51 protein-coding genes and 2 tRNA genes (2 of these 53 only partly in view) are annotated in these 56,959 nt (G+C 65.6%); 15 read left to right on the top strand and 38 right to left on the bottom strand.

Annotation, left to right across the window (positions count from 1 at the left end):
- The 3 genes from QQK25_RS02205 to QQK25_RS02215 all read right to left on the bottom strand — a co-directional run.
- Nucleotides 1-107, bottom strand: the 5' end (the start) of a protein-coding gene (locus tag QQK25_RS02205; RefSeq protein ID WP_284186537.1) for a DNA recombination protein RmuC. 1,279 nt of this gene lie to the left of the window's left edge; only the first 107 of its 1,386 coding nucleotides appear in the window; the start codon lies at nt 105-107; the stop codon falls past the left edge of the window.
- A 30-nt stretch (nt 108-137) separates the two neighbouring features.
- Entirely contained in the window at nt 138-2,618 is a 2,481-nt protein-coding gene (locus QQK25_RS02210) for an ABC transporter permease (protein WP_284186538.1), read from the bottom strand.
- Nucleotides 2,619-2,692: 74 nt separating this feature from the next.
- Entirely contained in the window at nt 2,693-3,862 is a 1,170-nt protein-coding gene (locus QQK25_RS02215) for a M20 aminoacylase family protein (RefSeq protein ID WP_284186539.1), read from the bottom strand.
- A gap of 112 nt (nt 3,863-3,974) precedes the next feature.
- Between QQK25_RS02215 and QQK25_RS02220 the strand changes: the two genes are divergently transcribed.
- The 3 genes from QQK25_RS02220 to QQK25_RS02230 are packed head-to-tail and all read left to right on the top strand — an operon-like array spanning nt 3,975 to nt 6,972.
- Complete coding sequence (locus QQK25_RS02220; protein ID WP_284186540.1) at nt 3,975-4,886, top strand: histone deacetylase family protein; 912 nt, start codon at nt 3,975-3,977, stop codon at nt 4,884-4,886.
- A 45-nt stretch (nt 4,887-4,931) separates the two neighbouring features.
- On the top strand, nt 4,932-5,774 hold the full coding sequence (locus QQK25_RS02225; protein WP_284186541.1) for an AAA family ATPase: 843 nt from the start codon (nt 4,932-4,934) through the stop codon (nt 5,772-5,774).
- A gap of 19 nt (nt 5,775-5,793) precedes the next feature.
- Nucleotides 5,794-6,972 carry a vWA domain-containing protein gene (locus QQK25_RS02230; protein WP_284186542.1) on the top strand — a complete coding sequence of 393 codons (1,179 nt, stop codon included), beginning with the start codon at nt 5,794-5,796 and terminating at the stop codon, nt 6,970-6,972.
- 50 nt (nt 6,973-7,022) lie between these two features.
- On the opposite strand, the gene QQK25_RS02235 is transcribed toward QQK25_RS02230, so the two are convergent.
- Nucleotides 7,023-7,793, bottom strand: coding sequence for an oxygen-binding di-iron domain-containing protein (locus QQK25_RS02235; protein WP_284186543.1), 771 nt, complete (start codon nt 7,791-7,793; stop codon nt 7,023-7,025).
- Between the two features lie 169 nt (nt 7,794-7,962).
- Here QQK25_RS02235 and QQK25_RS02240 point away from each other — a divergent pair, with 169 nt between their 5' ends.
- The gene (locus QQK25_RS02240; protein WP_284186544.1) at nt 7,963-8,517 is read left to right on the top strand and encodes a hypothetical protein; all 555 of its coding nucleotides are present in this window, start codon (nt 7,963-7,965) and stop codon (nt 8,515-8,517) included.
- A gap of 82 nt (nt 8,518-8,599) precedes the next feature.
- Here the strand turns inward: QQK25_RS02240 and htpG are convergent, their stop codons facing one another.
- Nucleotides 8,600-10,519: a molecular chaperone HtpG gene (gene htpG, locus QQK25_RS02245; RefSeq protein ID WP_284186545.1), complete on the bottom strand. Its 1,920-nt coding sequence runs from the start codon at nt 10,517-10,519 to the stop codon at nt 8,600-8,602.
- Nucleotides 10,520-10,596: 77 nt separating this feature from the next.
- Between htpG and QQK25_RS02250 the strand changes: the two genes are divergently transcribed.
- Nucleotides 10,597-12,408: a sensor histidine kinase gene (locus QQK25_RS02250; RefSeq protein WP_284186546.1), complete on the top strand. Its 1,812-nt coding sequence runs from the start codon at nt 10,597-10,599 to the stop codon at nt 12,406-12,408.
- 15 nt (nt 12,409-12,423) lie between these two features.
- Here QQK25_RS02250 and greB read toward each other — a convergent pair whose 3' ends face one another.
- Entirely contained in the window at nt 12,424-12,975 is a 552-nt protein-coding gene (gene greB, locus QQK25_RS02255; protein ID WP_284186547.1) for a transcription elongation factor GreB, read from the bottom strand.
- A 73-nt stretch (nt 12,976-13,048) separates the two neighbouring features.
- Complete coding sequence (locus QQK25_RS02260) at nt 13,049-13,282, bottom strand: DUF3567 family protein (protein ID WP_284186548.1); 234 nt, start codon at nt 13,280-13,282, stop codon at nt 13,049-13,051.
- Between the two features lie 164 nt (nt 13,283-13,446).
- Here QQK25_RS02260 and QQK25_RS02265 point away from each other — a divergent pair, with 164 nt between their 5' ends.
- Genes QQK25_RS02265 through QQK25_RS02280 form a run of 4 tightly spaced genes read left to right on the top strand, consistent with a single transcriptional unit; the run spans nt 13,447 to nt 16,679 of the window.
- Nucleotides 13,447-13,671 carry a DUF465 domain-containing protein gene (locus QQK25_RS02265; RefSeq protein WP_153161005.1) on the top strand — a complete coding sequence of 75 codons (225 nt, stop codon included), beginning with the start codon at nt 13,447-13,449 and terminating at the stop codon, nt 13,669-13,671.
- Between the two features lie 20 nt (nt 13,672-13,691).
- The gene (locus tag QQK25_RS02270) at nt 13,692-15,011 is read left to right on the top strand and encodes an O-acetylhomoserine aminocarboxypropyltransferase (protein WP_284186549.1); all 1,320 of its coding nucleotides are present in this window, start codon (nt 13,692-13,694) and stop codon (nt 15,009-15,011) included.
- Nucleotides 15,008-15,835, top strand: coding sequence for an alpha/beta fold hydrolase (locus QQK25_RS02275; RefSeq protein ID WP_284186550.1), 828 nt, complete (start codon nt 15,008-15,010; stop codon nt 15,833-15,835). Before QQK25_RS02270 ends, QQK25_RS02275 begins: the two co-directional genes overlap by 4 nt.
- Before the next feature lie 52 nt (nt 15,836-15,887).
- Nucleotides 15,888-16,679: a DUF2189 domain-containing protein gene (locus tag QQK25_RS02280; protein WP_153161002.1), complete on the top strand. Its 792-nt coding sequence runs from the start codon at nt 15,888-15,890 to the stop codon at nt 16,677-16,679.
- On the opposite strand, the gene QQK25_RS02285 is transcribed toward QQK25_RS02280, so the two are convergent.
- Nucleotides 16,646-17,545, bottom strand: a complete 900-nt coding sequence (locus QQK25_RS02285) for a DMT family transporter (protein WP_284186551.1) — start codon at nt 17,543-17,545, stop codon at nt 16,646-16,648. The genes QQK25_RS02280 and QQK25_RS02285 overlap by 34 nt on opposite strands.
- A 191-nt stretch (nt 17,546-17,736) precedes the next feature.
- Between QQK25_RS02285 and QQK25_RS02290 the strand changes: the two genes are divergently transcribed.
- From QQK25_RS02290 to QQK25_RS02300, 3 genes are read left to right on the top strand one after another with little or no spacing between them, the layout of a single operon-like run.
- Nucleotides 17,737-18,444: an SIMPL domain-containing protein gene (locus tag QQK25_RS02290; RefSeq protein ID WP_284186552.1), complete on the top strand. Its 708-nt coding sequence runs from the start codon at nt 17,737-17,739 to the stop codon at nt 18,442-18,444.
- Nucleotides 18,441-18,878, top strand: coding sequence for a D-aminoacyl-tRNA deacylase (gene dtd, locus QQK25_RS02295; protein WP_153160999.1), 438 nt, complete (start codon nt 18,441-18,443; stop codon nt 18,876-18,878). Before QQK25_RS02290 ends, dtd begins: the two co-directional genes overlap by 4 nt.
- Nucleotides 18,847-19,395, top strand: coding sequence for a C40 family peptidase (locus tag QQK25_RS02300; protein WP_284186553.1), 549 nt, complete (start codon nt 18,847-18,849; stop codon nt 19,393-19,395). Before dtd ends, QQK25_RS02300 begins: the two co-directional genes overlap by 32 nt.
- A gap of 21 nt (nt 19,396-19,416) precedes the next feature.
- On the opposite strand, the gene hemB is transcribed toward QQK25_RS02300, so the two are convergent.
- The 23 genes from hemB to QQK25_RS02415 all read right to left on the bottom strand — a co-directional run bounded on the left by hemB (nt 19,417) and on the right by QQK25_RS02415 (nt 48,227).
- A complete protein-coding gene (hemB, locus tag QQK25_RS02305) occupies nt 19,417-20,427 on the bottom strand; it encodes a porphobilinogen synthase (protein ID WP_284186554.1) in 1,011 nt (336 codons plus the stop codon).
- Nucleotides 20,428-20,608: 181 nt separating this feature from the next.
- The gene (locus QQK25_RS02310) at nt 20,609-22,042 is read right to left on the bottom strand and encodes a lipopolysaccharide biosynthesis protein (RefSeq protein WP_284186555.1); all 1,434 of its coding nucleotides are present in this window, start codon (nt 22,040-22,042) and stop codon (nt 20,609-20,611) included.
- Nucleotides 22,043-22,269: 227 nt separating this feature from the next.
- Nucleotides 22,270-23,445 (bottom strand): beta-L-arabinofuranosidase domain-containing protein, encoded by a 1,176-nt coding sequence (locus tag QQK25_RS02315; RefSeq protein ID WP_284186556.1) that lies wholly within the window; start codon nt 23,443-23,445, stop codon nt 22,270-22,272.
- A gap of 35 nt (nt 23,446-23,480) precedes the next feature.
- The gene (locus QQK25_RS02320) at nt 23,481-24,335 is read right to left on the bottom strand and encodes an AAC(3) family N-acetyltransferase (RefSeq protein ID WP_284186557.1); all 855 of its coding nucleotides are present in this window, start codon (nt 24,333-24,335) and stop codon (nt 23,481-23,483) included.
- A complete protein-coding gene (locus QQK25_RS02325) occupies nt 24,332-25,750 on the bottom strand; it encodes a glycosyltransferase (protein ID WP_284186558.1) in 1,419 nt (472 codons plus the stop codon). Before QQK25_RS02325 ends, QQK25_RS02320 begins: the two co-directional genes overlap by 4 nt.
- Nucleotides 25,743-26,993 carry a glycosyltransferase family 4 protein gene (locus QQK25_RS02330; RefSeq protein WP_284186559.1) on the bottom strand — a complete coding sequence of 417 codons (1,251 nt, stop codon included), beginning with the start codon at nt 26,991-26,993 and terminating at the stop codon, nt 25,743-25,745. The genes QQK25_RS02325 and QQK25_RS02330 overlap by 8 nt, the downstream gene beginning before the upstream one ends.
- Nucleotides 26,994-26,999: 6 nt before the next feature.
- Nucleotides 27,000-28,538: an exosortase A gene (gene xrtA, locus QQK25_RS02335; protein WP_284186560.1), complete on the bottom strand. Its 1,539-nt coding sequence runs from the start codon at nt 28,536-28,538 to the stop codon at nt 27,000-27,002.
- A gap of 42 nt (nt 28,539-28,580) precedes the next feature.
- Nucleotides 28,581-29,936 (bottom strand): putative O-glycosylation ligase, exosortase A system-associated, encoded by a 1,356-nt coding sequence (locus tag QQK25_RS02340; protein WP_284186561.1) that lies wholly within the window; start codon nt 29,934-29,936, stop codon nt 28,581-28,583.
- A gap of 48 nt (nt 29,937-29,984) precedes the next feature.
- Entirely contained in the window at nt 29,985-31,337 is a 1,353-nt protein-coding gene (locus QQK25_RS02345) for a phenylacetate--CoA ligase family protein (RefSeq protein WP_284186562.1), read from the bottom strand.
- A gap of 8 nt (nt 31,338-31,345) precedes the next feature.
- Nucleotides 31,346-32,446: a glycosyltransferase family 4 protein gene (locus QQK25_RS02350; protein ID WP_284186563.1), complete on the bottom strand. Its 1,101-nt coding sequence runs from the start codon at nt 32,444-32,446 to the stop codon at nt 31,346-31,348.
- Nucleotides 32,443-33,648: a TIGR04063 family PEP-CTERM/XrtA system glycosyltransferase gene (locus tag QQK25_RS02355; protein ID WP_284186564.1), complete on the bottom strand. Its 1,206-nt coding sequence runs from the start codon at nt 33,646-33,648 to the stop codon at nt 32,443-32,445. The genes QQK25_RS02350 and QQK25_RS02355 overlap by 4 nt, the downstream gene beginning before the upstream one ends.
- Nucleotides 33,649-35,577, bottom strand: coding sequence for an XrtA/PEP-CTERM system amidotransferase (locus QQK25_RS02360; RefSeq protein ID WP_284186565.1), 1,929 nt, complete (start codon nt 35,575-35,577; stop codon nt 33,649-33,651).
- 15 nt (nt 35,578-35,592) lie between these two features.
- Entirely contained in the window at nt 35,593-36,783 is a 1,191-nt protein-coding gene (locus QQK25_RS02365) for a TIGR03088 family PEP-CTERM/XrtA system glycosyltransferase (RefSeq protein WP_284186566.1), read from the bottom strand.
- Between the two features lie 13 nt (nt 36,784-36,796).
- On the bottom strand, nt 36,797-38,038 hold the full coding sequence (locus QQK25_RS02370) for a TIGR03087 family PEP-CTERM/XrtA system glycosyltransferase (protein ID WP_284186567.1): 1,242 nt from the start codon (nt 38,036-38,038) through the stop codon (nt 36,797-36,799).
- A 6-nt stretch (nt 38,039-38,044) separates the two neighbouring features.
- Nucleotides 38,045-39,082, bottom strand: a complete 1,038-nt coding sequence (locus tag QQK25_RS02375) for a FemAB family XrtA/PEP-CTERM system-associated protein (protein ID WP_284186568.1) — start codon at nt 39,080-39,082, stop codon at nt 38,045-38,047.
- Between the two features lie 10 nt (nt 39,083-39,092).
- Nucleotides 39,093-39,965, bottom strand: a complete 873-nt coding sequence (locus QQK25_RS02380; protein WP_284186569.1) for an XrtA system polysaccharide deacetylase — start codon at nt 39,963-39,965, stop codon at nt 39,093-39,095.
- Nucleotides 39,962-41,044, bottom strand: a complete 1,083-nt coding sequence (locus tag QQK25_RS02385; RefSeq protein WP_284186570.1) for an XrtA/PEP-CTERM system-associated ATPase — start codon at nt 41,042-41,044, stop codon at nt 39,962-39,964. The genes QQK25_RS02380 and QQK25_RS02385 overlap by 4 nt, the downstream gene beginning before the upstream one ends.
- A 7-nt stretch (nt 41,045-41,051) precedes the next feature.
- Nucleotides 41,052-42,605, bottom strand: coding sequence for a TIGR03016 family PEP-CTERM system-associated outer membrane protein (locus QQK25_RS02390; RefSeq protein WP_284186571.1), 1,554 nt, complete (start codon nt 42,603-42,605; stop codon nt 41,052-41,054).
- The gene (locus QQK25_RS02395; protein WP_153160980.1) at nt 42,602-43,627 is read right to left on the bottom strand and encodes an XrtA-associated tyrosine autokinase; all 1,026 of its coding nucleotides are present in this window, start codon (nt 43,625-43,627) and stop codon (nt 42,602-42,604) included. The genes QQK25_RS02390 and QQK25_RS02395 overlap by 4 nt, the downstream gene beginning before the upstream one ends.
- A gap of 9 nt (nt 43,628-43,636) precedes the next feature.
- Nucleotides 43,637-45,217 carry an XrtA system polysaccharide chain length determinant gene (locus QQK25_RS02400; protein ID WP_153160979.1) on the bottom strand — a complete coding sequence of 527 codons (1,581 nt, stop codon included), beginning with the start codon at nt 45,215-45,217 and terminating at the stop codon, nt 43,637-43,639.
- Between the two features lie 57 nt (nt 45,218-45,274).
- Nucleotides 45,275-45,880, bottom strand: a complete 606-nt coding sequence (locus QQK25_RS02405; RefSeq protein WP_194271177.1) for an XrtA/PEP-CTERM system exopolysaccharide export protein — start codon at nt 45,878-45,880, stop codon at nt 45,275-45,277.
- 200 nt (nt 45,881-46,080) lie between these two features.
- A complete protein-coding gene (locus QQK25_RS02410) occupies nt 46,081-47,340 on the bottom strand; it encodes a DUF1302 family protein (RefSeq protein WP_284186572.1) in 1,260 nt (419 codons plus the stop codon).
- Nucleotides 47,341-47,453: 113 nt separating this feature from the next.
- The gene (locus QQK25_RS02415) at nt 47,454-48,227 is read right to left on the bottom strand and encodes an ABC transporter ATP-binding protein (protein ID WP_153160977.1); all 774 of its coding nucleotides are present in this window, start codon (nt 48,225-48,227) and stop codon (nt 47,454-47,456) included.
- A 42-nt stretch (nt 48,228-48,269) separates the two neighbouring features.
- Here QQK25_RS02415 and QQK25_RS02420 point away from each other — a divergent pair, with 42 nt between their 5' ends.
- A complete protein-coding gene (locus QQK25_RS02420; protein WP_284186573.1) occupies nt 48,270-49,061 on the top strand; it encodes an outer membrane lipoprotein-sorting protein in 792 nt (263 codons plus the stop codon).
- 2 nt (nt 49,062-49,063) lie between these two features.
- Here QQK25_RS02420 and QQK25_RS02425 read toward each other — a convergent pair whose 3' ends face one another.
- Genes QQK25_RS02425 through rnr form a run of 3 tightly spaced genes read right to left on the bottom strand, consistent with a single transcriptional unit; the run spans nt 49,064 to nt 53,065 of the window.
- On the bottom strand, nt 49,064-49,741 hold the full coding sequence (locus QQK25_RS02425; protein ID WP_284186574.1) for a HugZ family pyridoxamine 5'-phosphate oxidase: 678 nt from the start codon (nt 49,739-49,741) through the stop codon (nt 49,064-49,066).
- On the bottom strand, nt 49,738-50,484 hold the full coding sequence (gene rlmB / locus QQK25_RS02430; RefSeq protein ID WP_284186575.1) for a 23S rRNA (guanosine(2251)-2'-O)-methyltransferase RlmB: 747 nt from the start codon (nt 50,482-50,484) through the stop codon (nt 49,738-49,740). The genes QQK25_RS02425 and rlmB overlap by 4 nt, the downstream gene beginning before the upstream one ends.
- Nucleotides 50,477-53,065, bottom strand: coding sequence for a ribonuclease R (gene rnr, locus QQK25_RS02435; protein ID WP_284186576.1), 2,589 nt, complete (start codon nt 53,063-53,065; stop codon nt 50,477-50,479). The genes rlmB and rnr overlap by 8 nt, the downstream gene beginning before the upstream one ends.
- A 33-nt stretch (nt 53,066-53,098) precedes the next feature.
- Between rnr and QQK25_RS02440 the strand changes: the two genes are divergently transcribed.
- Nucleotides 53,099-53,183, top strand: a tRNA-Leu gene (locus tag QQK25_RS02440).
- A 183-nt stretch (nt 53,184-53,366) separates the two neighbouring features.
- A tRNA-Leu gene (locus QQK25_RS02445) sits at nt 53,367-53,451 on the top strand.
- Between the two features lie 202 nt (nt 53,452-53,653).
- On the opposite strand, the gene QQK25_RS02450 is transcribed toward QQK25_RS02445, so the two are convergent.
- The 4 genes in view from QQK25_RS02450 to hflC are tightly spaced (at most 15 nt apart) and all read right to left on the bottom strand, a layout consistent with a single transcriptional unit that may run on beyond the window.
- A complete protein-coding gene (locus QQK25_RS02450; protein WP_153160973.1) occupies nt 53,654-54,964 on the bottom strand; it encodes an adenylosuccinate synthase in 1,311 nt (436 codons plus the stop codon).
- A gap of 4 nt (nt 54,965-54,968) precedes the next feature.
- The gene (locus QQK25_RS02455; RefSeq protein WP_284186594.1) at nt 54,969-56,123 is read right to left on the bottom strand and encodes an ATP phosphoribosyltransferase regulatory subunit; all 1,155 of its coding nucleotides are present in this window, start codon (nt 56,121-56,123) and stop codon (nt 54,969-54,971) included.
- Nucleotides 56,124-56,138: 15 nt separating this feature from the next.
- Entirely contained in the window at nt 56,139-56,324 is a 186-nt protein-coding gene (locus tag QQK25_RS02460) for a DUF2065 domain-containing protein (protein WP_284186577.1), read from the bottom strand.
- Nucleotides 56,324-56,959, bottom strand: the 3' portion of a protein-coding gene (gene hflC, locus QQK25_RS02465; RefSeq protein ID WP_153160971.1) for a protease modulator HflC. Its footprint extends 282 nt past the window's final position; only the last 636 of its 918 coding nucleotides appear in the window; its start codon lies off the right edge, out of view; the stop codon is at nt 56,324-56,326. The genes QQK25_RS02460 and hflC overlap by 1 nt, the downstream gene beginning before the upstream one ends.

Raw genomic sequence — 56,959 nt, forward strand, 5'->3', positions numbered from 1 at the left:
ACCCGCCGCCCCAGGCGCCCGATCTGGACGAGCAGCCACAGCACGGCCAGCACCAGCACGGCAAAGGCAACGAGGAAGATCAGCAGAAACGCGGCGTCGGTATTCATCGGCCGGAGTATATCGCGGAGAACTGTAAATTAGTTCAGTGCGCGCAGACTTGCCAGCGGCGGCCGGTAAAGCAGGTGGCGGGTGCCGAGCCAGCCGGCGAGCGTGACGATCGCGCAACCGGCCACAGCCCCCGCCAGCAGCGGCAGCACGCTGGGCACGTAGGGCAGCTTGAAGACGAAATGGGCCAGCGCCCAGCCGATGCCCGTCGCGCCCACGCCGGCCAGCACGCCGGCCACCAGCCCGAGGGCGGCGAACTCGGCGAGCAGCGCCCAGCGCAGCTGGCGGTTGCGGGCGCCGAGGGTACGCAGGATCGCCAGCTCGCGCTCCCGCTCGTCGTGGGTGGCCTGGAGGGCTCCGAACAGCACGACCACCCCGGCCACCACCGCAAAGCCGAACACGAACTGCACCGCCGCGATCAGCTGATCCACCATGGTCTGGATCTGCCCGATCACCGCCGCCACGTCGATCACCGTGAAGTTGGGAAAGGCTGCCACCAGCCGGTTGGCAAAATCCATCTTCGCCGGCGGCAGGTAGAAGCTGGTGATGTAGCTGGCCGGGAAATCCTCCAGCATCCCCGGCGCCGCGATCACGAAGAAGTTAACCCGCATCGAATCCCAGTCGAGCTTGCGCAGGCTGGTGATGCGCGCTTCCGACCGGGTGCCAGCAATCTCGAAGGTCAGCACGTCGCCCATCGCGAGCCCGAGGGTCTGGGCCAAGCCCTGTTCGACCGAGAACTGCGGCTGCCGGCTCTCACCGTGCCACGCGCCCGCCACCACGCTGTTGCCATCCGGCAGGCGGGTGTCGAAAGAGAGGTTGAAATCGCGGTCGACGAGGCGCTTTGCACGCTCCTCGGGGTAGTCGTCCGGCCCCACCGGGCGGCCATTCACGGCCACCAGCCGGCCCCGGATCATCGGCTGCATCGAGGGCGACATGCGGCCCTCCACCCGGAAAAACTGGCCCAGCGGCTCCACCTGATCAGGCTGGATGTTGATGACGAAACGGTTGGGCGCATCCGCCGGCGTCGCCTGCTTCCAGTTGGCGAGCAGATCCCCCCGGACGAGCGTGAGGAGCAGCAGCGCCGTCAGCCCCATGCCGAGGGCCAGCACCTGCACGAGGCTCGCCACCGGCCGCCGGCGCAGCGCCGCCAGGCCGTAACGCCAGCCACTGCCCTCCACCGCCCGCAGGCGGCCGAGGCTCCGCAGTACCAGCCAGCCCACGCCGCCATACACCGCAAAGGCCAGCGCAAAGCCGCCCACCACCCAGGCGCCGAGCAGCCAGTCGCGGGCGATGCCCACCAGCAGGCCAGCCAGCACCAGCGCGCCGATCGCCCACGCAAGACCTTCCCGCGCGGCGATGCCGTCCCATTCCCGGCGCAGCACCCGCAGCGTGGGCACCCGGCCCAGGCGGATCAGCGGCGGCAGCGCAAAACCCAGCAGCAGCAACAGGCTCACCGCCAGCCCGTGGGCCACCGGCCACCAGCCCGGCGCCGGCAGCGGAAATCCCACCAGATCACCCAGCAGGCCATTGAGCACGAACTGCACTGCAAACCCCAGCGCACAGCCCACCACGCCGGCAAACAGCCCCAGCAGCACGAACTCGCCGATGAAGAGCCGCAGCAACTGCCCCTGCTTGGCCCCCACGCAGCGCATTACCGCGCAGCCATCCAGATGGCGCTCCACGAAACGCCGGGTGGCGAGCCCCACCGCCACCGCCGCCAGCACCACCGCCAGCATCGCCGCAAAACGCAGGAAGCGCTCGGTACGGTCGAGGGTGGAACGCACCTCGGGCCGGGCGTTATCGACGGTCTCGAGGCGCTCGCCCCGCTGCAGCCGCGGCTTGGCCCAAGCCTCGAAACCGGCCACGGCGGCTGGTTCGCCCGCCACATGCAGGTGGTAGAAGGCCCGGCTGCCGGGCTGGATCAGCCGGGTTGCGGGCAGGTCGGCGGCGTTGATGACGAGTCTAGGTAGCAGGCTGAAGAAGTTGGCGCCCCGGTCGGATTCGAAACTCAGCACCGCCGCCATCTTCATCCGCAGCGCGCCCAGGCCGATCTCGTCGCCAACCTTCGCGCCCAGCGCGCTGGCGAGCCGCTCGTCCAGCCACAGCGTACCCGGCGCGGGGATGCCGCGCGCCGGGGCGTCCGGCTGGTTGAGGCCCGGCGCGATGCGGATCGAGCCCCGCAGCGGATGACCGTCCTCGACGACCTTCACGCCCGCCAGCTGCGCACCGTCGCCCAGGCTGGCCATGCTGGTGAAGGTGGCCGAGACCACCGACTTCAGCCCACGTCGGGTGGCTTCGTCCCGATAGGCCGGGTCGAGGGTGTGATCGGAAACCAGCACCAGATCACCGCCCAGGAGCTGGTTGGCCTCGCGCTTGAGGGCCTGGGCGACCCGGTCGGTGAAGAAGCCGACGCTGGTCAGGCTGGCGACGGCGATCACCAGGGCCATCACGAGCAGGCCCAGTTCGCCGGCACGCAGATCGCGCCGGAGCATCCGGAGGGAGAGGGAGAACATGGTTCAGGCGGGAAGCGGCAACCAGCGTTGGAGCGGGCGACGGCGCAAAAGTGCCCGCCCCGGGATGAAGGCCCTCAGGCGTCGGCCAGCCAGCGTTCCACCAGACGCACCCAGTAGGCCACGCCGTAGGGAATCGCGTCGTCGTTGAAGTCATAGTGGGGGTTGTGCAGCGTGCAGCCGCCCTCTCCCGGGCCGTTGCCGAGCCACACGTAGCAGCCGGGCTTTTCCTGCAGGAAGTAGGCGAAATCCTCGGCGCCCATGCTGGGTTTGGGGTCGATGAGGGTGTTGCCCTCGCCGCACACCTCGCCCGCCACCCGGGCGCAAAACTCGGCCTCGGGCACGGTGTTGATGGTCGGCGGATAGCCGCGCCTGTAGCTGAAATGCACGTTGGCGCCAAAGGCCGCGCCGATGCCCGCGCACACCCGCTGCATGGCGTCTTCCACCTGGGCCCGGACGTCAGGACGGAAAGCCCGCACCGTGCCGCCGATGCGCACCACGTCGGGGATCACGTTGTAGGCGTCGCCCGCGTGGAACTGGGTGACCGACAGCACCGCCGAATCCGCCGGGTCCACGTTGCGGCTCACCACCGACTGCAGCGCCTGCACCAGCGCAGCACCGCACAGCACCGGGTCGATGCCCTGATGGGGCATGGCGGCGTGGGCGCCGTGGCCTCGGATCTCGATGTCGAAGCGGTCGGCACAGGCCATCACGGGGCCGCGATGCACGGCGATCTGCCCCACCGGCACACCGGGCCAGTTGTGCATGCCGAACACCGCCTCCATCGGAAAGCGCGTGAACAGCCCGTCGGCAATCATCTCCGGCGCGCCGCCCTCGCCTTCCTCGGCGGGCTGGAACAGGAAATACACCGTGCCGTCGAATTCCGGGTTGCGCGCGAGGTGCGCCGCGGCGCCCAGCAGCATGGCGGTGTGGCCGTCGTGGCCGCAGGCGTGCATCTTGCCGGGGTGGCGCGAATGGTGGGTGAAGTCGTTCTTCTCCTGGATCGGCAGTGCGTCCATGTCGGCGCGAAGGCCGATGGCGCGCTTGCTCGTACCGGCCCGCAGCACGCCCACCACGCCGGTCTTGCCGACGCCCCGATGGGTTTCGATACCCAGCGCCTCCAGGCGATCGGCCACCAGCGCGGCGGTGCGATGCTCTTCGAAGGCCAGTTCGGGGTGGGCGTGAATGTCACGGCGGATGGCCGTGGTGGCGGCCTGTTCGGCGCGCAGCGTGTCGAGTAGATTCATGGTGCGTCCCCGATGCGTCGAGAATCGGCCCTGTGGCCGGATTCGCGAAATAATAGCAGCGGCGCCGCTTTCGCCCCACCGCGCCAAACCACAATTGCGCCGACGATCCACGATGAAGCTTTTTTACGCCGACCACTTCGTGCTGCCCCTTCCGCCGGGCCACCGCTTTCCGATGGAGAAGTACAGCCGCCTGCGCGAACGCCTGCTCGCCAGCGGCCACTTTGCGCCCGACGACTTCCGCGTGCCCGACGCCGCCAGCGACACGGAGCTCCTGCGCGCCCACGACGCCGGCTACGTGCAGCGAGTGGTGCGCGGCACGCTCGGCCACGACGAAGTCCGGCGGATCGGCTTTCCGTGGTCCGAGGCGATGGTCGAGCGTTCGCGTCGGTCGGCCGGCGCCACGCTCGCTGCCTGCCGCGCCGCGCTGGCCGAAGGCTGGGCCGCCAACCTTGCCGGCGGCACCCACCACGCCTTCCGTGATCGGGGCGAAGGCTTCTGCGTGTTCAACGACGCCGCCGTGGCCGCCCTCGCCATGCGCGCCGAAGGCCGCGTGGAGCGCGTGGCGATCGTCGATTGCGATGTGCATCAGGGCAACGGCACGGCGTCCATCCTCGCCAACCGGGCCGACTGCTTCACCTTCAGCATCCACGGTGCGCGCAACTTTCCCTTCGACAAGGAAACCAGCGATCTGGACGTGGAGCTCCCCGACGGCACCAGCGACGAAGCCTACCTCGCGGCCCTCGACGACGCGCTGGCGCTCGTATTCCGCCACCAGCCCGACCTGGTGATCTACCTCGCTGGCGCCGATCCATTTGAAGACGACCGCCTCGGCCGCCTCAAGCTCAGCAAGACCGGCCTCGCCGCCCGGGACGAGCGCGTGCTGGGCGAATGCCAGCGCCGGAGTCTTCCCGTCGCCATCGCCATGGCCGGCGGCTACGCCCGGCAGATCGACGACACCGTGGCGATCCACGCCGCCACCATCGACACCGCCCGCCGGATTTTCGCTACCGCAGCGCCGCTATAATTGACGCAAACGTCAACGTCAGCCCTTCCCCAGAGAGGAATCCCCATGCGTTTCGAAGGCTCCGAGAACTACGTCGCCACGCCCGACCTGATGCTGGCCGTCAATGCCGCGATCCGGCTGCAGCGGCCGCTCCTCATCAAGGGCGAACCCGGCACCGGCAAGACCATGCTCGCCGAAGAAGTGGCCGCCGCCCTGGGCATGCCGCTGCTGCAGTGGCACATCAAATCCACCACCAAGGCCCAGCAGGGGCTCTACGAATACGACGCGGTGTCGCGCCTGCGCGATTCCCAGCTCGGCGATGACCGCGTGAAGGACATCGGCAACTACATCGTCAAGGGCACCCTGTGGCAGGCCTTCGAGGCCGACGCGCCCTGCGTGGTGCTGATCGACGAGATCGACAAGGCCGACATCGAGTTCCCCAACGACCTCCTGCGCGAGCTCGACCGCATGGAGTTCTTCGTGTACGAAACCCGCGAGCTGGTGAAAGCGAAGCACCGCCCCATCGTCTTCATCACCTCCAACAACGAGAAGGAACTGCCCGACGCCTTCCTGCGCCGGTGCTTCTTCCACTACATCAAGTTCCCGGATCGGGACACCATGCACAAGATCGTCGACGTGCACTTCCCCGGCATCAAGCAGTCGCTGCTGAAGGAAGCGCTGGAAGTCTTCTTCGGCCTGCGCGACGTGCCGGGGCTGAAGAAGAAACCTTCCACGTCCGAGCTCATCGACTGGCTCAAGCTGCTGGTGTCCGAGGACATCCCGCCCGAAGCCCTGCGTTCGCCCGACCAGAAGGCCATCATCCCGCCGCTCCACGGTGCGCTGCTCAAGAACGAGCAGGACATGCACCTCTTCGAGCGACTGGTGTTCATGGCCCAGCGCAACCGCTGACGGCCGCCGGAGCGCCGCGATGCTCATCGACTTCTTCCTGCACCTCAAGGCCCGCAAGCTGCCGGTATCCACCAAGGAATTCCTGACCCTGCTCGAAGCCCTGCAGGCCGGGCTGGGCAACCACAGCCTGGACGACTTCTACTTCCTGTCCCGCGCCACGCTGGTCAAGGACGAATCCCAGTTCGACCGCTTCGATCAGGCCTTCGGTGAATACTTCAAGGGCGTCGAGTCGGTGCCCGGGCTGGAAGTCGATCTGCCCGAAGAATGGCTCAAGGCGATGATGCAGAAGCACCTCACGCCCGAGGAGAAGGCCAAGCTCGAGGCGCTGGGCTGGGACAAACTGATGGAGGAATTCAAGAAACGCCTCGCCGAGCAGAAAGGCCGCCACCAGGGCGGCAGCAAGTGGGTCGGCACCGGCGGCACCTCGCCCTTCGGCAACAGCGGCTACAACCCGGAAGGCATCCGCGTGGGCGGCGAATCCGCCGGCAACCGCACCGCCGTCAAGGTGTGGGACCAGCGCGAGTATCGCAACCTGGACGACACCGTCGAGCTCGGCACCCGCAACATCAAGGTCGCGCTACGTCGCCTGCGCCGCTTCGCCCGCCTGGGCGCGCCGGACGAGCTGGATCTGGACGGCACCATCGCCGCCACCGCCCGCAACGCCGGCTACCTCGATCTGCTGATGCGCCCCGAGCGCCACAACGCGGTGAAGGTGCTGATCTTCTTCGACGTGGGCGGCTCAATGGACCCGTACGTGAAGGTGTGCGAAGAGCTGTTCTCGGCCTGCCGCGCCGAATTCAAGCACCTGGAGTACTTCTACTTCCACAACTGCGTGTACGACCACGTGTGGCGCGACAGCTTCCGCCGCCACTCCGAGCGCACACCCACCCTCGACGTGATCCACAAGTACGGGCCCGACTACAAGTTGATCTTCGTGGGCGACGCGACCATGAGCCCCTACGAGATCCTCCAGCCCAATGGCTCCATCGAGTACAGCAACACCGAGGCCGGCGCCGTGTGGCTGCGCCGCCTGGCCGAAGCCTACCCGGCCGTCGCGTGGCTCAACCCCGAGCCCGAGCGGATGTGGGATTACCGCCAGTCGATCGGGATCATCCGGCAGATCCTCGCCGAGCGGATGTTCCCGCTGACCCTCGACGGCCTCACCCGGGCCATCAGCCAGCTGTCCCGCAAAAACTGAGGCGGGCCGAAGCCCGCCTCGTTTCACCCGTCGCCGGACAACGCCGGCGCTTACGGCACCCGGTAGAAATCCTGGGTCAGCAGATCGACGCCGCAGGGCAGCTGCTCGATCCAGTCGAGGAAGCGATTGACCATCGCCTTGCCCTCGAAACGGCAGCCGTGCTGGGGCACGATCATCTCCACATCCAGCTGGCGGACCATGTTCACCCAGAAGCGGCAGATCTTGTTGGAGATCATGTAGCGACGGTGAAAGCCGATCATCGTGGCGATGTGCTCGTCGAAGTTGGTGACCGGCTTGGAGGCCTGGTCGTGATCCACGAGGGACGCGCCCATGTCGCCGGTGAACAAAATCTTCGAGACCGGGTCATAGAACTGGAAGTTGCCTTCCGAGTGCATGAAGTGCGCCGGCACCGCCTTGATGGTGTTGTTGCCGAGCACGATGTTCATGCCTTCGTCGGGGATGCCGATGATCCGGGCGGTGTAATCCTTGCCGGTGGTGAAGTGGGGCACGAAGCGCGTCCAGAGCCGCGAGATCATCACCTTGCAGTGGGTGGCGACCATCCACTTGTTGAGGGACGCGATGATGTCCGGATCAGCGTGGGTGGCGAAGATGAAATCCAGCCCGCGGGACGGGAAGAAGCGTTGCATCGACATCAGCAGACCGGTGTAGGTCATGTTGCCGCCCGGATCGATCAGGGCGCCATGCTGGCCGTCTACAATGAGGAACTGATTGCACTGGACCGCGTGGTCGGCCTCCTCGTCCACAAGGTCGTAGAAGGCCAGACAGGCGTGCGTGCCATTGTTGAAGAGTTCGACAGCCATGTTGTTGAAATGTGCAATATCGGTGGGACCAACACTTTATCCGACAAAATGACATGTCGAAAAGGTGACAGTGATTTACATTGACGATTATCAAACTATGTCCTCGTCAGCCTTGCACGTTTTGGAGTATGTTGCCCATTTTTGCCCTGCAGCAAAGAGGCCCCCGCTTGTGAAGAAATCCGCCCTGCTATTCCTCTCCGTCGCTTGCCCCATCCTGTTCGCGGCCGCTCCCGCCACCGCACTGGGGCCCTCGTCCCAGGCGGGCACTTCAAGCTCGCAGGCGAGCCGGCTGGAGAAGACGGTGCCCTTCGGCGGTGCGCGCTCGGCGTACAACGACACCCGCCGGAGCATGCAGGTCAGGCCACCCAGCTCCACCATCTGCGCACTCCGGGAACAGACCCAGGGCATCGGCACGACCCGCCAGGACGCCTCCGGCAAGATCCAGGTCTTCAATGACCCGCGCACCCAGAAGGGCTCCAGCGGCGACATCTACGGCGACTGCAACCGCAGCCTCGCCGGGCGCGTGGCCCCGCGCGGCATCGCCAAGCCCAAGTCTGCCTACAACGCCCGCACCAACACGCTCAACGCAGCCAGCGACGGCTACGTCAACCGCTCGGCCACCCGCTCGATGATGCCGAAGAAGCTGCCCTCCATGTACGACCCGGCCACCGGCACGCTGCGCGCCGCCAAGCGCCCCAACGCCTACCAGATCTACCAGGAATGAAAACGGGGGCGCACACCCAAAGGTATGCGCCCCCGTTCGAGACCACGCCAGCCGGGGCCTGAAACCCCGGCGCGGCAGATCGTCAGTTGCCGTTCATCGCCAGCATCAGCTGGTTGATGCGCTTCACGAAGCTCGCCGGATCGTCCAGCGTACCGCCTTCGGCCAGCAGGGCCTGATCGAAGAGCACCGCCGCCCAGTCGTCGAACTGCTTGTCCTCGTACTTGAGGCGCAGCACCACCGGGTGAGCCGGGTTGATCTCGAGGATCGGCTTGGAGATCGGCATGGTCTGGCCGGCGGCCTTCATCAGGCGCGCCAGGTTCATCCCCATGTCGTGCTCGTCGGCCACCAGGCAGGCGGGCGAATCGGTCAGGCGGTGGGTGACGCGGACTTCCTTCACCTTTTCGCCGAGGGTGGTCTTCATCTTGTCGAGCAGATCCTTCAGCTCGCCGGTCTCCTTCTCGACGGCGGCCTTCTCGGCTTCGTCTTCCAGCTTGCCCAGATCCAGCCCGCCCTTGGCCACCGAGGCCAGCTGCTTGCCGTCGAACTCGGTGAGGTTGCCCACGACCCATTCATCCACGCGGTCGGACAGCAGCAGCACCTCGATACCCTTCTTGCGGAAGATCTCGAGATGCGGGCTATTCTTGGCCGCGTTGAAGCTGTCGGCGGTGACGAAGTAGATCTTGTCCTGACCTTCCTTCATGCGGCCGATGTAGTCGGCCAGCGACACGGTTTCCTCGGCGGTGTCGGCGTGGGTGGAGGCAAAGCGCAGCAGGCCAGCGATCTTCTCCTTGTTGGAGTGATCCTCGCCGACGCCTTCCTTCAGCACCTTGCCGAATTCCTTCCAGAAGGTCGCGTACTTCTCCTTCTCGTTCTCGGCCATGTCCTCGAGCAGGCCCAGCACCTTCTTGGTGCAGCCGGCGCGCAGGGTGTCGATGTCCTTGGATTCCTGGAGGATCTCGCGGGACACGTTGAGCGGCAGGTCGTTGGAATCCACCACCCCACGCACGAAGCGCAGGTACAGCGGCATCAGCTTCTCGGCGTCGTCCATGATGAACACGCGGCGCACATAGAGCTTCACACCGTGGCGGGCCTGGCGGTCCCACATGTCGAAGGGCGCGTGGCCGGGCACGTAGAGCAGCTGGGTGTACTCGTGGCGGCCTTCCACCTTCGAGTGGGTCCAGGCCAGCGGCGCTTCGTAGTCGTGGCCAACGTGTTTGTAGAACTCGGTGTATTCCTCGTCGGTGATGTCCGACTTCGACCGCGCCCACAGGGCGTTGGCCTTATTCACCGTTTCGTCCTCGTCAGTGACGACCTGTTCCTTCTTCTCCTCGTCCCACTGCTCCTTCTTCATCACGATGGGCTGAAGGATGTGGTCGGAGTACTTCTGGATGATCGAGCGGAGCTTCCACGACGACAGCAGGTCGTCCTGGTCTTCACGCAGATGCAAGGTGATCTCGGTGCCGCGGCCGGCCTTCTCGATCGGCTCGACGGTGTACTCGCCGGCGGTGTCGCCGGTCATCGAGCATTCCCACTGCACGCCGTCGGCGGCAGCGAGGCCGGCGCGGCGGGTGCGCACCGTCACCTTGTCGGCCACGATGAATGCAGAGTAGAAGCCCACGCCGAACTGGCCGATCAGGTGGGCGTCCTTCTTCTGGTCGCCGGTGAGCTTGCCGAAGAATTCCTTGGTGCCCGACTTGGCGATGGTGCCCAGGTTGGTCACCACCTCGTCGCGGCTCATGCCGATGCCGTTGTCGGCGATCGTCAGGGTGCGGGCGGTCTTGTCGTAGGCCACGCGGATCTTCAGTTCGGCGTCGTCCTCGAACAGCCCGCCGTTCTCAAGGGCTTCGAAACGCAGCTTGTCACAGGCATCGGAGGCATTCGAAACCAGCTCCCGCAGGAAGATCTCGCGGTTCGAATACAGCGAATGAATCATGAGGTGCAGCAGCTGCTTTACCTCGGCCTGGAAGTTCAAGGTTTGCGCGGACGTTTGCTCGACAGTCATAAAGCTTGCTCCATAAGAACCGTTAACGCTCCCCATATGGGTGCTGCATTCCAGCTTTCAAGCCCCCCACCCCGTCGATGGACCGAGCCCGCCTGCCATCATCCCTGCTGTCGCACCTGTCGCTGCCGACAGACCAAGGCGCCCCGGGCACGTTCCGCCCGATGCGCAGGCTGCGCGCGGCCATCTGGCTGGCCTTCGGGCTGCTCGCCACGCTGATCGTCGTCGTTGCCGTCTCGCTGATCCGCTTCGATCACCGCGCCGCCCTCCAGCAGACCGAATCCGAACTCCAGAGCCTCACCCGCGTCTTCGAGGAGCACGTGGCCCGCAGCTTTGGCGAGGCCGAGAGCGCCGTCACCGAGATCGCCGGGCTCGTCGCCATCCGCAGCGGGGCCGACAGCTTCGCCGAGCGCGAACTCCAGAACCTCCTGCGCGAACGTGCGGCCAATCTGCCGGAAGTCGAGAACCTGTTCGTCGAAAGGGAAGACGGCAGCCTCGCCGCCCAGTCCGACGACGAGCAAGTCGCCGCCGAGGCCACCGCGTCAGCCGCTGAACGGCGCAACCTGCCCATGCGCATCGACGAAGGCATCACCATCGGCAGCCCGACCCGCAGCGCCAACACCGGCAGGTGGATCACCCCGGTCACCCGCCAGGTCTTCGACGCCAGCGGCAAATACGTGGGCACCGTGGGCGCCGCCATCAGCCATGCCTACTTCGAAGGCATCTACCGGGACATCCGCTTCGCCGAGGGCGACACCATCCTGATCCTCCACGCGATCCGCGCGATCACCCTGATCCGCCACCCCCAGGTGGATGCGCTAGTCGGCCGCAGCGTCACGGATTTGCCGGCCGTCGGGCCCGAGCCGGCATCCCGCAGCATGGTGGTGACCAGCCCCCTGCAGGGCGAACGCGAAGAGCGCATCACCGCCTACCGGCGCCTCGCCGACCGTCCGCTGGTGGTGGGCACCAGCCGCCCCATCGCCGCCGCGCTGGCCGACTTCCATGAACACCGCCGGCGCATCATCGCCGCCGCCGGGCTGATGCTCACGCTGCTCGGTGCCCTCGCCCTGCTGCTCCACCGGGACACCCGCCGGCGCGACGAGGAAAGCCAGGCCCTGGCCGAACTCAACGCCACCCTGGAAGACCGCGTGCGCCTGCGCACCGACGAGCTCGAACAGACCAACCGCGAGCTCCTCAACTTCAGCTATTCCATCTCCCACGACCTGCGCGCGCCGCTACGGGCCATCAACGGCTTCGCCCACGCACTGGAAGAGGACTACGGAGAACGTCTCGACGACGCCGGGCGCAACTACGTGAACCGGCTGCGCAAGGCCAGCCTGCGGATGGGCGACCTCATCGACGAACTGCTCAAGCTCGCCAGCGTCTCCAACCGCCCGCTGCACATCGAATCCACCGACATCTCGGCGATCGCCCGGGAAATCCTCGACGACCTCGCCGAGCACGATCCGGCGCGGCTGGTCCACATCCACGTGGACGCCGGCCTCGTCGCCGACGCCGACGCGATCCTGATCCGCAAGGCCCTCGAGAACCTGCTGGGCAACGCCTGGAAGTTCTCCCGCGACAGCCACCCGGCGTTCATCCAGGTGGGCGGCCGCCTGCACGGCGAGGAGCACCTGTTCTACGTCACCGACAACGGGGTGGGTTTCGAGATGGAGCACGCCACGCACCTCTTCCAGCCCTTCCAGCAGCTGCACCGGAACAAGGGCTTCGAGGGTTCGGGGATTGGCCTCGCCAGCGTGCGACGGATCGTCGAGCGCCACGGCGGGCAGATCTGGGCGGAATCGGCGCCGGGCACCGGCACCACGATGTTCTTCACCCTGCCGCGCACGCCGGCGATGGTCCGCCGGCCGCGGGAAAGAATGCGGGGCTGACACGCCCCGCGGCGTTCAGATGTAACGGATTTCCAGCACTTCGATCTCGCGCAGCCCGGCCGGGCTGGCAAAACGCACCACGTCGCCCTCCCGCGCCTTGAGCAGCGCCCGAGACAAGGGCGCGATCCAGCTGATCCGCCCTTCCGACGCATTCGCCTCATCCACGCCGACGATCTGGTAAGTCTGCTCGGCGTCGCCATCCACATCGCACACCGTCACCGTCGCACCAAAGAACACCTGCTCGGTGTTCTCCTGCTCGGACGGCGTCACCACCGTCGAATTCTCGAGCCGCTTGATGAGGAAACGGATGCGCCGGTCGATCTCACGCAGGCGCTTCTTGCCGTAGATGTAATCGCCGTTTTCCGAGCGGTCGCCATTGCCCGCCGCCCAGCGGACGGTTTCGACCAGTTTGGGGCGCTCGTCGCGGACGAGCTGATCCAGCTCCGTGCGCAGGATCTCGTAACCACGCCGGGTCATGTAATTGGTGGTGCCCGGCGGCAGGCTCGGCGCCCCCGGCGGCGCATCATCGTCGTCCTGGTCGTTTTCCTTGACGAAAGCCTTGTTCACCCTGAAACGCTCCGCTCAGCCAAAATGGGACGGCTATGTTAGGAGCCGTCCGGGCCACTGGCAAGACAAGCTTTCAGTGATAGACGGCCGGCTGGGTGAGCAGGCTGCCGTAGTCGGCAATCAGGCTCTCGAAGTCGTCCATCTCGGTGGCGGATTCGGCCACGTCGCGCAACTCGCGCTTGAAACGCACGGCCGCCTCGTCGCGAAACAGCGTTCCCACGCCGCGGCGCTTGTCGATCACCTCGACAGCGTCGAAGCCCGGATAGTCCACCACGTACAGCACTGGATTGTTGAGTACCACGTTCATGACAGGTCTCCTGGATAGCGGATTGGCCTTGTGGGCATCAGTGCTTCAGTAGATGGGAACGTTCCTCCCCGCTTCAAGTTCCCCGACACCGTTGTATTTCGCTTCGCCCGGGCCTAAGATTCAACGCATCCTGTCCGTTTTCGGGCTATCCATTCATCACAGGCATGAACGACAGCAACGACCCGAACGCCGACGTCTCCAGCCTGACCGCAAGGCTGGCGGTCCTCACCACCGAACATCGGGATCTGAACGCGATCATCGACCAGATCGCGATGGCCCCGCCGCCCGGTGACGACCTGCTGCTCCGCCGCCTCAAGAAACGCAAGCTGCTGCTGAAGGATCGCATCGCGATCATCCAGCACCTGCTCGATCCCGACGTACCCGCCTGAACCTACCGCCAACGCACTCCATGCCGATCCACCGAAACGCCGGGGCCGACACGCTCGCCCTGCACGCCGGCCAGACCCCGGACGCCACCCACCGCTCCCGGGCCACCCCGATCCACTTCACCACCAGCTACGTCTTCGAGAGCAGCGACCACGCCGCCGCCCTGTTCAATCAGGAGCGCGCCGGCCACGTCTATTCGCGCATCTCCAACCCCACCAACGCCGTGCTCGAAGAACGCATCGCGGCGCTGGATGGCGGCGTCGGCGCGATCGCCTGCGCCAGCGGCCAAGCCGCGCTGATGCTCGCCATCACCACGCTGATGGGCAGCGGCGGCCACATCGTCGCGTCCCGCTCGCTGTACGGCGGCTCCCACAACCTGCTGGCCTACACCCTGCCCCGCTTCGGGATCACCACCACCTTCGTGCCGCCCCGCGACCTGCAGGCCTGGCGCGATGCGATCCGCCCCGAAACCCGCCTGCTGTTCGGCGAAGCCATCGGCAACCCGGGGCTCGAAGTACTCGACATCCCTGGCGTTGCCGGCATCGCCCACACCGCCGGCGTGCCGCTGCTGGTGGATGCCACCCTCGTCACCCCGGCGCTGCAGTGCCCCATCGATCTCGGCGCCGATCTGGTGATGCACTCCGCCACCAAGTTCCTCGGCGGCCACGGCGTGGCCATCGGCGGGCTGCTGGTGGATGGCGGCGGCTTCGACTGGGAAGCCACCGGCGGTCGCTTCCCCACCCTCACCGAACCCTACGACGGCTTCCACGGCATGGATTTCGCCGAGGAATCGCCCATCGCCGCCTTCCTGCTGCGCGCCCGCCGCGAAGGCCTGCGGGATTTTGGCGCCTGCCTGTCGCCCATGAACGCCTTCCAGATCCTCCAGGGTATCGAGACCCTCGGCCTGCGCATGGAGCGCCACGTGGCCAACGCCCGGGCGCTGGTAGCCCATCTTGCCGCTCACCCGATGGTCGAATCCGTCTCTTGGCCCGAGCTCGACAGCCACCCCGACCACGCCCTCGCCGCGAAACTGCTGCCCAAGGGCTGCGGCGGCGTGTTCAGCTTCAGCCTGAAGGGCGGCCGTGCCGCCGGCGCCACCTTCATCGAGGCCCTGCGCCTGTTCTCGCACCTGGCCAACGTGGGCGACGCCAAGTCGCTGGCGATCCATCCGGCCAGCACCACCCACTTCCGCATGTCGCCCGACGCACTCCTCGCCGCCGGCATCACCGAAGGCACCATCCGCCTGTCGGTTGGCCTCGAGAACGCCCCGGATCTCATCGAAGATCTCGAACGCGGCCTTACCGCCGTCGCCAAGGCCAGCCAGACCGGAGGTGCCCGATGAAACTCACCCTCGCCGGGCGCGACACCTACGTCTACACCGGCGGCCGCGCCTTCGACGCCGCCCGCCCCACCATCGTCTTCATCCACGGTGCCGGCCACGACCACAGCGTCTGGACGCTCCAGAGCCGCTACTTCGCCACCCACGGCTGGAACCCGGTGGTGCCCGATCTCCCCGGCCACGGCCAGAGCGCCGGCCCGCAGCTCACGTCCATCGAGGCAATTGCCGACTGGGTGCTCGCCCTGCTTGACGGGCTGGGCGTGGCAACCGCCACCCTCGCCGGCCACAGCATGGGCTCGCTGGTCGCCCTGCAGGCCGCATCCCGAGCGCCAGAGCGCGTCCGCAGCCTCGTGCTGGTCGGCTCGGTGGCCCCGATGCCCGTCGCCCCGCCCCTCCTCGACGCCACCCTCGCCGCCCGCGACAAGGCCCACCGGATGATCAACCAGTGGTCCTACGCGCCGGGCTCGCAGCTGGGCGCCAGCAGCATTCCGGGGCTCAACCTCACGGCCATCAACGAGCGCCTGATGCAGCGCGCGGCCCCCGGCGTGCTGCACACCGACATGTCGGCCTGCAACGCCTACACCGGCGGTTTCGACGCTGCAGCCAGGGTCACCTGCCCGGTGCTCCTCCTCAGCGCTGCCCAGGACCGCATGACACCGCCCAAGGCCATCGCCCCGCTGGCAAATGCCTTCACCTCAGCCAGAAAGGTCAATAAGGTTGTCCTTTCCGGCGCCGGCCACGCGATGATGGCCGAAGCGCCCGGCGCCGTGCTCGACGCCATCTGGCAGTTTGCCGATTCCAACCGCAGTTCCGAGGCCGTTCCATGACCTGAACCAAATCCGCAGGCCATTCATCAAACAACCAAAAACGGAGACAAAAATGGCTCAGCAAACACCCCCGACAGAAGAGCAGGCAGCGTCCCTGCCCTTCCCCACGATCCGCAACATTGGCATCGGCGCGCCTTTTCGCTGGATCGCCCGCGGCTTCTCCGACCTCAAGGCTTGTGCCATCGCCAGCCTGTTCTACGGCTTCTGTTTCACCGGCATGGGCCTGCTGGTCACCTTTGTCTTCTCCCACGCCTACCAGTACACCTCGGCCGTCACCACCGGCTTCCTGCTCCTCGCGCCCTTCTTTGCGATGGGGCTTTACGAGCTCTCCCGCCGACGCCAGCTCGGCGAGCCTTGCGCCCTCGGCCCGACGCTCACCGTCTGGCGGCGCAACCTGGGCAACATCGCCCTCTTTGCCGCCGTGCTCACGGTCATCTTCCTGATCTGGGCGCGCGCCTCGCTGGTGGTCTTCGCCATGTTCTACACGCAAGAGCTGCCCAGCCTCAGCGGCTTCCTGAGCCAGGTGGTGTCTCTGGAAAACCTCGAATTCCTGGTGGTCTACTTTGGTGTCGGCGCAATCTTCGCCCTGCTGGTTTTCGCAGTGAGCGTGGTGTCCATCCCGCTGATGCTCGACCGCAACCAGGACGCCATCACCTCGATGATCGCCAGCATCCGTGCGCTGGCCGAAAACCCGCTGCCGCTGCTGGTCTGGGCCTTCCTGATCGTCAGCCTGACCATCGTCGGCTTCCTGAGCTTCCACCTCGGGCTGGCGGTGCTGATGCCGGTGATCGGCCACGCCACCTGGCACGCCTATCGGGATCTGGTCGAACCGCTGCCGGATTGAGCTGAACCGGCGCCATCCCGCGCGAGGGCGATCACTGCGCCGAGCACGATCGCCCCGCCGATGATCTGCCCCAGGCTCACCGCCTCGCCGAGGAACACCGCGGCGAGGATGAAGGTCACCACCGGCTCCAGGGTCGACAGCGTCGCCGCGTCGGCCGCCCCCAGGCGCTGGATGCCGGCAAAGAAGGTCGCCATCGCCACTGCAGTGGAAACCAGCGCGATCGCCACGCAGGCCATCCACGCCGCCGGGCCGGCCGGAAAGCGCGGGCCGGTCGCCAGCACCAGGCCGCCAAACACCAGCGCCGCGGCCAACATCACCACCGTGGATGACGCCAGCGCATCCTCGGCCGCGAGCACCCGGCTTCCGGCCACGATGTAGATCGAGTAGATCACCGCCGTCGCCACACCCAGCGCCACGCCGATCCCGCTGCCGCCGAGCCCTTCACCCAAGGTGAGCGCCGTGCCCACGAGGGCGGCCCCCATCGCCAGGCTGCGCCGGTGGGTCAGCCGTTCGCCCAGGAAAGCCACGCCGATCAAGGCCACCAGAAACGGGTACAGATACAGCAGCAAGGCCACCAGCCCCGCCGACGCAAAGCGCAACGCACTGAAAAAGCACATCGACTGCGCCACGTAACCAACGCCGCCCATCAGCGCCAGCACCGTGCCGTTCCGGCGGGACGGCCAGCGCCGACGGGTTGCGAGCGTGAGCGCCGCCATAGCGACACCCGCAATCGCAAAGCGCAGGAAGAGCACCGCGGTCACGTCGGCACCACCGGCGTACGCCACCCGGGCAAAAATCGCCATCGCCCCGAACGACGTCGCCGACAAGGCCACCAGCCCCGCTCCAACCCACCGCGCATTTGTCATCCGATCGCCGCTCCCGCCCGCAAAGCGGCCGATCGTGCCGGCCGTCCACGCCCCGGTCAAGCCGGAATGTGCGTTTCGGCGACACTCCGGCGGGCTCCGGCAGCGTTTATTTTCATTCGCCCTTTGCAATCCGCCCCGGGCTGTGGCGAAAATGCACGATGCAACTCCGTCGTACTCACCGAAAGGCCCTCATGAAAATCCGCTCGCTTCGTCCGCTGGCCCTCGCGCTCCCGCTTGCCCTGTGCTTCGCTGCTGCCCATGCAGCCGATGCGCCGTCGCTGCCCACCGCCGACATCGCGGTCGAAAGCAGCCGCTCGGCCCCCAACGATCAGTTCCGCGCGCAGGTCTACACCGAAGCCACCGACAGCAGCCCGGCCGAGCTCGCCCGCAAGATCAACAACACCGTCGCCCAGGCCGTTCAGACCGCCCGCGCCTATCCGGCGGTCAAGATCCGCACCGCCGGCAACAACACCTACCCGATCTACGCCAAGACTGGTCGCAGCATCGAATCCTGGCGGATGCGCTCCACCCTCGCCCTCGAAAGCAAGGATGCCGGCCAGCTTTCCGAACTCATCGGCAAGCTCCAGCAGACCATGGCCATCGGCGGGCTCTCGGCAGCACCGTCGCCCGAAACCTGGAAGAAGATCGAGGACGAAGCCATCACCGACGCCCTCGCCGCCTTCGAGGCCCGCGCCAAGCTGGTCGCCGCCAGCCTCCACAAGAAGTGGCGGATCAAGCACGTGTCGGTGAACACCAGCGGCTACCAGCCCCGTCCGCCAGTGATGCCGATGGCCCGCGCCGCCATGGCCGTTGCCGACGCCGCGCCGCCCGCCCCCATCGAGGCCGGCGACAGCCCGGTGTCGGTGTCCGTCAATGGCCAGATCGAACTGCTCGAATGATTGCCCTGATCCAGCGCGTCCTCGAAGCCCGCGTCACGGTTGACGGGCGCACGGTCGGCGAGATCGGCCCCGGCCTGCTGGCGCTGGTGGCGGTCGAGCGTGGCGACCAGCCCGCCAACGCCACGCGGATGGTCGAACGGTTGCTCGGCTATCGGGTGTTCTCGGATGACGACGGGCGGATGAACCGCTCACTGGTCGATACCGGCGGCGGCCTGCTGCTGGTGTCGCAATTCACCCTCGCCGCCGACACCAGCAAGGGCACGCGGGCCAGCTTCACGCCGGCCGCGCCACCCGACGAAGCCGAGAAACTGTTCAATCAGGTCGTCACCCTCGCCCGCAGCCGCCATCCGGTGGTCGAGACGGGTGAGTTTGGCGCCGAGATGTCGATATCGCTCATCAACCATGGCCCGGTCACTTTCCGTCTCACGGCTTGAACGCCGGCTGGCCGCCCTGGCCCTGCTTGCGTTTCTGGCCGGCTGCAGCCAGACGCCCCAGCGCCCGGCGTCCAGCACATCCGTCCCCCGCGCCACTGCACCGGCGCGCGGCTGGTTCGCCCTGCCGCGGGACGACCACGCGCAGGAAATGGTGATCTTTGCGTTGGGGCTGCTCGACACCGGCTACCGCTTCGGCGGCAAGAACCCCGAAGCCGGCCTGGATTGCAGCGGGATGGTGAGCTACGTGGTCGAACAGGTGAGCGGCAAGCGCCTGCCCTACAACGCCGCAGGCATCGCCGAACGCACCCGGCCGATTCCGTCGAACGCAGTCCGGCCGGGCGATCTGGTGTTCTTCAACACCCTCGGCCGCTCGTATTCGCACATGGGGATTTACGTGGGCGACGGCAAGTTCGTGCACGCCCCCAACAGCCGCGGCAAGGTGAGGGTTGATCGCCTCGACAACCGCTATTACGCCGATCGCTTCGAGGGCGCCCGCACCCTGCTGCCGGAAGGCTGATCCGGCAGCGTTCGCCTCAGCTTACGCGTCTTCCTTCAGCCAGCGGGCGGCATCGAGCGCGTAGTAGGTGAGGATGCCGTCGGCGCCGGCACGCTTGAAGGCCACCAGGGCTTCGAGTGCGCACGCCTTCTCGTTGAGCCAGCCGTTGGCCGCGGCGGCCTTCAGCATCGCGTACTCGCCGCTCACCTGATAGACGTAGGTCGGCACCTGCAGCTCGGATTTCACCCGACGGACGATGTCGAGATAAGGCATGCCCGGCTTCACCATGAACATGTCGGCGCCTTCCGAAATGTCGAGTGCAACTTCGCGCAGGGCCTCGTCGGAATTGGCCGGGTCCATCTGGTAGGTGTATTTGTTGCCCTTGCCCAGATTGCCCGCCGAGCCCACCGCGTCACGGAACGGGCCGTAGAAGCTCGACGCGTACTTGGCCGAATAAGCCAGGATGCGGGTGTAGATCTGGCGGGCGACGTCGAGCTCGGCGCGGATGCGCGCGACACGGCCGTCCATCATGTCGGACGGCGCCACCACGTCGGCGCCAGCCTGGGCATGGCAGAGCGCCTGCTTGGCCAGCACTTCGAGGGTCTCGTCGTTGAGCACATAGCCGGTGTCGTCGATCAGGCCGTCCTGACCGTGGCTGGTGTACGGGTCGAGCGCCACGTCGGTGATGATGCCGAGGTCGGGGAAGCGGGCCTTCAAGGCCTGCACCACACGGGGCACGAGGCCGTCCGGGTTGTAGGCTTCTTCGGCACCGAGGGATTTCTTGGCGTCTTCCACCACCGGAAACAGCGCCAGCGCCGGCACGCCCAGCGCCACGGCTTCCTCCGCGACGCGCAGCAGGTTGTCTAGGGAAACGCGGCTCACGCCCGGCATGGAGGCCACGGGCTGGTTGATCTGCTCGCCCTCGAGGACGAAGACGGGGTAGATCAGGTCGTCGGCCGAGAGCCGATGCTCGCGCATCAGGCGGCGGGAGAAATCATCGCGACGCATGCGGCGCATGCGGGTGGACGGGAAGGCGGAATGAACAGGCTTCATGGGCGATCTCGGGGTGCTTACATCTGGAAACGAATTGAACCCGGAACTTTCGTTCGGGTTGCCAAGACTAACACGCAGATGGTGACGAACCGTCTCCCGCTATACCTCCCTGAGCGGGTGCCTTGAGCAAGCAAGGCATTTTTGGCCCCCGGCAACCCCTCGCCGGGGGTTTTTTATTTCATCAGCGCCGAACGACCCGCCGCACCACCGCACCCACCTCCGCCCCCACCGGGTGACGGGTGACCATCACGCCGATCACCCAGCCGATGGACGAAGCAATGATGCAGCCCACCACGCCGAAGAACGGCGCCGCGTGGGGAAAAGCCAGCTTGAAGGCAAGGCACGACGTGGCCGCGCACAGGGCCACCAGCAGCGACGGCCCCAGGGCCTCGCCGACACGGCTCAGATCAAACCCGATTAGGCGACGCAGCACCATCAGGGTGTAGCCGGTGATGAGCAGATCGCCGACGGCAATGCCCGCCGCAACGTGGTCAAGGCTGTACATGCTACCGATGAGGATCAGCACCACCTTGATCGGCTGCCCGACCAGCTGGAAGCGCAGGGTGTACTTCGACTTGCCGGTGCCGCTGACCACGGCCGCGCCGGTCACCGCGATCGTCAGCGCCGCCGAACCCACGCACAGGATGCGCGCCGGCTCGATGATCCGCGCCCACTTCTCGCTGTAGAGCAGCAGCACGATGGAGTCCATCGCCAGCGCCATGCAGGCGAACAGCGGGAAGGCCAGCGCGCTGAGGTAGCAGATGCTCTTGAGGAACTGATCCGCAACGCTCTCGCCGTCCCGGTGGGTGCGGGCGAAGGCCGGCATCAGCACCGGCGTCAGCCCTTCCATGATCGAGCGAAAGGCCAGCCCGACCACGCCCAGCGAGCGAGCCAGATAACCGGCGGTTTCGATGCTCATCGCCTTGCCGACAATCATCTCGGGCGCCGACAGGCCGAACTCCCACAGCAGCGACGATCCGCAGAAGCGCCCACCGGTGCGCAGGATGTGGCGCCATTCGGAGAACTCCACGCGCATCGGCACTTCGCGCTTGGTCATCAGAACGGTCATGAGCACCGTGAGAGTGGTGCTCGCCACCGCACCCCAGGCGAGGCCGATGAAGCCAACGCCCATCGAGCACAGCCCGATCGACACCGTTGCCTGAAGCGTACCGGACGCCAGGTTGATGCGCACCACCTTGTCGAAGTTGAGGTTGCGCTTGAGGATCGCCATCGACACCGACCCGAAGGGCAGCAGGAAGAAGTTGATCGACAGCACGTGCATCACCAGCCCGATGCCGTCCTCCCGGTAGAACGCCGCCACCGGGCCGCTCGCCACCCAGGTGAGCACGCCGAGGGTCCAGCTCATGATGACGGCGATGGTCGCCGCCGTCTGGAGCCGCACCGGGGTGAGGTCGCGTTCCTGGATGAGGTAGCTGGTGATGCCCAGATCGCGCAGGGCGTGGGACATGGCGAGGATCAGGCTTCCGATGGAAAAGATGCCGATCTCTTCGGGGGAGAGCAGTCGCGCCAGGACAACCGACGAGACGAACTGGATGACAAACACGATGGCTTTCTCTCCGACGGAGAGAAAGACCGCTTTCTTTACATTAGCCATGGGTTACGGACGCGAGCCTCGCCCCTGAGAATCCGACTGAAGCATCATTGATTTCAACACAAGTGAGTGAACCGACGGCGCGCGCCATCTTGATGCGGTGCATTGAGTCGATGCCGGTGGGGTTACGCTTCGAGGGCGAAGCATCACACAAAAACTTGGTACGCCACGATGACGTCGTGCACGGGAGTGCAAACAATTGTTCTTTTTTCACTGCATTCCGTCTGGCTTCACACACCCGGTCCCTTGAGGCCGTAGGGCCCACCGCTACGATTCGCCGAATCCATCATCAGCGCATCGGCGTAGAACTTTGTTGCCCAGTTGGGCAGCTGCCAGGGGTGATACCCCCCGTTGATGGGATGGGCGCCCTTGATGGCGCCGATCATCTCGCGCTCATCACCGGCGAGGCGCTGGGTACGCTTCACGAACCCGAGGATCTGCGTGGTGGCGTCGCGGTAGCGCGTATCGCCGGTGATCTGGAAAAGTCGCCCCCAGTTGATGCCCAGCTGGCAGTCGCCGGTGAGGCACGACCACTTCACCGTCGGGCGCCAGTCCTGGTCGAAGCGTCCCGGAAGGAACCCATCGGCCGGCAGGGCCGCGATCATCGCGTCGCCGATCCGGCGGGCGGCCTGGATGAAATCCTCCCGGCCAGCGTAATCGCCGATCTCGAGCAGGCCGCGCATGGCGTAGGCGATGGTGTGCGTGAAGGGCTGGGTGTTGTCCTGCAGGCAGTTGGTGTCGAGCCAGCCGTTGGCGCGAGCCTGGGTGAGTGCCCATTCGCAGTTGCGCACGGCCGCGTCGAGGAAGCGCTTCTCGCCGGTGATCTCGTGGGTGCGCGCGAGGCTCCAGGCCGAGCGGGTGTTGTAGGTGTTGATCGACTTGCCGGTCATCGGCGAACCGAACTGCCGCCAGCAGCCGTCGTCATCCATGATGTCGCACAGCCAGGTGGACGCGCGCACGGCGGCGTCGCGGTAGGCTTCGTTGCGCTCTTCCTCGAAGGCGCGCACCCAGCCGAAGATCACCTGCCCGGTGTTGAACACCGTCGGCTGATCAGAATCGCCCAGGGCACCGGCCAGCACGCCGCCGCCGGGCAGCTGGATGTTGATCTCCCAGTCGGCCATGCGACGCGCCCGGGCACGGCAGTCGTCGTCGCCGGCCAGCGCCGCGTAGCGATACAGGGTGGGGATGATGTAGCCGGTAGTTTCGGGGTAGGACGGGGCCCAGCGCCGCGAGCGGACCAGGAAGGTCTGAGCGACGCCGCCGTTGCCGGTCACGTCCTGGGCCAGCTTGAGCCAGGCGATGGCGGCATCCAGATGCACGCGATTATCGACGGGCGTCGTCATGCCGATGCCGAGGGTATCGCGCAGCACGAGGCCCTTCTGGCGGAGAGTTTCACTGAGGCTCATCGTTGGTTTCCGGGCTTCATGCGGTCACGGGCGGCTCAGGGCCGCGCGCCTGCCGTTTCAGGAAAGTCGAAGAAATGGGCGCCGCCCGCCACGAAGCGGGCCGATTCGCGGCTGTGGTCGGCCGCACGGATCCAGGTGAGGCGCGTATTGCCGAGCTTGCCGTGGTGGAGCACCCCGACCTTGTCGAGATGAGCCACCAGCCGCGGTTCGCGGCGCAGCTTGTTGGCCTGGGCGGCGAGCACCCGCACCGCACAGGTGCGCCGCTCGCCAGCCCGGTCGATCACCACACCGGCGTGCAGGTCCGGCTCGTAGAGCGGGAAAGGCAGCGTCGCAGCAAGCTGGTCTTCGACGAAATGGGTGTAGGTGAAGGTGGAGAACGGCGCGTCGAAACCGAGGATCAGCGCGTTGCGTTCGAGCAGCCGGGCAAAGGGCGACTCGCCGCCGAAGGGCTTCTCGGCAACTTCGTGCCCGGCCACGAAGGCGTCGGCGTCGCGGCCCCAGGCCAGGAGCGGATGGGTCACGCTCAGGCTGCGCACCACGCCCGCGCTGCGCCGGAAGACCTCAGACACGATGCCCATCATCGACGGACTGCGGGCCACGTTCATGGGCTTGCCGGTGGCGAGCCACTGGGCCGAGCTCATGTTGTGATACGGCATCGACATCATCACCAGCAGCCCTTCAGGCCCGACGGCTTCCTTGAAGGTACGCACCACATCCGCCGGCTTGCCCTTGAAGCCGCTAAGCGGCAGCCAGGACGAATGGACAACCAGCGTCGAGCCCGGCGTCACGCCGATCTCCCGCAGGCGGGAAGCGAGCTCCTTCGGGCCATAGGCCCAGATGGTCTTCGCCGCGGATTCCTTGACCCACTGCTTGAGCGCGCCGAGGCTCATCGCCCTGCCCTCCCCGGCTGCCCGGCGACCACTTCGTCCAGCACCCGGGCGAAGCGTTCGGTGATGGCCTTGCGGTCAAACTGGGCGAGATAGGCTTCGTCGGCCTGCACGGTTTCGGGCACCGGCCGGGCGAGCCACTCACGCAACATCGCCTCGCAGGCATCCACCGATTCGGCCGGCACCGTCTTGCCGAGGCCGGCCTTGTCGATGATCTGCTGGGTCGCGCCCGGGTCGCACAGGGCGAAGATCGGGCGGCGCACCGAGACGTACTCGAAGAGCTTGCCGGGGATCACCCCGTCGGAGGTCTCACCGGTATCGACGATCAGCAGCAGGTAGTCGCAATTGACCTGGGCGTCCATCGCTTCGCCATAGCTCACATCACCGACGAAATCGTAGAGATGGCCGATGCCGTACTCGGCAATGATCTGGTCGTAACGACGCTGGATCTCGGGCTCGACGCCGCCGATGATGCGCACACGCGCGCGCCCGGCGAGCGCCGGATCGGAACGGTGGATGCGCCCGAGGGCTTCGGCGAAGGCATAGCCCTTGCGGTTCTTGAACAACCGACCGGTGTAGACGAACTCGATGGTGTCGCCACTAAACGGCCGCGTGCGCTGACGGCTGCCGTAGAGCTCGGTGTCGTAGCCGTTGGTGAGCGTCTCCCAGCGGGCCTTGAGCTGCGGATGCAGGCGCTGCATGTAAGCCGTCTTGGGCTCGGACACCGTGACGATCACATCGGCCCGGCGCAGCAGCCGGCGCTCCATCCGGAACTCCATCTTCTTGCGCCACTCGGGCATCCACTCGCGCAGCACATCGCCGTACCACAGGTCGCGGTAGTCGGCGATCCACGGCAGGCCGGTTTCCTTGCGCAGCTCGTGGCCCACGTGAAGGCTGGAGAACGGCGGGAGCGTGGTGTAGATCGCGTCGATCTGGCGCTCGGCGCACAGCGCGCGGCACACCTTGAGGGCATCCTGCGCCCAGGGGCGGAAGTCGTCGGGTACGTTCACGAGGGTGCGCAGCACCCAGCGGATCATCCCGTGGGCCTTGTCCATCAGCCCGCCGCCCGGCTGCGCCACAGGTGCCCGGGTTGCAGCAGGCGCCGGCTTTGTCGCAGGTGCCGCAGCAACAGGCGCGGGCAAGGCGGGCTGTCGGCCCAGCAGCCGCTTCACGGTATCGGCGATCTCGACCTCGAGGTTGCGCAGCGGCAGGCGGATAATCTCGTCGCCATCGACGATCTCGGCCATCAGCGCCTCGTCGTAGTTGCCCTCGCGGCCCGAGGGCTGCAAGGTGACGACGATGCAGCGCCAGCCATAGCGGCGCAGGTGCTCGACGAACTTGACGGTGCGGATCCGGCCGATGGTCTTGAGGGGCGGAAACTCGCCGGCGATGACCAGCAGCGTGCGGGGTTCAGCCATGCTTGCCTCCCTTGTTCTGCAGGCGTTCGCAGAGATTCTGGAAGATCTGGACGCTGTGCTCCCAGCTGTGGGCCTGGGCATGGGCCAGGGCGCCAGCCTCGAGACGGGCCCGGAAGGCGTCGTCACCAAGAACCCGCAGGATCGCGTCGGCGATCTCATCGACCCGCTCGCCATTCACCAGCAGCCCGCTGACGCCATTCTGCACGGCCTCGACCGCCCCGCCCGCCCGGCCGCCGACTACCGCCCGGCCGCAGGCGTTGGCCTCGAGGAAGGTCAACCCGAAGCCTTCGGTGTCGCCGTCCGGCATGGTGCGGTTGGGCATCGCGAACAGCGCCGCGCTGCGATAGGCGGAGAGCAGATCGGCGTCGCTGAGAGCGCCCGCCAGAGTGATGCTGTGGGCCACGCCGGACTGGTCGACCAGCGCCTGCAGCGACGCCCGCTGAGGGCCGTCGCCGATGATCAGCAGATGGCTGTCGGGGTGGGCGGCAAAGATCCGGGGCCAGGCACGGATGGTCTGGTCGAAGCCCTTGCGGGCGATCAGGCGGCCGACGGCCACGACGATCCGCTTGCCCGCGAGCCCGAAACGGGCACGGAACGCGGGGTCGTCCGGGCCGGGCGAGAATCGTTTCGTATCGACGCCGTTTTCGATGAGGCACACGCGATCCGGGGAAATCCCCATCTCATCCACCAGCACCCGCTGGGTGAAGCGGCTCACCGCCACCACCGCATCGGCGGCGCGCAGGTGGGTTGCGCGACTGGCACCGAAGGAGCCGGCGTCGAAGCGGGTGGTGATCTCTTCGCCATGCACGTATATCACCATGCGCTTGCCGAAGACCCGCTGGAAGAACTCGCCCAGCCAGGCGGTGGAGGCCAGCTCGCCGATGCAGATGACCTCGATGCCATGCCGGCGGATGAGTTTCCAGACCGTCCAGATGACCCGGAGCCGCAGCGGAACGTCGATGGTGAGGAAGCGCCAGGCAGCGATCAGCTTGTGGGCCGGCCGGCTGATCCGCGGCCGGAGCAGATCCAGCCGGTACACGGGAAAGCCGCAGTTCTGGTCATGGGCGCGCCAGCCCGCGATCTCGGCACCGTCGTTGTAGTCGCGCCGGGTCGCCAGGGCGACCATCCGCCCCTTCGGAGCGTAACGGCACAGGTTCGAATAGACGGTCGCAGACCCTCCCTGGATCGGCGTGAAGATGCTGGCAACGATAAGGCATGCGCCAACCGACGCGTTTCGGGTCATGCGTCCTTATTTCCGGTCGGCGGTCGCGGTGCGTTCGAGATCGGCCAGGATCCCGGCAATGTGCTCGTTCGCGAAGGCCGCCGTCCTGACGCGGGCAGCCTCGACGCTGTCGGGACTATAGGCGGTGATCGCCACCGCAGCAGCGTCGTCGCCCCGGCCACGGAGCCGCGATAGGGCTTCGAGGATCTTGCTGGTGAAATCGCTGGTGGTGGTCATGCCATTCACCCAATAGAAGTGATAGACGGCCGCATGGACGCCTTTCTTCACGAAGCCTTCGAGCCGCACATCAGGCACGTTCGGGCTGTCGTTGGGCGGCTGGGTGGAGATCGACCAGCCCCATTTCTTGGTGGGTTCAAGCTGATTCTGGATGTTGATCAGCTCGGTGCCCTGCGTCTGATTACGATAATAGGCGACAAAAACGTCGACCGGCTGACCCTGATACGTGTAGGTCGCCTGATGGACCACCCGCGCACCCGGGAAATGGGGGCGGATCGCGTCGTCGGCCGACTCGCCCTGGGGCAAGGTCGCCAGGGATTCAAGCCGCAACGACGGCGTGTTGGACGAATCCGGCGCCTGGAGGACTTGAACGACCATGTGCCAGCCGAAGGGTATCGCCGCGGCGAGCAGGGTCGCGCCCATCAGGACCGGCATTGGCGCCTGGACGCCATGGCTCGACGGGGCGTGCTCGGGCACCGGGTCGCGCCAGCGGGCGCCGATGGCGAAGCTCGCGAAGATCGAGACGCCGAAGATCACCCAGCCCAGGGCAATGTGGCTCAGGCCGAGGCCCCATTCGTTGGCGGTCTTGTGGGCCACCATCACGATCACATAGGCGCGGATCCAGTTGGCGATCAGCGGCATCACGATGGCCCACAGCATGAACAGGATGCGCTTGCGCCACTGGGTGTAGGTGAGATAGGCAAAGACCGCACCGATGAACACCGAGGTGAGCAGGTAGCGGATGCCGCCACAGGCTTCCACCACCGACCACTGGCCGCTCGGGATGACGAAGTTGCGGCCTTCCTGATAGACCGGCACGCCGCTGTGACGCAGGGCCACGACGGTCGCGTCGGCCGTCCAGTTCATCAGCACCGGCAGGATCTCCTGGCCGAAGGGCACCGCAAACAGCAGGAAGAACAGCGGGCCGAGCACGCGACGGAAGATCTCGTCGCCCGTCACCGCCCAGACTGCGCTGATCATCATCAGCACGATGGCGAACTGCACCACCGCCGCCACCGACACCAGCTCGCCCAGCATGGCCAGGAAACCGGTCAGGACGAGCGCCGCAAAACCCTTCCAGGACGGGCGACAGTATTCCCCGCGCAGCACCGGCAGCTTGCTCCACAGCAGGTAGGCCACCACCACCAGCACCACGTAGCCGTGCTCGTGGCTGGGCAGCGTGTCCCAGGCGTCGAGCACCATCCGCACCTGGGTGCGGAAGCTGAAGAGGATCGCGCCCCAGGCGATGAGCACGACGACCAGCCCAAGGAAGCCGCTACCCCGCCGGGTACCGGAAAGCACCTTGCTGTCGATCAGCTGATCAGCCATGGCAGTCGATTTATGGTCAAGAGAAGTCATCAATGTGTCTCGTCAGCTGGAGGTTGCCTGCAGGCGGCCGACTCCGGCCTGCGCCGGGGACTGCCCGGCGGGCGTCGCGCCTGCAGTGGCCGACTCCTCGGCCAGTCGTTTCTTGATCCACTTTTCGGTCATCACGACCATCGCCATGAAATAGAACGGCATGTCCCAATAGGCCAGGCTCAGGAAGGCGCCACCCACCGCAAAGCCGATCAGGCTCACCTTGACCATCGAACCGAGCTGGCCGGCCCACTCGAAATCCGGGCGATCCACCGCATACTTCATCAGGCGCCCGGCAGTCCGGTAGGTCAGCCCCCAGAACAGCAGGTAGAGGATGAGCCCGATGTAACCGTGCTGGCCCAGCACCTGGAAATAGATACTGTGCGCCACCAGGATGAAGTTCGAGTTGGGCGCGTACATCTGGTAAATGATCGGGGTGTTGGTGAGGAAGCCCGCGCCGAGCACACGGCTGTTGGCGATGTTGATCGCCATCATCCAGGCGTTGAGACGCCCCAGCGCGGATTCATCCTGATCGTAGGTCTTGATGGTCTCCATCCGCGAGGTCCACTCTTCAGGCATGAAGTAGACCATCGCCGGAGAGAGGATCAGGAGCACGAGACCGATCGAGAGCTTCGACTTGCTGCGCCACCAGAACACCGAGAACATCGCCGCGATCGACAGCAGCGCGCCACGGGAGTGGCTGCCGATGGCCGCCACCGCGCACAGGAACATGGTGACGTAAAGACCGCGCCGGACCCAGGTCTTGCCGATGGGCCGCAGCACCGGCAGCGTCACCACTTTTTCCACCTGCAGGGACAGGAAATACAGTAGCGGAATGGTGATCACGAGGGCGACGGCGAGTTCATTGTTGCCCTCGACCACGCTCTGGGGCGGCCCCCACACCCGGAACGAACCACCGGTCATCAGGGTGAACAGGCCGCCCTTCGCCCCGAAGTAGGCAATCGACATCGCGGTGACGCCCACGAAGCCGGTAATCTGTTCCCGCGTCTGCATGGTCGACGCCACCACCAGCACCATCATCAGCACCTTGATGACGTCGAGGTAGATCGAGAGGCTCTCGGGCTGGTGGATCGCGGTGAGCGTGGTGATGCCCATCCACGCCACGAAGATCGCCAGCACGGTCACGGGTGGCGCCGTCGGGGCGCTCACATGCTTGGGGTGGGCGGCCATCGCGATGACGATCAGCACGGCCGAGATCATCGCCAGCGGCATGGTGTAGGCAAAACCCCAGCCCAGCCGGTGGGGGTTCATCAGGCCGATCCACACCCACAGCAGCGCGCCGTTGTACGGCGACTTCAGTGCCCTGAGGGCGCCGTACGAAAAGAGTAATAAGACCAGTATGTCACGCACTGCGTTTGCCCCAATCGGTCAGCAAGACCGTCAACCACCCAAACCCTGTCAGGCCGCGACGCGGCTGATCACGTAGCGGAACTTGCCAGACTTCTCGGCCGGAATCTCGTCCACCAGCTTGACGTCGATGGCGACCGACTCGCCCAGACGACGCTTCAGGCCGCTCTCGATGCGCCCCACGTCGCCGGGTTCGAAAGCCGCGCCGGGAATCACGAAGACCGTCGTCAGGGCCTTGGTTTCCTGGACGATCTTGAACGAAGCCACGCCGGGAATATCCCGGAGCACATAGATCAGCGACAGGCCATGCATCACGGTTCCGTCGGCGGCGATCACGAAATCGGTGCTGCGCCCCTGGATCTCGCTCAGAATGGGCAGTCCCCGACCACATGGACAGGCATGATCGCTCAGGACACCGACATCGCCCGTGCGGTAGCGCACGAATGGGTAATCTCTTGTTGCGAGGTGTGTCACGACGATCTCGCCGGACTGCCCCGGCGGCAGTACGTTGCCATCGCTGTCGATGATCTCGACGACGATGTCCTCGGCCGTGATGTGCATCGACCCCGACGGGCAGGCGTGGGCGATGAAGCCCGCGTCACGGCCGCCGTAGCCGTTGGCGACCGGCGCCTTGAACAGCCGGCTGATGACCTCGCGCTGGTGATCGTAAAGCCGCTCGGAGGTGACGAACACCACCTTGATCCCCAGGTCGTCGAGGCGGATGCCCTTCTTCTCGGCGTGGGCAGCGATGTGGCTGATCGCCGACGGATAGCCGAAGAGCATCTTCGGACGCATCTCGCGGATGCGCGCGATGAAGCCCTCGACCTTGGCGTCGGACATCTCGAAGGCCGGCAGCAGCTCGGTGCGCATCAGCTTGTCGCGGATCAGGCGCACGCGGTCCTGGGTGCCCAGCTCGATGGGCGAGCCCCAGATGACGATCTCCGGGTCGCCGATGTCCACGTCCCACCAGCGGGTGGCGCGCCACTTGGCGGCCACGTCGTGGGTGACACGTTCGGTGCCGATGAAGAAGATCAGCGGCTCGCCGCTGGAGCCGCCGGTATTGAAGCGCGCCAGGCCCTTGGCGTCGTCGGCGCGCAGGCCGTCGCTGTTCTGCTTGATCACCGCCTTGGTGAGGAAGGGCAGATTCTGCAGGTCGGCCGGGCCGGTCACCGTCTTCGGGTCGAAACCGGTGCGGGCGAAGAGCTCGCGGTAGTACGGCGTGTGGGCGCCGATGTCGGCAAGGAAGGCCTTCAGGCGCTGGGCCTGCTTTTCGAGAATGCGCTCCCGGGGCCACCACTGGACGTCTTCCATCTCCTGGCGGATCGCCACGGTGTCGTGGTGCTTGAGACGTTCCTGGACGGGAAAGAGGACGTTGGCGACGAAGCGGGTGTACAGGTCAGACATGTGGGCTCCTACGTCCGGCGGGCCGAGCCCGAGGCACGGCAGGCGTCGGCATACGCGGCAAGCAGTTCATTCTTGACGGCCGACCAGGCATAACGCCGGACGTCGTCCTGGCCTGCCGCGCGGATCTGCGCAGCAAAGGCCGCATCGTTGAGGAAGCGCAGCGCGGCATCGGCCATCGCCTGCGGGTCGTCGGCAGGCACCAGCAGCGCGGTAACCTCGTTCTCGACGATGAATGGAATCCCGCCCACGTTGGTGGTCACCACCGGCACACCGCTCGCAAGCGCCTCCAGCACCGAGTTGGGCATGTTGTCCACGCGGCTCGGGTTGAAGGTGAGATCGGAATCCCGGTACAGCGCGGCCATCTGGTCGCGGTCGAGCCGGCCGGTGAAGACGACCTTGTCGGCAACTCCGAGGCTGGCGGCCAGCGCCTGCAGCTCGGCGGCCTGGGGGCCGGTGCCGGCGACCGACATGCGGGCGTCACGCCGCGCCTGGGCAACCAGCGCGAAAGCCTTCAGCGCGGTGTCGATGCCGTAGATGGGCTCGAGGTTGCGGGCCACCACGATGTGGGCCGCCGGCTTGCGGGTTGCGTCCGCCGGGCGGAAGCGTGCCAGATCGATGATGTTGGAGACGATCCGCCCTTCCATCCCGAAGCGGTCGAAGACTTCCTTCAGGAAACCGGACGGCAGCACCAGCATCGCCGCGCGGCGCATGCTGGCACGCACGGAATCCGCCGAGCGATTGAGGAAACGCTCGGCCTCGCCGCCCCGGTAATTGACTACCACCGGCTTGCCCCGCAGGCTGCCGATCCAGATCGCCGGCGCGGCAAACAGATGCCACGACCAGCCGGAGTTGGCCATCACATGCAGCAGATCCGCCTTGCCGGCGGCGCGCCACAGGTGCAGCAGATACGGAACCAGCCGGAACAGCGCGCGGACGCCCTTGAGCTTTTCGGCCCAGGCCGGGCGGTACGGGGCATTCACCTGCACCACCTCGACTTCGGCGCCCTCCCCGCGCAGCAGCTCGCCGAGCTGCCGGGTCTGGTTGGCCATGCCACCGGCAGGCGGCGGCAGCGGACCGACCAGCGCAATCTTCAGATCAGCGAATTTCATGCCGCCGATCTCGGCGCGAGCCGGCCGTACACCGCCTTGTAGTTGGCGACGCTGTTCTTCCAGTTGCGAACGTCTTCGACAAAGTGACGGCCGGCGGTACGCATGGCGGGCCAGCGATCACGGTGGGCCAGCATGTCGTTGAGGGTCGCCACCAGCGCGGGCACCTGGCCGGCGGCGAACAGGCGACCGGTCTCCCCGTCGCGGATGAGTTCCTTGTGGCCGCCCACGTCCGAGGCCACGAAGATGCGGCCCTGGGCCATCGCCTCCAGCGGCTTTAGCGGCGTGACCAGCTCGGTCAGGCGCATCGAGTGGCGCGGATAGGCCAGCAGGTCGATGAGATCGTAGTAGCGGCTGACTTCGGAATGGGGCACGCGGCCGGTGAACACCACCTTGTCGGCGATGCCGAGGCGCTGGGCGTGGGCCTTGAGGTTGGCGTCCTGGGGGCCACCACCCACGAGCAGCACGCGCAGATCCGGCTGGCCAGCGTGCATCGCGGCGAAGGCGTCAAGGAGCAGATCGAGGCCTTCGTAGGCGTAGAACGAACCCACGAAGCCCAGCACCGTCTTGCCCTGCAGGCCCAGCTTGGCCTTGAGGGCTTCGTCCGCGGCGCCGGAAAGCTGGAAACCTTCCACGTCCACGGCGTTGGGGATGACCGTCACCTTGGTTTCGGGAACGCCCCGGGCGACGATATCGCGGCGCAGGCCTTCGCAGATGGTGAACACGTGATCGACGCGCTTGATGGCCCAGGTTTCGAGGGCACGGGTGGCGCGGTAGCGCAGGCTGCCCTCCGAGGTGGTGCCATGGTCCACCGCGGCGTCTTCCCAGAAAGCGCGGATTTCATAGACGACGGGAATCCCCAGCCGACGGCCGACGCGGATCGCCGGGATGGCGTTGAGCACCGGCGAGTGGGCGTGGATGACATCCGGACGCAGTTCGCGGGCGAGCTGTTCGAGGCGGGCTTCGGTGGCGCGGATCAGGCGCCATTCGTTGATCCCGGCCGGGCCAGCGGGCGGCACTTCGGAACGGTAGAAGCGCAGGCCGTCCACGTCTTCCATGGCCGCGGCGGTCTTGCCCTGCTTGGGCGAGGTGACGTGGAAGGTCTCCCAGCCCAGGGCGCGCTGTTCGCGCAGGATGGCCGCGGTGCGGAAGGTGTAGCCGCTGTGCAGCGGGATCGAGTGATCGAGAACGTGGAGGACGCGCATTTACTGACTCATCACGGCCACGGCGGGTTTCGGGGCCGCGGCTTGGCTGTTACGCAGGAAGGCTTCGAACATCATGGTGGTCCACAGGGGCGCGCTGTAGTCGCGGGCGCCGGACTGGTGGGCATCGACCAGATGCTCAAGGTATTCGCGGTTGAAGATGCCGGTTTCGGCGAGGGTGGAACCCAGGATGGCTTCGCGGACGCGCTCCTTGAGCGGGCCGCGGAACCAGCGGGCCAGCGGCACGGCAAAACCCATCTTGGGGCGATACAGCACGTCGCGGGGCAGCATCGGCTCCATCGCCTTCTTGAAGACGAACTTGCCTTCCTGGCCCTTGATCTTGAGGCCGGACGGGAGCGTGGCCAGCCATTCAACCAGCTTGTGGTCCATCAGCGGCTCGCGCACTTCAAGGGAGTGGGCCATGCTGGCGCGGTCGACCTTGGTGTTGATGTCGCCCACGAGATAGGTCTTGGTGTCGAGGTACTGGATGAGGGCCAGCGGATCGTCGGTCTGGGCCGCATCGCCGTGGCGGCGGAAGACTTCCAGCGCGTTGTAGCCGGCGAGCTCTGCGCGGAACTTGCTGGAGAACAGGCTGCGCCGCATGTCGTCGCGCAGGATCGACACGGAGTGGAAATACGCCTGCACGGAATCCCGGGCCAGGGCCTGAAAGGTGGTCTTGGCGCGGAACATCCGCGGCGCCCAGTCAGCCTTGGGGTACATCCGGCCGAGCAGCCCGAACACCGGACGGCGGATGCCGGCGGGCATCGAGCCGCGCATCTTTTCTTCCATCAGATGCATGCGGTAGCGGCGATAGCCGCCCATGCTCTCGTCGCCGCCGTCGCCCGACAGGGCCACGGTAACGTGCTTGCGGGCGAGCTGGCAGACGCGGTAGGTCGGGATCGCCGAGCTATCGGCGTAGGGCTCGTCGTAGAGCGCGGCCAGGGTGTCGATGAGGTCGAAGTCGTCGGACTTGACGGTCTCGACGTAGTGCCGGGTCTGGTAGCGGTCGGCCACCATCTTGGCGAACTCGGATTCGTTGAAGGCCGGGTCGTCGAAGGCGATCGAGCAGGTGTTGACCGGATCGGGCGACAGCCCGGCCATGGTCGCCACCACGGCGCTGGAATCCACACCGCCCGACAGGAACGCGCCCAGCGGCACGTCGGAGATCATGCGCAGGCGGACGGATTCGCGCAGGCGCTCGGTGAGCTCGGCGGTGGCGTCTTCGAGGGACAGCGGGTTGTCGAGCGTGAAGCGCACGTCCCAGTAGAGCTTGGGCGCGGGGATCGGCTGGCCGCGGCGGATGCACAGGCTCTCGCCAGGCTGGAGCTTCTTTGCGCCCTTGAAGATGGTGCGCGGCTCGGCCACGTAGCCAAGGGCGAAATATTCTTCGACCGCGTGGGGATCGATGCGGCGATCGAGGCCCGGGTGCTGCATCAGCACCTTGAGTTCGGAGCCGAAGACCAGGGTGCCGTCGTCGAGGATCGCGTAGAAGAACGGCTTCACGCCCAGGCGGTCGCGGGCCATGAAGAAGGTCTGCTTGTTGCGGTCCCACAGGGCGAAGGCGAACATCCCGCGGAAACGCTGCACGCACTCTTCGCCCCAGGATTCCCAGGCGTGGACGATGACCTCGGTGTCGCTGCGGGTGTGGAAGCGGTGGCCGAGGGCTTCGAGCTCGGGCACGAGCTCCTGGAAGTTGTAGATCTCGCCGTTGAACACCACGGCCACAGTGCCGTCTTCGTTGAACAGCGGCTGCTGCCCGGTGGAGAGGTCGATGATCGACAGCCGGCGATGACCGAGGGCCACACCGGGCTCGAAGTGAAGATCACCCTCATCCGGCCCCCGGTGGAACTGGATGTCGTTCATCCGCTTCATCAGGTCGCGATCGAAATCGCGACTGCCGCGGGTATCAAAAAGGCCAGCAATGCCGCACATGGAATCTGTTTTCTTTCAGTGAAGGGCGTTTCTGGATTGGATGGCAGCCGCGGAACCGGGCTGGGCCGCGCAGAGGCGCGTTTCGTAAAGCGAAAGATAGCTGCCAACCATTGCATCAAGACTGAACTGGGCGCACACGCGCGTCCGGCCGGCAGCGCCGAAGGCCGCAGCCCGGGCCGGGTCGGCGAGGAGCGCGGCCGTCGCGCCGGCCAGCGCAGCCGGATCGGCGGACGGCACCAGCAGGCCGGTTTCGCCATCGACCACCAGCTCGGCGTTGCCGCCCACCCGGGTGGCGACCACCGGCAGGCCGGAGGCCATCGCCTCGAGCAGGGTGTTGGAGATGCCTTCGGCCAGCGAAGGCAGCACGAAGACGTTCATGCCGCTATTCATCAGCGGGATGTTGGATTGCTCTCCGGCCATCCAGACGTGCTGTTCGAGTTGCTCGGCCTTGATCAGCGCGTTGAGCTCGGCCTGCAGCGGGCCACCACCGACGATCATCAGCCGGGCGCGACGGGCCGCGTCCGGGCTGCCTCGCACGAGTTCGCCAAAGGCGCGGATCAGGTTGGCGTGGTCCTTGACGGCCTGCAGGCGCCCTACTGCCCCGAAGACCACCAAGCCGGGATCGTTGAACGGCGAACCAGGAATCTCGCCACGGGTGGCGACGGGCACGAAGCGCTCGGTATCGACACCGTTGCAGATGCGCCGCACGCGATCGGCCCGCACGCCCACCTTGTCGGTGAGGTAGGACTCGATCCGCTTCGACAGCGCCACGTAGCCCGACACGAAGGGCGAATACGCCTTGCGCAGCAGCTGGAACTTGCGGCTGACGCCTTCGAGATCGGACGCATCCCAGCCGTGTTCGCCGTGGATGCGAACGGGCACACCCGCCGCCCAGGCCGGCACGACCATCTCAAGGGCGGCCAGGTTGCGGGTATGCACGATGGCCGGGCGATGCTCGCGGAACAGCCGGTACAGCGTGGGGTACAGCTTGATCCCGTGGCCCTCGCCTTTTTCAATGGACATGAAGGTGACGTCGCTGCGCTTGATGCGTTCGCAGAAGCTCGGGACGCAGCGGGTGAGCGCAACGATCATGTGCCGGAATCGCTCCGGCGGCATCCGGTTGATGAGGTTAACGATCCCGTTCTCCAGCCCGCCAACGTCGAAGCTGTAGACCACGTGAATCACCAGGGGGCGGGGATCGTTCATGAAATCCAAACAGTCATTGCGCGCCATGCGCAACGCCAGAACAATGGGTGGATGCACCCAGCAGCTTCTCAAGCGCCGCCAGGTGGGCCGACCAGCTGTAGGAACGCAGTACCGCCTCCCGGGCAGCCAGGCCCATGGTGCGGCGCAATGTTACATCAGCAAGTAATGCGACAGTACGCGAAACGAATTCCTCACCACTGTGGGCAATCTCACAGTCATGCCCCGAGCGGGCCTCGAGTCCGGTGGCCGGTGCCGAGGAAATCACGACCGGGCGTGCCATGGCCATCGCTTCGAGCACCTTGTTCTGGATGCCACGGGCAATGCGGAGCGGCGCGACGATCACATCCGAATGGGCCAGATACGGGCGCACGTCGGGCACCGTGCCGGTGACGACGACGCCCTCCCCCGCCAGCGCCTGGACGGCGGGCGCGGGATTCATCCCGACGATCCAGAAGCGGGCATCGGGCACCTGCGCGCGCACCTTGGGCAGCAGCTCGGTGGCAAACCATACCACCGCATCCACGTTGGGCCAGTAATCCATCGCGCCGGTGAAGACGATCACCGGGCCGCCGGCCGGATAGGGGCTGGCGCCACCGTTGGCGGGCGAGAAGTAGTCGGAATCCACCCCGTTCTGCATCGCACTGACGCGGCTTACCAGTTCGGGGGCCGCCTTGCGGAACAGGTCGGCTTCGGCCTCGGTGACGAACACGCTGGCCTCGGCCTTGGCGGCGGCGGCGCGCTCGAAGGCCAGTAGCTGGCGCCCTTCGCGGCGATAAAGCCAGGACATGGGCCAGCGGTGGTCGCCGGCGTATTGGGTCCATTTGGCGGAATCGAGATCGCAGAAGTCGATCACCCGGTGGGTCAGGCCCGGCGCGTCGAGGTACTGGGCCATCGGGCCCGAGAACGCGACGGCTTCGTGGATGCCTTCGCGGGCCACCACCTGCTTCACCCAGGCGGCAAGCTCGGCGTTGCGGTAGTACGGAACGCTGAGGGCTTCGCCGGTGACGAGGCCGCGCAGGCTGGCGATCTTGGCGGTGCGCGGATCGAGCCGGATTACCCGGCTTTCCTCGCACCACTCGGACAGCTTGTCGATGTACTGAACATCGTCCGGATGATCGACGAAGGTGCCGAGGAAGATCCGGTGCCGCTTGGCCAGCTGGCGCAGGATGTTGAAGGAACGGACCTTGTCGCCCTTGTTGGGCGGATAAGGGATGCGATGGACCAGATACAGCAGCGGAGTGCGGACGTCAGCCACCGGCGGTTACCCCAGATTGCGGACGATGTGCGGCCCGAGGGTGTTGGCCACGCTCAGCGGCAGGCGTCGCCACATGGCGATGAAGGCACGGTACTTGGGGTTCATCGGGTTGTTCTGGGGAACGGCGTCGCGCTTGTAGAGGCGATACTCGTAAGAGAGGGGCATGGGCTCGAAGCCCCAGTTCTTCTTGAAGCTGTAGGGGCCGGTGCCGAGCTTGCTGCGGCCGTAGTCGAAGATGCGGTAGCCCTTCGCGCAGGCCCGGCGCATCAGTTCCCAGTATTTGAAATCGTTGGCGGCAAAGTCGCGGGCGGCGAGATCGTCGCCGGCGTAGTAAGGCAGGACTTCGTCGCGGAAGTAGAAGGTGAGAACGGTGGAGAGAGGTTTGCCTTCGGCCGATGAAACAGTCATGACCTCGCAATCCTGCCCGAAAACCTTCAGCAGCACTTCAAAGAAGTGTTTCGGCAGCGCTGGCGTGCCGTGACGCCGCACGTTGTCCGAAAAAAGTGCAAAGAAGCGGTCGGCGTTCGGATCAATCTCGGCGACAAGCCCGTTCTTGATGCCCTTCCTCACCATCGCCCGCTGCTTGCGCGGAATGGCCAGCATGTTGGCCTCCTCGTCGGGGAGGATCTCCTTGCGGAAGGTGAAGTAGAGCTCCTGGCGCGGCCAGTCGGCGTGGCGCTCGCGCAGGTTGCGGTATTCGAGGTGCTGGACGCCGCACTTGCGGGCGAGCTCGTCGGCAGTGGCTTCTAGGGCGGCGATCGCCTCGGCATCGGTGCCCGCCACGCCGCCGTAGACGGCGAAGGGCAGCGAGGTCATCGCGTGGCCGAACAAGCGGCTCTTGACCTCGACCAGCGGCAGCACGGCGACGATCTGGCCGTCGCGCTCGGCGAGCAGGTAATGGGTGCGGTGACGGAACACCGACTCCATGATGTCGCGCCATTCGATGCGGTGGAAGAACGTGGCGTCGGGGCAGGCGAAAACGAATTCGTTCCAGCGCGCAGAATCCCCCGCCACGAACGGGCGTACTTTGACAACAGATACCATTCCCGGAACCTTAGACTGAGGTTTGAAGTGCGGGGAGGAAGACTTCGTCCATGCGGCCCCAGGAGAAATCCTGGAGCAGGCGGGCAAGACGGTCTTCGGTGCGTTCCAGATTCACGTAGTGCCGGAAGCGGGTCTTGGCGCTCGCCTCCTTGACGACGGGCTGCTCCGGATCGATCTCCCACGGATGGAAGTAGAAGATCGCCGGACGGCGGTCTTCCTGATTGACCTTGCGAATGCCCCAGGCCGACACCGGATAGGGCAGCAGCCGGAAATAGCCGCCGCCGCCCACCGGCCAGTTGCGGCCGAGACGACGGACGGTGGTGATCGGGATCTCGACCAGCGCCTTGCCGACGGGATACGGAAAACGCGGCGCATCCGGCACGCCATAGTGGTCGTGCTTGACCGGATAGACGCTGGAACTGTAGGTGTAACCCGCGGCCTCGATCACGCCATGGGCCCAGGGGTTGGACAGACCGACCGAGAAACTCGGCGCCCGGTAACCCTTCACCTCGCAATCGGCGATGTCCTCGAGCACGGCCTTGGCGAGCTGGATGTCGGCCAGGAAGGCCTCCGGCGTCTGTTCGCTGGCACGCTGGTGACCATAGCCGTGGCTCGCGATCTCGTGACCTTCCATGGCGATCAGGCGGACCAGCTTGGGGTAGCGCTCGGCAATCCAGCCAAGGGTGAAGAAGGTGCCCTTGGCCTCGTGCTTGTGCATCAGTTCAAGGATGCGATGGACGTTCCGCTCGACCCGGCACGGCGTGCTGTTCCAGCTTTCCTTCGGAAAATGCGGCGCCAGTGCGGAGACCTGGAAGTAGTCCTCCACGTCGATGGTGAGCGCATTGACGATGGAACCGCCCTCGCGGGACATGGGAGTCGTCATTTCGCCGGCGCTCCACCTTCGGCCCCGGCCTCTTGCTGGGCAGGCGCTGCCTTCAGCAACTGGCTGAGGGTGTTGAGGGTGGTGGACAGGGTGCGCTCGAGTAGCGCCAGGCGCTCGTCGAAGCGTGTCATGTCGAAGGACGGGCCAGCGTTGGCCAGCAGCCTGGCAGCTTCGGGGTCAGCCAGCAGGCGCTGCAGATCAAGGGCCACGGAAGCCGGTTGCGCGCCACCGACCGGCACGGGGGCCGCGCCCACGGCGGTCGGAGTGACCTGCTCTTCACGCATCTCGGAGACGATCTGGTTCACCAGCTCGACGCCCACCCGACGCTGCTCGCCCAGGAAGGCGGCCAGCATGACGCGGTCGCACAGGGCGTTGATGCGGCGCGGAATGCCCTGGCTCACGTTGTAGATCTCGCGCATGGCTTCCGCATCGAAGGCCGGATTGCCCTTCCAGCCGACACACGCCAGGCGGTGCTCCACGTAGGCCTGAGTTTCCTGCAGATCGAGCGGCCCCAGGTGATAAGAGGCGATGACCCGCTGACGCAGCTGGACCATCTCGGGGCTCTGCATGATGGCCCGGAATTCCGGCTGGCCGACCAGGAAGCTTTGCAGCAGCGCGTGGTCTTCGAGCTGGAAGTTGGAGAGCATCCGCAGCTCCTCGACCGCCTTCTGGGTGAGGTTCTGGGCTTCGTCGACGATCAGCAATGCACGCTTGCCAGCGGCGGTGGTGCTGACGAGAAAGGCCTCGATGGCCAGCAGCAGGTCGCTCTTGGAGAGGTGCTTGCTCGGGATGCCGAACGAAGCGGCAACCAGCCGCAGGATGTCGTCGGCGTCGATCTGGGTGCTCACCAGATTGGCGGCAACGATCTTCTTGGAATCGAGCTTCTCGAGCAGACTGCGCACCAGCAGGGTCTTACCGGCGCCGACTTCACCCGTGATGACGATGAAGCCCTCGTTCTGGTGCAGTCCGTATTCGAGGTAGGCCATCGCGCGGCGGTGGCCACGGCTGCCGTAGAAAAAGCTGGGATCCGGGTTGAGCTGGAAGGGCTTGCCCCGCAGACCGAAATAGGCTTCGTACATGACGTGCTCAGAATTGGAAGAGAAGCGACCCGTAAAGGGCGTTCTCGGAGTAGGACGCGATGCCGCCCCCCTGGCTGTTACGCACATTCAGCGCACCAGTGGTACGGGGCGTGAGACGCGTGGAGACACCCGCGGTGATCATCCGGTTACGCGCGTCGCTTGCACCGCCCACGCTCGTGGAGTCGGTGTGGCTGCGCATCAGCGTATAGGTGCCGGTCGCCGTGGTGATCGGCGTCATCTTGTGCTGGAGCGAGACGGTGGCGCCCGTGGTGCGCAGATTGGACGTGGTGGTGATGTCTTCGGTCACCGCGAAATCGCGCTCGGTGATCGTCGTCCGGTTCGAGTTGAACGCGATCACCGAGAGGCTGTTGCGTCGACCGATGAACGTGACGCCCAGCTGCAGGCGACGATCGAGGTAGAAACCATTGGCGAGGCCCGACTGCAGCCCGATCAGCGCGCTGCTCGCATCCGCGCCGGTGCTGGTCAGGGTCAGCCTGCGGATACAGGCATCCCGCGTCGCCGCCGGCTCAGAGGCGCAGTAAAGCTTGGCCAGATCCAGCAGGGTCACGGCGCTGGTCATGTTCTGGCTGGTGGTCGTGATGTCCTTCGAGTAGCTACCCTGAAAGGCCACCTGCGGGCCCCGGTGCTCGGCCGTCAAGTTGAAGCCGGTGCCGAAGAAGCGGTCCTCGATCGTGCCGGAGATCTTCGTGAGGGGCGTCGGTGTCCAGTCGGTTCCAAGCCCGTAGATCGTCGTCGTTTTATTGTCGACGGTCGAGTAGTTATTGGTTTCCGTACCGCCGATCAGGCGCAGCGATAGCTGGGGATCCACCGCCCACAACGCGGACGCTCGGAACGTCCGGTGATCCACGTCGCGGTTGTTGGTGCGCGAGGTGTGGCTGTCGTTGAGACTCATTGACCAGCCCAGATTGCCGAACGCCCGCGGGTCAGTCCCGCTGACCGACCAGACGTTGGTCTGAAGCCGATTCAGGACGGTCGTGCTGGAATCGGACTGATTGGCCGTAAAACGGGCCTCGACGGTACCCGTGTTGGCAAAACGCCCCTTGATGTTGGGGCTCATCGAAATGGTCCGGACTTCAGACCAGTTGCTGGCGCCGGTCACGGTATCGCCGCCGATCGGCCGGAAGGCGTAGGTGGGCTGGCGACTCACCGATGCCATCAGATCGAGGAAGCCGTGGTTGTCCCACCAGGTGAGCTTGCCGTTACCGTTGAGCAGCAGCTGGTTGCTGTCGTGCTGCGAGCCGTTGCCGTAGAAGGACGAATTGACGCCGACGTCCATCGCACCCTTCACGCGATAACCCGTTGCCTCGAAGCGGAGCATCGGGCGGATCTGGGTGATCCAGTCGCTCTCGGCCGCAGACGACCGGGACAGACGGGCATTGTCGGTGAGCGTCTCGGTGACCATCACCGAAGGGACCACCGCGAACTCACGCACCTGCTGCTGGGCGATGGCGGGCGATGCGACGGCACCGAGGGCTGCGCACAGGAGCGCCAGCCGGCGCACGGAGGTCGCCGGCATTGCGCGGGAAGCGGGAGTCGTCACGCGTTCTCCTTCGGAGCATGACCATAGCCGTAACCATAGCCGTAACCATAGCCGTAGCCGTAGGAGCCGGCACCGGACTGCAGCGCCTTGTTCAGCAGCATCAGCTTGACCGGGCAGCTCTCGATGGTCGACAGCGCCTGCTTGACCGCGGCCTGGGTGGTCTTGTTGGATTCGACCACCATCACGATCTGGCCCATGTGGGTGGCCAGCACGCGGGATTCGGTGGTGACCAGCAGCGGGGGCGAATCGAACACGATGATCCGGTCGGAGTAACGCTCGGCCAGCTCTTCGAGGAGGTTGTTCATCACGTCGCTGGCGAGCAGTTCGGTGGCACGCGGGTGCGGGGTGCCGGCCGGCAGCAGGTTCAGCTTCTCGATGTTGGTCTTGAGCATGACGTCGCTCAGCTGGGTGCCCGGGTTGGTGAGCACGTCCATCAGGCCCTTCTTGGGGGGCAGGCCGAGGATGTTCAGCACCGAAGGACGGGACACGTCGGCGTCGATCAACAGCACCGTGTGATCCAGTTCCATCGCCATGCTGATGGCCAGGTTGATGGAGCTGAAGCTCTTGCCCTCGCCGGGCAGCGAGCTGGTGATCATGATGAGGTTGGCGTTGTCGATCGCCGAGGCGCCCTTGCCCTGCACGTTGCGCAGCAGCGGACGCTTGATGATCCGGAACTCGTCGCCGATCAGCGAACGGGGCGCGTTCGGGGTGACAATCCCGATGGACTGCAGGCGCTCCAGGTCGATCTCGATGTACTTCGAGGTGCTACCTGCGGCGGCCGACTTCGCCTCGGCGCTGGCTTGCACGGCGGGCGCCGGCGGCGCGGCAACCTCGGGCACGGGCTCGGCGATCACCGGCTCGACGCGGCTCGGCTGATCGGCGAAGGCCGAAGCAACGGGAGCGACGGCAACCCGCGCGGCCTGACCGTCATCCACCGGAGCCGGGCTTTCGTTGTCGACCGGAGCGGAGGTAGCCCTCTGCAGCTGCTCAAGTCGCTCGACTGCTTTTTCAATAATGCTCATGTTCGCCTCTCAACCCATCCGCGCCAGCAGCAGCCAGACGGTCATTGCGCCAAACAAACCTACAAGGGCGCCTACGCCACCGAGGAAGAAGACCTTGCTCCGCCGCTGGTTGCGCATGCGGTCGGTGTCGCCAATCATGCTCACCGCGCCCAGCACGGCCAGCCCGGTCACCTCGCGCAGCACCTGGGTGTCGGAGAACACCGGCCGGATCTGGCTGATCAGGAAGGACACGATCCCGCCGATCAGCAGCGCCGCAAGGCCCGCCGCCGGCATCAGCAGCAGGCGGTTGGGCGCGGACGGCTTGCTCGGCACCGTGGGCGGATCGATCAGGCGGAAGTCGGCCACACCGGAAGTTGCGCCCATCTCGACCGCCATGGTGGCGGACTCGCGACGGGCCACGAGGGCGTCGTAGTTCTTCTTGTTGATGTCGTAGTCGCGGTTGAGCTGGGTGAATTCGGTCTCGAGCTGCGGCAGGGTACGCGACGCTGCACCCAGGGCCTGGAGGCGCGAGTCGTACTCGGCCACGCGGGCCCGCAGGGATGCGACGTTCGCCTCGGCTTCGGCCAGGGACAGACGCATCTGCTGGAACACCGGATTCACGTTGCTCGACGAACCCACCGAGGCGCCAGCACCCGACGCAGCCGAAGCGGCCGCCTTGCGACGGGCCTGGAGTTCGGCGGACTTCTGGGCTTCGAGCTCCTCGATCACCTTGCGGGCGCCCACGACGTCCGGGTGCTTGTCGGTGTACTTGAGCAGCAGGCCGTCGAGGGACTTCTTCATCGACTCGATCCGGTCGTCAAGCTCGGGCACCGGCATCGACGCCAGCGAGGCGCTGGACATCTTTTCGGGCAGCGCGACGGACTCTTCGCCGGAGAGCTGGCGCTTGAGGGCATCGCGGGAGTTTTCGGCTTCACGCAGGGCGAGCTTGGCCTGGTTGAGCTGCTCGCTCACCTCGCTCATCTTGCGGAAGTAGTCCTGGCCACCGGCACCGAGGGTGCCCATGTTGCGGACCTTGTATTCCTTGAGGCGGTTCTCGGCCTCGATCAGCTTCTGCTCGTAGGCCTTGATCTGCTCTTCGATGAAGCGCCGGGCGGTATCGGAATCCTTGCGCTTGTCGCCCAGGCCCGACTCCACGAAGATCGACACCATCGACTGCACGACGCGCTTGGCGCGTTCCGGGTCGGTATCGGTGTAGGCCAGGGTGTAGAGGTTGTCGCGGCCCGCTTCGCGGATCTGCAGCGCCTTGGTGACGTTGATCACCAGCGTCTCGCGGTCTTCCTTGGTCTTGGCTGCCAGATCAAGGTCGGCCATGCGGATCAGCTTCTCGACGTTGGGACGGCTGATCAGCGTGCGGCTGAGGATGCCGATCTGCTGATCCACGTTGGGCTGGACGGCCAGCCCGGACATCAGCGGCTTCAGGATCGACTGGGTATCCACATAGACACGGGCAGACGATTCGTAGCGGTCAGGCAGCAGATAGACAATCGCGGCGATGATCGGACCGACAATCCACGCGGCCGCCAAGCCCCACCAGCGATAGAGCCACATGCCGCGGAGGGTCACCGACAACTGTCTTAGTATGTCTTCCATTGGGAGATTCCGAATGCATCCCCCCGGGACATCCCGGGGGGCAAATCAAGAGTGGGGTCAGAACCAGCTCTGGGGAATGATGAGGACGTCGCCCGGCTTCATTTCGATGTTGGCCGAAACATCGCCACGCTTGACGAGATCCTTCAGGCGGACGGAGTACTGCTTGTTGCCTTCCGAGGTCCGCAGCAGGGTGGCACGGTTGCCATCGGCGTAGTCGGTCAGACCATTGACCGAAATCATGACGTCCAGCAGGGACATCTTCTGACGGAACGGCAGGGTCTGGGGCTTGGCCGCCTCACCCACCACCCGCACCTGCTGGGAATAAGGACCGACGAAGGTGGTCACGATGACGGTCACGACCGGATCGCGGATGTACTTGCCGAGCGCCTGCTCGATCTCGCGGGCAAGCGTGCTGGCATCACGGCCGGAAGCCGGCAGATCCTCAACCAGGGGCGTGGTGATCTTGCCGTCCGGACGCACCGGAACCGTCATCGACAGCTCGGGGTTGCGCCAGACAACGATATTCACGTTATCGCCCGGCCCGATCTGATAGGCATAATCGGCGGCCTCTGCGGTCACCGGCGCCGGCGGATAAGTGGTGGCGCACCCTGCCAGACCGGCTACGGCGCACGCCAGCAAGCCGTTCTTAAAATAGCGTTTCATAAGGTACTTCCCCTGGATACGGCCAAAGTTCAGCCTTTGAATGATAACGGGCGGATATTACGGCAGCGCGTGATTCCGTCCGGAGAAAAACGTCACGACGCCCCAAAAAGGGGAAACATGACTGCGCCATCAAGATGGCTGAATATTTCTGCGGGAATCCGCCCGGCGCGGATGATACCTACTCCGGGCAGTATTTTCTGTCAGAAAGACCACCGGGCCTCGGTGTAGACCCGGTCGCGATCCGCGTAACGGCCGAAGATGCCGTTGGCGGCGCCACCAAAGGCGTCAACCCCGAAAACCACGCGCGTGCTCTTGTTTGCAGACCAGATCAGCTTGGGGCGGAACATGTAGTCGTTGCGGTTGAGCATTGATACGTAAAGCGCTTCGGCCTGCCAGTTCTTGGCGAGCCGGGTGCCCACCAGGACGCTGGCACCGCCTTCGGTCCGCTCAAAGCCCGTGCGGGCATCGTAATCGAGCATGCGGCGGGCGAAGTATTGTAGATTCACCCGCCCGTCGTTGAAGGCGGGAATATCCACCCCGACCACGTAATCAATTGTGTCCTGATCAACCAGCCCGTTGGGCGCGTCCAGCGGATTCTGGGTATTGAACTTGCGGCCGCGGGAGTGCACCGTCTCGCCCTTCAGCACGAAGTCGCCGAAGTCCTTGGTCACGGTGGCGCCGACCTGGCTGATGCGCTCATGGCGCGGCTGGAATTCGGCCTGCCCGCCCGAGAGCCCGGTGAAGTAGAAAGTCTGGGCCACATCCATGCTGCGGTAGTAGAAGCCGGAGACGTCCCAGCCACCGACCATCCGCGACAGCCGGGCGCCCCAGTTTGTGTTGCCGAGAGAGTTGTCGGGCTTGGCTTCACCCAGTACTTTCGCGTCGCGGCGCAGCGGATAGAACTCGGCCCCCGGCTTGCCGATGTTGTCGTAGCTCGGCACTGGAATCCAGATCAGTTCGGCGTGGGTTTCACCAAAGTAGTATTCGGCCCGGGTCGCCCACTGGGGAATCCGCAGCTGCTCGAAATCCGGCAGGAAGAAGGTGCGCAGATCCCGCGCGGAGACCACGTCGGCAAAGAACAGCCCGACCATCTCACCCCAAACGATGTGCTGGCGACCGAAGCGGAAATCCACGTCGCCGAGCGAGAAGTCGGCGTAGGTTTCACGCAGATGGAACTGATACTGCTGGTCGCGCCGCACGGCGTCCGGATAGAAACCGGAATCGATGGCGAACACCGCGTCGGCATCGGCCCGGCCGGAGATCTTCCACTTGACGCTGTCGCCGCCGGTGGCCGAAACCTCGGCACGGGAGCGCGCCATCGACCAGTGATCCTGGCCGCCGTAGGTACGCGCCAGATCGAACTGGAGGTAGCCGGCCGTCTTGACGCCGCCCTCGCCCGCCACGTCATCAAGCCCTAGGTCGTCGTCGGCCGCCGCAGTTGCACCGCAGCAGAGCATCATCGATAACGCGACCGCACTGCGGCGAAGCTTTGGTTTCAAGCTGTCCATTTCCTACTTTCCCCTCGTAAAACGTGAATGGCCGGACGTGCGCCAGATGCCCGTCCGGCGGCGCATCAGGCCCGGTACGGAACGAAGCGCCAGGTGCCGTTGAGTTTGAGCCCGAGCTTGGTGGGCTGGCCGTCTTCCATCCGGACCTGCTGGACGGCGCGGCTCATCACCTGCTTGTCGTGGGTCGAAAACACGAAAGTTGTCTTGCAATCCTCGTTGATGCGCTGCATCAGATCAAGAATGCTCTTGCCGGTGTTCTTGTCGAGGTTGGCGGTGGGCTCGTCGGCCAGCACCACCTTGGAGTGCGTCACCAGCGCCCGGGCAATCGCCACCCGCTGACGCTGGCCGCCCGACAGCTGGTTCGGGCGGTGGTGCGCGTACTTCGCCAGCCCCACCAGTTTGAGGTAATCGTTCACCCGCGCGCGACGCTCTTCCTTGCTGATTTCCGGCATCTGCAGCAGCGGGTATTCCACGTTTTCCTCGGCGGAAAGCACCGGCAGCAGATTAAAGGTCTGGAAGATGAAGCCGATGGTCCTCGCACGGATGTTGGCGAGTTCATCGGGAGTCTGCCCGGAGACATCCTTTCCCTCGATGAACACCCTGCCCTCGCTTGGCGTATCGATACACCCCATAATATTGAGGAGCGTGGACTTGCCACTCCCCGACGTCCCCGCGATGGCCATGAAGTAACCTTCCTTGACATCGAGGGTGACCTTCCTCAGCGCATTGACGTCCTGATCACCGAGACGATAAATCTTGCTGACATTTTCGATCCTGATGATCGTCTTCGGGTCCGTCGTCGACGTCCCATCCGTACTGTCGTCGCGGCTTGTTTGCATTGCCCCACCGGTCTATGTTGTTTGCTTTCAAAGGATAACACTATGAGCTTCAAATTTAGCCCTTCGAGCTGCCGGTCTCGGTTCCTCGGCGCTGCGCTTGCGACCCTCTCGCTGCTGTCCGGCGCGCCGGTAGTGGCCGACGATGCGGCCGTGGATCAGGCCAAAGCCATCGTCGCCAAGGCCGACGAAATTCGTTTCCCGCGGGATGGCTTCCAGGTCATCATCGACATCTCGTCGGTGAGCGCAGGTGAGCCGGCCGAGGATCGCAAGTACCGCATCCTCTCCAAGGGCAACGAGAACACCATCGTCCAGACCCTCGAACCCGCCACTGACAAGGGCCAGGCCATGCTGATGCGCGGCCGCGACCTGTGGGTGTTCATGCCCAACGTATCCCAGCCGGTGCGCCTGTCACTCGCCCAGCGCCTCACCGGCCAGGTGGCCAACGGTGACCTGGCCCGGGCCAACTTCGCCGGTGACTACGAGCCGAAGATCATCCGCACCGACACCATCGACGGCGAGAAGATGCACGTGCTGGAGCTCACCGCGGTCGACCGCGGCGTGACCTACGCCAAGGTGCTGTACTGGGTTCGCCAGCCCAACAACTGGCCCTACAAGGCCGAGTTCTATTCCCTCTCGGACCGCCTGCTGAAGGTGTGCCGTTACGACAAGTTCAAGGATCTGGGCGGCCGCGTGCGCCCCACCCAGCTGGTCATGGAGGACGCCCTGAAGAAGGGCGAGGTATCGACCCTGCGTTACTCGCAGATGGCGGCCAAGGATCTGCCCGACCGCGTGTTCACCAAGCAATACATGGACAAGCTCAACCGGGTCGATTGAGCTCAGGCGAGGTTTGAATCTCCTGCTGCGGGCGGCGCTTCCAGCCCCGGCAGGATTGCCGCTGCGGCAGCTTCCAGCGCGGCGGCGCCCCCATCAGTAGGGGGCAACGCAAGACGGCGCAACACGCCGCCAATCCGCACATCCAGCCCTTCCCTGTCGATACCCACAACCGCCACCCCAGGCGGAACCTGGCACTCCAGCCGGGCCACAAGCCCAGCCTCGGTATCCGGATCGAGCGCCGCGGCCGGCGCCTCGGCGGCAAGCCAGCCCATCCGGCCAAAGCCGCCGACGAAACGCGCCTTGTCGGGCTCCAGGCGGAAGAAACGGAAATCCCCCAGCTCAAGATACAGCGCGGATTCCGGGCTATAGCGCACGTAGCGCTGGCGGGACGCCTCGTCCAGATCAACCGGCTGCACCCGGCCCAGCAAGGTCAGACGGGCCTGAGCCAGATTGATGCCATCCCCTTCGGTCACCAGCAAGCTGGCCCGCGGGTCGGCCAGCAGGTTGCGCGTATGCTCGGCAAGCCCGCTGATGAGAAACACCGGCCGGCCGGAAGCATCCGACACGAAAGGCACGGCGCTCACGAAGGGAAAGCCCGGCATCGCCACCGAGTGGGTGCCCAGCGCCCCGCTGCGGCTTTGCCGCAGCAGCGCGCGGACTTCGGCGTAGTCGATCTTCACTGCCGCTGACGGCGTGCCTCGAAGAGGCACAGACCGCTCGCCACCGACACGTTGAGGCTCTCCACCGTGCCGTACATCGGAATGCTCACCAGCTCGTCGCAGGTTTCGCGGGTCAGGCGGCGCAGGCCGTCGCCTTCGGCGCCCAGCACCCAGGCGATCGGGCCTTTCTGGTCGACTGTGTAGATGGATTTTTCAGATTCCCCCGCCGCACCCAGCACCCACACGCCGGCTTCCTGCATCTCACGCAGGGCCCGGGCCAGGTTGGTGACGGTGATGTACGGAACGGTATCCGCCGCGCCGCTCGCTACCTTCACCGCGGTGGCGTTGAGCCCCACGGCCTTGTCCTTGGGGGCGATGACGGCGTGGGCGCCGGCTGCGTCGGCCACCCGCAGGCAGGCGCCGAGATTGTGAGGATCCTGGATGCCATCAAGAACCAGCAGCAGCGCGGGCTCGGTGAGACCGTCGAGCACGTCGTCGAGCTTGAGCTCCTTGCGACGGCCGTCGACGCGGGCCACCACGCCCTGATGGCGGCGGGTGCCGACCATCTTGTCGAGGCGATCGCCTTCGGTCGGGATCAGGCGGGTGCCAAGCTGCTCGGCATGGCGGACGAGATCCCGCGCGCGCGGGTCGCTCCGCTTGGAATCGGTGTAGATCTCGAAGATCGCTTCCGGATCATGGCGGAGCTTGGCGAGGACGGCGTGAAAGCCGTAGATGAGACGGGAACTGGCAGTGTTATCAGACACGTTTTGCTTTCTTCTTTGCGGCGCCCGTCGCTGACTTGCGGGGCTTTGCGGTCTTGGAGGCCGCCTTGGCAGGCTTGGCGCTCGGGCTTGCCTTCGGCTTGGCGGCCTTGGGCTTGGCGGCGGATTTCGTGGCCGGACGCGCTACGGGCTGCTCGGCCGGTTGCTGCGCAGGCTTTGCGGCAGACTTGCGGGCTGCAGGCTTAGCCTTGGCAACCGGCATCTCGGGCGGCGCAACCGCAGGCGTAACGGCAGGTACCACAGCGCTTGCGGCCTCGGTCTTGCCCCGCCGACGCCGCGCGGGCGCCTCGACAGCGGCCGGAGCCGAAGCCTTTGCAGCCTGATCCTTGACGGTCTTGCCAACCCGCTCGGTGGCGCGCGCCGGGCCGGTGATGATCCGGAAGTCAATCTTGCTGGCTTCCATGTTCACCCGCACCAGCTGCACCCGGACCCGGTCCGACAGGCGATAACGCTCGCCGGTCCGCTCGCCCACCAGGCTGTGATGGGCGTCGTCGTAGTGGAAGTAGTCGTTGCCGAGATCGGAAATGTGCACCAGGCCTTCGACAAAAACGTCGTCCAGGGCCACGAAAAGGCCGAAAGGTACCACCGCCGAAACGCTGCCGTCGAATTCCTCGCCGATCCGGTCCTGCATGTAGTAGCACTTGAGCCAGTTTTCCACGTCCCGGTCGGCCTCGTCGGCGCGCCGCTCGGTCATCGAGCAGTGCATGCCGATGGCCTCCCAGTCGCCGGCGTCCTGGGCCGGCACGTAGCGCTCGCCGTTCAGCACGGCCTTGATCGCCCGGTGGACGAGCAGATCGGGATAACGGCGGATCGGCGAGGTGAAGTGGGTGTAGGCGTCGTACGCCAGGCCGAAGTGACCCACGTTGTCGGGGCTGTACACCGCCTGACGCAGGGAGCGCAACATCACGGTCTGGAGCAGCTGCAGATCGGGGCGGCCCTGGATCTGTTCGAGCAGGCGCGCGTAATCACCGGCCTTGGGCTCTTCGCCACCACCCAGCTGGATGCCGAACTCGGCGAGGAAGTCCCGCAGCTTCGCGAGCTTCTCCGGCGTCGGGCCTTCATGCACCCGGTAAAGCGCAGGATGCTCGTTGGCCTGGAGGAAATCCGACGCGCAGACGTTGGCAGCCAGCATGCACTCTTCGATCAGCCGATGGGCGTCGTTCCGGCTCTCCGGCACGATCTGGGCGATCTTGCCGTTATCGTCGAAGATCATCTTCGTTTCCTGCGTCTCGAAGTCGATCGCGCCACGCTTGGCACGGGCTTTCAGGAGCACGCGGAAGAGCTTGTCGAGGTTCTGCAGGTGGGGCAGCAGTTCGCCAATCACCTCGAGGGCCGCCGGATCGTTGTCATACAGCGCGGCGGCCACCTGGTTGTAGGTGAGCCGCGCCTTGGAGAACATCACCGCCGGATAGAAGCGATACTGCTTGACGACGCCGGTCTGGGAGATCGCCATGTCGCACACCATGCACAGGCGCTCCACCTGCGGGTTGAGCGAGCACAGACCGTTGGAGAGCTTCTCCGGCAGCATCGGGATCACCCGCCGCGGGAAATATACCGAGTTGCCCCGGTCGTAAGCCTCGCCATCCAGCGGCGAACCCACGGTGACGTAGTGGGACACATCGGCGATCGCCACCACAAGGCGGAAACCGCGGCCCTGGCGTTCGCAGAACACGGCGTCGTCGAAATCCCGCGCGGTCTCGCCATCGATGGTGACCAGCGGCAGCTGGGTGAGATCCTCCCTGCCCTTCCAGTCCAGCTTGCGGACCTTCTCGGGGAGCTTCCGCGCCTGGGCCTTGGCGTCGGCCGAAAACTCGTGGGGCAGCTCGTGCTTGCGCAGCGCGATCTCGATTTCCATCCCCGGATCGGCGTAGTTGCCGAGGGTTTCGACGATGCGCCCGACAGGCTGAGCATAGCGGGTCGGCTGCTCGACAAGCTCGACCACCACCACCTGCCCGGCCACCGGCTTGGACTTGCTCTTGCCCGGCGCCAGCAGGATCTCCTGCGAAATGCGGCGATTTTCGGGCACAACGAGAGTTACGCCGTTTTCCACCAGTACGCGGCCGACGATGCGGGTATTGGCCCGCTCCAGCACCTCAACGAGCTTGCCCTCAGGGCGACCGCGGCGATCCTGCCCTGCGATCCGGACCATCACCCGGTCGCCGTGGAGCACCTCGCGCATCTCGTTGGGGCCGAGGAAGATGTCCGGATGCTCGTCGTCGGTCACGACGAAGCCGTAGCCATCCGGATGACCCTGGACGGTGCCACGGATCAGGTCGGCCTTGGCCGGCAGCAGATAGGCACCGCGCCGGTTGCGCATGACCTGCCCGTCGCGCTCCATGGCGCGCATGCGGCGCTCGAAGAATTCAAGTTCTTCGGGAAGGATGTCGAGGGCCGTCGCAACGTCCGGAAACGGCATCGGCACGCCCTGCTCGGCGAGAATCTGGATGATGAACTCGCGGCTGGGCAGCGGGAAATCGTATTTCTGGATTTCGCGCTCGAAGAAGGGGTCGCTGCGACGCAGCTTGCTGAGTTTTTTGATGTTATTGGACTTGTAAGTTGACACGTGTTCTTTCTAATCTATAATGGCGCCTTCGTTGCCCAGATGGCGAAATTGGTAGACGCGCTAGTTTCAGGTACTAGTGCCGCGAGGCGTGGAGGTTCGAGTCCTCTTCTGGGCACCAAGTTTCAGGAAAGCCGATCGATTTGTCGATCGGCTTTTTGTTTTGTACTTCCGCTCAGCCTGCACCACAAAGCACTGGACGCGCGTGACCCGGGCCACACTCATCGGGGCCCCGCCAGTAGGCAGGTGAAGGTCACGGAGGATTTGCATTCGCATTAGACTTGTCTATAATAGCGGCTTCGCTGCCCAGATGGCGAAATTGGTAGACGCGCTAGTTTCAGGTACTAGTGCCGCGAGGCGTGGAGGTTCGAGTCCTCTTCTGGGCACCAGAATACACAGGAAAGCCGATCGATTTTTCGATCGGCTTTTTGTTTTTCTGCCACGCAGCGCCATGACATGGCCTCACCTGCGGTGAAACCTGCTTGACGGAAAACGGGGATTCTTGCGGGAGGATGTTCAGGGTCTTGTGCCCTACCCTGCCCCACAGCCCGACCGGGCCGCAAGGCAAGACAGGTTTGACGACGCGCGAGATCAGGCGCCGAAGGGGTGACGCTTGAGGATGGTCTCGTCCCGCTCGGGGCCGGTCGAGATCACGTCGATCGACACTTCACAGATTTCCTCGATGCGGTGCAGGTAGGCGCGAGCCTCCGGCGGCAGCGCATCCCAGGTCTGGGCGCCAAACGTGGTGCCGCTCCAGCCGGGCATGGTTTCGAGGATCGGCTCGCAACGGGCGACTTCCTCGGAGCCCATCGGCAGCAGATCGATGCGCTTGCCGTCGAGCATGTAGCCGACGCACAGCTTGAGTTCCTTCAGGCCATCGAGGACGTCCAGCTTGGTGATGCACAGGCCGGAAACACCGTTGATGATGATCGAGCGCTTGAGGGCCGCCAGATCCAGCCAGCCGCAGCGGCGCTTGCGCCCCGTCACCGTGCCGAACTCGCGGCCGACGGTGGACATCTGATAGCCCGGCGTACCTTCGGTCTCGAAATCCAGCTCGGTCGGGAAAGGACCGCCGCCCACGCGGGTGCAATAGGCCTTGGTGATGCCCAGCACGTAATGCAGACGGCCCGGGCCAACGCCGGAACCAGCCGCCGCCTGGCCTGCCACGCAGTTGCTGGAAGTGACGAACGGATAGGTACCGTGGTCGATGTCCAGCAGCGTGCCCTGGGCGCCTTCGAACAGCAGGTTGCCGCCGTTCTTGTTGATGGCGTACAGGTCGGCCGACACATCGGTGACCATCGGCAGGATTTCCTGCGCATCAGCCATGGCTTGATCGAACTCGGTCTGGAAATCGACCGGCTCGGCGCCCAGGTATTGGGTCAGCACGAAGTTGTGGTATTCAAGGTTCTCAGCCAGCTTCTCGGCAAAGCGCTTCGGATCGAGCAGATCGTAGACGCGCAGCGCACGACGGGCCACCTTGTCTTCGTAAGTGGGGCCGATGCCCTTGCCGGTGGTGCCGATCTTGCTGCCGGCGCTCTTCTTGGCCTCGCGGGCACGATCGACGGCGGAGTGGTAGCCGAGGATCAGCGGACAGCCCGGGCTGATCTTCAGGCGATCACGCACCTTGATGCCACCGGCCTCAAGGCCGCGAACCTCAGCCAGCAGGTGATGGACATCCAGCACCACGCCGTTGCCGATGAAGCACTCCACGCCCTCGCGCACGATGCCGGACGGCACCAGGTTGAGCTTGTACTCGGTCGTGCCGACGACCAGCGTGTGGCCCGCGTTGTGGCCACCCTGGAAACGGACCACGCCCTGCGCCTGATCGGTGAGCCAGTCGACGATCTTGCCCTTGCCTTCGTCGCCCCACTGGGTACCGACAACCACTACGTTCTTTGCCATTTGATTACTCTCCCTGAAGCGGTTCAACCTGCCAGGCACCGCCCCGCAGAACAAGACGCCGGTCACAGCCGGCCTCACGCCACGTGCCTTCATGGCCGGGCAATTCAATCGTCACACTCTCGCCGGCGGCGCGCAGACCCGCAACCGCCTCGGCAAAACCCTGCTCTCCTCCATCCCGCGCGAGGATGGCCCCCGCCGGAAGCGGATCAGCCACCTGGGTCGCAAGCTCCCGCAGATCGAGGCTGAAACCCGTTGCCGGGCGGCCACGACCAAAGGCGCGCCCGACGCTGTCGTAACGCCCCCCCAGCGCCAGCGCCACGGGGGAATTGCCGCCGTAGGCCGCAAAAACCACCCCGCTGTGGTAGTGATAACCACGCAAGTCGGCCAGATCGAAACTGATCGGCAAGCCTTGCAAGCGGATCGCCAACTCCTCAAGATCGTTCAGCGCGGACTGGATCTCAGGCTCCGCCGGCATGATCTGGCGTGCCTTGGCGAGCACCTCGGCACCGCCGTAGAGGGTCGGCAACGCAAACAGCGCCGCGCGCAGCTCACCCGGAATATCACCGAGCAGATCCTGCAGACCGGGCAGATCCTTTGCCTGCAGGCAGTCGAAGAGCGCTTCTTCCTGTTGGGGCAGCAGCCCTGCCTTGCCAGCCAACGCCTTGAACAGCCCAACGTGCCCCAGATCGATGCGGGACGTGCCCACACCAGCGATCTGCAAGGTCTCGGCGAGCAGGCGGATCACTTCAGCGTCCGCCTCGATACCCGCGTGGCCATAAAGCTCGGCACCCAGCTGGAGCGGCTCGCGGGTGGCGGTCAGGCACGAGGGCATCGCGTGGGCAACGCTGCCGCAGTAGCACAGACGCGCCACGCCCTTGCGGTTGAGCAGATGCGCATCAATGCGCGCCACCTGCGGCGTGATGTCGGCGCGCACGCCCATCGTCCGGCCGGAAAGCTGGTCGACGAGCTTGAGCGTCTTGAGATTCAGATCCTGGCCAGCGCCCGTGAGCAGCGACTCGAGGTATTCGAGCAGCGGCGGAGCGACGAGCTGGTAGCCGTTCAGGCGGAACGCATCGAGGAGACGACGGCGCAGATCTTCCAGTTTTGCCGCCTCTGCGGGCAGGGCATCCTGGATGTATTCGGGTAGAACCCAACGCAACATGGGTAAAGCGCCTCAGGTAAAGACTAACAAAATGACGAGGCCGAGAAGCATCGAACCAAGGCCGACGAAGCGGATCTGCCCGTCGGCCAGCCGGATCAGGCGGGTGAAAGTCTCCCGCCAGGTGGCTGGTGCAACGAAGGGGATGATGCCCTCGAGCACCAGCATCAAGGCAAACGCCAGGATCAGGGAACGCCCCATTATTTCCCGTTCTTGCCGCTCTTTGACGACTCCGGCGCAGCCTGCGCGCGACCACCCGCCGACTTGAGATACTTGAAGAAATCAGAGTTCGGCTCGATCACCATCACGTCGGACTTGCTCTTGAAGGTGCTGCGGTAGGCTTCGAGGCTCCGGTAGAAGGCATAGAACTCGGGGCTCTGGCCAAAAGCCTGGGCATAGATCGTCGACGCCTTGGCGTCGCCCTCGCCCTTGATCTTCTGGGCATCCCGATAAGCCTCGGCAAGGATTACCTCGCGCTGCTTGTCGGCATCAGCCTTGATCTTCTCAGCTTCGGCACCGCCCTGGGAACGCAGCTCGTTGGCAACCCGCTTGCGCTCGGCTTCCATCCGGCGATAGACGGATTCGGAAACCTCGGCCGGCAGATCGACCCGCTTGAGGCGCACATCGACGATCTGGACGCCGATCTTGCGGGCGTCGAGATCCGCCTTGCTGCGCATCTCGTCCATGATCTTGTCCCGCTCGCCGGACACCACTTCATGCACGGTGCGCTTGCCGAACTCCTCCCGCAGGCCGGCATTGACGGTCTGCTCGAGGCGGGTTTTGGCGCGGGTTTCATCGCCGCCAACCGAGATGTAGTAAAGCTTGGGATCGACGAT

The sequence above is a fragment of the Zoogloea oryzae genome (assembly GCF_030161255.1).
Classification (GTDB): domain Bacteria; phylum Pseudomonadota; class Gammaproteobacteria; order Burkholderiales; family Rhodocyclaceae; genus Zoogloea; species Zoogloea oryzae.

Excerpts from the sequence above, each read along its gene's own strand:
- QQK25_RS02210 (WP_284186538.1), bottom strand. The coding sequence starts at position 2,618 with ATGTTCTCCCTCTCCCTCCGGATGCTCCGGCGCGATCTGCGTGCCGGC.
- QQK25_RS02215 (WP_284186539.1), bottom strand. The coding sequence starts at position 3,862 with ATGAATCTACTCGACACGCTGCGCGCCGAACAGGCCGCCACCACGGCC.
- QQK25_RS02220 (WP_284186540.1), top strand. The coding sequence starts at position 3,975 with ATGAAGCTTTTTTACGCCGACCACTTCGTGCTGCCCCTTCCGCCGGGC.
- QQK25_RS02225 (WP_284186541.1), top strand. The coding sequence starts at position 4,932 with ATGCGTTTCGAAGGCTCCGAGAACTACGTCGCCACGCCCGACCTGATG.
- QQK25_RS02230 (WP_284186542.1), top strand. The coding sequence starts at position 5,794 with ATGCTCATCGACTTCTTCCTGCACCTCAAGGCCCGCAAGCTGCCGGTA.
- QQK25_RS02235 (WP_284186543.1), bottom strand. The coding sequence starts at position 7,793 with ATGGCTGTCGAACTCTTCAACAATGGCACGCACGCCTGTCTGGCCTTC.
- htpG (WP_284186545.1), bottom strand. The coding sequence starts at position 10,519 with ATGACTGTCGAGCAAACGTCCGCGCAAACCTTGAACTTCCAGGCCGAG.
- QQK25_RS02250 (WP_284186546.1), top strand. The coding sequence starts at position 10,597 with ATGGACCGAGCCCGCCTGCCATCATCCCTGCTGTCGCACCTGTCGCTG.
- QQK25_RS02260 (WP_284186548.1), bottom strand. The coding sequence starts at position 13,282 with ATGAACGTGGTACTCAACAATCCAGTGCTGTACGTGGTGGACTATCCG.
- QQK25_RS02265 (WP_153161005.1), top strand. The coding sequence starts at position 13,447 with ATGAACGACAGCAACGACCCGAACGCCGACGTCTCCAGCCTGACCGCA.
- QQK25_RS02270 (WP_284186549.1), top strand. The coding sequence starts at position 13,692 with ATGCCGATCCACCGAAACGCCGGGGCCGACACGCTCGCCCTGCACGCC.
- QQK25_RS02275 (WP_284186550.1), top strand. The coding sequence starts at position 15,008 with ATGAAACTCACCCTCGCCGGGCGCGACACCTACGTCTACACCGGCGGC.
- QQK25_RS02280 (WP_153161002.1), top strand. The coding sequence starts at position 15,888 with ATGGCTCAGCAAACACCCCCGACAGAAGAGCAGGCAGCGTCCCTGCCC.
- QQK25_RS02285 (WP_284186551.1), bottom strand. The coding sequence starts at position 17,545 with ATGACAAATGCGCGGTGGGTTGGAGCGGGGCTGGTGGCCTTGTCGGCG.
- QQK25_RS02290 (WP_284186552.1), top strand. The coding sequence starts at position 17,737 with ATGAAAATCCGCTCGCTTCGTCCGCTGGCCCTCGCGCTCCCGCTTGCC.
- dtd (WP_153160999.1), top strand. The coding sequence starts at position 18,441 with ATGATTGCCCTGATCCAGCGCGTCCTCGAAGCCCGCGTCACGGTTGAC.
- QQK25_RS02300 (WP_284186553.1), top strand. The coding sequence starts at position 18,847 with ATGGCCCGGTCACTTTCCGTCTCACGGCTTGAACGCCGGCTGGCCGCC.
- hemB (WP_284186554.1), bottom strand. The coding sequence starts at position 20,427 with ATGAAGCCTGTTCATTCCGCCTTCCCGTCCACCCGCATGCGCCGCATG.
- QQK25_RS02310 (WP_284186555.1), bottom strand. The coding sequence starts at position 22,042 with ATGGCTAATGTAAAGAAAGCGGTCTTTCTCTCCGTCGGAGAGAAAGCC.
- QQK25_RS02315 (WP_284186556.1), bottom strand. The coding sequence starts at position 23,445 with ATGAGCCTCAGTGAAACTCTCCGCCAGAAGGGCCTCGTGCTGCGCGAT.
- QQK25_RS02320 (WP_284186557.1), bottom strand. The coding sequence starts at position 24,335 with ATGAGCCTCGGCGCGCTCAAGCAGTGGGTCAAGGAATCCGCGGCGAAG.
- QQK25_RS02325 (WP_284186558.1), bottom strand. The coding sequence starts at position 25,750 with ATGGCTGAACCCCGCACGCTGCTGGTCATCGCCGGCGAGTTTCCGCCC.
- QQK25_RS02330 (WP_284186559.1), bottom strand. The coding sequence starts at position 26,993 with ATGACCCGAAACGCGTCGGTTGGCGCATGCCTTATCGTTGCCAGCATC.
- xrtA (WP_284186560.1), bottom strand. The coding sequence starts at position 28,538 with ATGGCTGATCAGCTGATCGACAGCAAGGTGCTTTCCGGTACCCGGCGG.
- QQK25_RS02345 (WP_284186562.1), bottom strand. The coding sequence starts at position 31,337 with ATGTCTGACCTGTACACCCGCTTCGTCGCCAACGTCCTCTTTCCCGTC.
- QQK25_RS02350 (WP_284186563.1), bottom strand. The coding sequence starts at position 32,446 with ATGAAATTCGCTGATCTGAAGATTGCGCTGGTCGGTCCGCTGCCGCCG.
- QQK25_RS02355 (WP_284186564.1), bottom strand. The coding sequence starts at position 33,648 with ATGCGCGTCCTCCACGTTCTCGATCACTCGATCCCGCTGCACAGCGGC.
- QQK25_RS02360 (WP_284186565.1), bottom strand. The coding sequence starts at position 35,577 with ATGTGCGGCATTGCTGGCCTTTTTGATACCCGCGGCAGTCGCGATTTC.
- QQK25_RS02365 (WP_284186566.1), bottom strand. The coding sequence starts at position 36,783 with ATGAACGATCCCCGCCCCCTGGTGATTCACGTGGTCTACAGCTTCGAC.
- QQK25_RS02375 (WP_284186568.1), bottom strand. The coding sequence starts at position 39,082 with ATGGTATCTGTTGTCAAAGTACGCCCGTTCGTGGCGGGGGATTCTGCG.
- QQK25_RS02380 (WP_284186569.1), bottom strand. The coding sequence starts at position 39,965 with ATGACGACTCCCATGTCCCGCGAGGGCGGTTCCATCGTCAATGCGCTC.
- QQK25_RS02385 (WP_284186570.1), bottom strand. The coding sequence starts at position 41,044 with ATGTACGAAGCCTATTTCGGTCTGCGGGGCAAGCCCTTCCAGCTCAAC.
- QQK25_RS02395 (WP_153160980.1), bottom strand. The coding sequence starts at position 43,627 with ATGAGCATTATTGAAAAAGCAGTCGAGCGACTTGAGCAGCTGCAGAGG.
- QQK25_RS02400 (WP_153160979.1), bottom strand. The coding sequence starts at position 45,217 with ATGGAAGACATACTAAGACAGTTGTCGGTGACCCTCCGCGGCATGTGG.
- QQK25_RS02405 (WP_194271177.1), bottom strand. The coding sequence starts at position 45,880 with ATGAAACGCTATTTTAAGAACGGCTTGCTGGCGTGCGCCGTAGCCGGT.
- QQK25_RS02410 (WP_284186572.1), bottom strand. The coding sequence starts at position 47,340 with ATGATGCTCTGCTGCGGTGCAACTGCGGCGGCCGACGACGACCTAGGG.
- QQK25_RS02415 (WP_153160977.1), bottom strand. The coding sequence starts at position 48,227 with ATGCAAACAAGCCGCGACGACAGTACGGATGGGACGTCGACGACGGAC.
- QQK25_RS02420 (WP_284186573.1), top strand. The coding sequence starts at position 48,270 with ATGAGCTTCAAATTTAGCCCTTCGAGCTGCCGGTCTCGGTTCCTCGGC.
- QQK25_RS02450 (WP_153160973.1), bottom strand. The coding sequence starts at position 54,964 with ATGGCAAAGAACGTAGTGGTTGTCGGTACCCAGTGGGGCGACGAAGGC.
- QQK25_RS02460 (WP_284186577.1), bottom strand. The coding sequence starts at position 56,324 with ATGGGGCGTTCCCTGATCCTGGCGTTTGCCTTGATGCTGGTGCTCGAG.